This is a genomic window from Brachybacterium rhamnosum, from assembly GCF_039526185.1.
Taxonomy (GTDB): Bacteria; Actinomycetota; Actinomycetes; order Actinomycetales; family Dermabacteraceae; genus Brachybacterium; species Brachybacterium rhamnosum.
In genome coordinates, this window is the sequence record NZ_BAAAIS010000002.1 from 1,013,949 (window position 1) to 1,071,619 (window position 57,671).

Sequence of the window (57,671 nt, forward strand, 5' to 3'; positions counted from 1 at the left end):
GTGGAATGGGTGCGCCTGGAGCTGCTGCGCACCGCCTACTCCACCCGCGGCGGCCTCTTCTCCCGCATGGACCCGCGCGTGGTCCTCGCCTGGTACCTGCTCATGGCGCTCGCCCCCTGGTTCACCCATTCCACCGGGGTGCTCGCCCTGCTCTTCGCGCTCGGCGCGGTCTCCGTGGCCCTCGCCCGGGTGGGCCCGCTCGTGCTGGGCCTGTTCCTCATCGGTCTGCTGGGCAACGTCGTGGGGCTGTTCGCCGCCTCGTTCCTGTTCGGCGGGGACCTGGGCACCCTCGTGGCGCTCGCGGAGCTGAACCTCAAGCTCGGCGCCGTGTCCATGGCCTCGATGGCGGCGTTCGTGTCCCTGGACCCGGAGAAGCTCTCCGACGCGCTGCTGTGGTTCCGCGCCCCGGAGCTGCTCGCCTTCGGCGTCTCCTACGGCTACCGCATGCTGCCGATCCTCGTGGACGAGTACGTGACGGTCTTCGAGGGGCAGCGCCTGCGCCACGCCCCCGTGGAGCGGCCGGGCCTGCTGGGATGGCGCGTGATCCTGCAGTGGTGCACGCTCGCGGTCACCGCGTTCTACCCGATCATGCTCAACACGGCGAAGAACGTGCGCACCACGGTCGAGGCCCTCGAGACCCGCGGCTTCACCTACGCCGCCGCGAACCCTGTGGGCCGGCGCCTGCGCCTGGCCTCCCTGCGCACCGCAGGCCTCGACTGGGTGGTGCTCGTGGTGAGCGTCGTGGCGGTGCTCGCCGCCTACCGGCTCGGGGCGCTGCTGCCCTTCTGAGCCCGTGCGCGGTCCCGACGCAGAAGGAGGACGTGAGGAGCACGCGCCCCGTCATGCACAGGGCAGGTGCTCCTCACGTCCTCCGTGGTGCGGCGGCGCCGGAACCGGTCGCGGCCGAGGGTCAGTCCTCGGTCGCCTCGGGGTGGCGCACGATGTTGACGACGGCGGCGACGAGGCCGCCCCAGACGGTGACGATCGCGATGATCATCATGACGACGGCGGATGCGGACACGGGGTCCTCCTTCGGTCGGAGCGGGGAGAGCGGGCGGAGCGGGACGGTCAGACGCGGCCCGCGGGGGAGCGCAGCTCGTGGGGGGTGGCGGCGTCGGCGCGGGCCTCGAGGCCCTGCCCGGCCACGACCTCCGGGGCGATCGGGTCGCCGTCGGAGTCGTCCTTGAACAGGTTCGAGGTCGCGGGCCACGGCAGCAGCGACAGGACGATGCCCGCCACGAGCAGCGCGAGCGCCATCAGCCAGCCGAACACGACGATGAACCAGCCCGGGTACCCCGAGTAGGTGGTGGGCGAGGTGACCAGCGAGATCGTCGAGGAGACCAGCGAGACGCCCAGGACGACCGGTGCGATCAGGCCCACGCACACGAGCCACCAGCGGCCGATCGGGAAGGTGCCCCGATGGTCGAGGTGGTCGCGCAGGGTGGGCAGACCGCGCACCACATAGGTGACCACGATCGTGGAGACCAGCGCCGCTGCGACGATGCCGTACTCGTTGACCCACTTGTCCAGCACGTCCAGCAGGGGCATGCCCATGGTCGTGGAGAACAGGGCCGTGGAGACCACCGCGAGCGGCACGCACACCCACAGCGTGGAGGAGATGCGGGAGAGCCCGAACTTGTCCTGGATCGCGGCGATGACGACCTCGACGATCGAGATCAGCGAGGTGAAGCCGGCGAGCACGAGCGAGCCGAAGAACAGCACGCCGATGAGCGCGCCCGCGGGCGCCTCGGAGATGATCGCCGGGAAGGCGATGAACGCGAGGCCGATCCCCGAGGAGACCACCTCGGAGACCTGCACGCCCTGCGCCTGCGCCATGAAGCCGAGCGCGGAGAACACGCCGATGCCGCACAGGATCTCGAAGCCCGAGTTCGCGAAGCCCACCACGAGGCCGGAGCCCGTGAGGTCGGTCCGCTTCTTGAGGTACGAGGAGTAGGTGAGCATGATGCCGAAGGCGACGGACAGCGAGAAGAAGATCTGGCCGTAGGCGGCGACCCACACGCCCGGGGAGAGCAGCGCGGCCCAGTGCGGGCGGAACAGCGCCTCGAGGCCGTCGATCGCGCCGGGCAGGAACAGTGCCCGGATCACGAGGATGACGAACATGATCACGAGCAGCGGGATGAACACGACCGAGCTCGCGGAGATGCCCTTCTGCACGCCGAGCGCCATGACGACGATCGTCGCGATCCACACGACGACCATCGACACCAGCACCGCGGGCACCACGTCGAAGGAGATGTGCACGTCCGTGCCGGAGAGGGCCTGCGTGTACTGGCCGAAGAAGGCGTTCGGGTCATCGCCCCAGCGCTGGTCCAGCGAGAAGATCATGTAGTTCGTGGCCCACGCGAGGATCAGCGCGTAGTACAGCGCGATGACCAGGGCGATGAGCACCTGCCACCAGCCGATGAACTCGGTCCAGCGGCGGAACCGGCGCCAGGCCGCGGGGGCGGATCCGCGCCAGCGGTGGCCGATCGCGTAGTCGAGGAAGAGCAGCGGGATGCCGGCCGTGAGCAGGGCGACGAGGTACGGCAGGATGAACGCGCCGCCGCCGTTCTCGTAGGCCACGGCGGGGAAGCGCCAGATGTTGCCGAGGCCCACGGCGGAGCCGATGGCCGCGAAGATGAACGAGGTGCGCCCCGAGAAGGCGCCGCGGTCGGCGCGGCGGGCGCCGGCCTCGGCGGGTGCGGGGGAGTGTGCGCTCAAGGAGATCGCCTCCGGATGATCTGCGCCCGCGGGCGCAGGAGGAACAGGGACGGGGATGCGGCGCCGCTCTCGCGGATCGCGCGGGCCCTGCCCGGGGGCAGGGTCGTGGGCCGACGGGGGCGTCGGCGGGCCGCGGGGACCGTCGGGCCGGGGTGTGGTCCGGACGGGGGAGCGGCGGGCGGCCGGGGTGTGGCCGTGGGGGAATGCTAGTGCCCCGGCGCGCCCGCCGCCCGGTCAGGACTCCGGCGGCGGGGGCGGGACGGGTGCGCCGACGGGCGGCGCGACCCGCGGGTGGGCGGTGGCGCCGGTGGTGGCGGAGCCCGTCGACCGGTCGCTCGGCGCGGCCTGAGCGCCGGAGGTCGCACCCTCGCCGGCCGCGCCGCGCGCCGGGGCGGGGTCCCAGCCGGCGTCCACCACACGACGCTGTACGAGCAGGGCGGCGCCGAGGATCGCGGCGCCGATGAGCACGAGCAGCACGATGCCGCTCACCACGCCGGTGCGGGCTCCGTAGCCGATGAGGATGCCGAACCAGCCGAAGTCCGTGTCGCCGAAGGTCGTGTTCGCCGAGCCGAAGCTGCCGAGCACCTTGAGCAGCAGCGCGGGCAGGAAGGTCACGAGCAGGCCGTTGACCAGGCCACCCGCGACCGCGCCGCGCCGGCCGCCGGTCGCGTTGCCGTACACGCCGGCCGCGCCGCCCGTGAAGAAGTGGGGCACGAGGCCCGGCAGCACGAGCGCGAGGCCCAGGGCCGGGCCGAGCCACACGCCGAGCAGCAGCAGGCCCAGCAGTCCGCCCGCGAAGCTCGAGAGGAAGCCGATGAGCACGGCGTTCTGCGCGTACGGGAACACGATCGGGGCGTCGAGCGCGGGGATCGCCCCGGGGACGACCTTCGCGGCGATGCCCTGGAAGGCGGGGACGAGCTCGCCGAGGATCGTGCGCACGCCGAAGAGGATCACGGCGACCGCGATGCCGAACTGGAGGCCCTGGGTCACGGACTGCATGAGGTAGTTGCCGATGCCGGTGGCGCCGTTCTCGAAGGCGCCGAAGGCGGTCTCCTGGCCGGCGCGCACCACGTACAGCACGGCGACCACGACGTACATGAGCACCATCGACAGGGCCGTCGCGACCATCGAGTCACGCAGGAAGCGCAGCCCCTCGGGGACGTGGATGTCCTCCGTCGAGCGGCTCCTCCCCTTGGGGTCCACGAGCCGGCCGACGGCGCCCGCGGCGATGTAGCCGGCGGTGCCGAAGTGGCCGATCGCGATCGAGTCGTCACCGGAGACGCGGCGGGTCCAGGGCTGGGCGAGCGCGGGCAGGGACACCATGAGCACGCCCAGCAGCACCGCGCCGAGCACGACCACCACGGGCGAGGGCATGCCCGCGGAGGCCATGACGATCGTGATGAGGGTGGCCATGAACAGCAGGTGGTGGCCGGTGAGGAAGACGTAGCGCAGGGGCGTGAAGCGGGCCAGCAGGATCGCGACCACGAAGCCCAGGATCATGAGCCAGGAGACCTGCGCCCCGAACTCCTCCTGGGCGATGCCGGCGATCGCCTCGTTCGTGGGGACGACGCCCTGGGCGCCGAGCGCGCCCTGGATCATCGCCCCGAGCGGGGTGAGGGAGGCGCTGACGAGGGTCGCGCCGGCGCCGATGAGCAGGAAGCCGAGGACGGCCTTGATGGCGCCGCCGGCGACCTGGCCGACGCTGCGGCGCAGGGCGATGAGGCCGATGGCGGTGATGATGCCGATGAGATAGGCGGGGACGCTGAGGATCTCGTTGACGAGGAACTGGGCGATCGCGACGAGGACGGTCACGAGGGAGCCTCCGATGCTGCGGTGGGGACGGGGGAGAAGGAGGGGTCAGACGGCGTAGAGGCGGCGCAGCGCGGCGTCGACCTCCGCGGTCGAGGTGAAGTTCTCGATCACCTCGACGGGCACGCCGACCTCACCGAGGGTCTGGGCGATCGCGCCGGAGGTGAGGATCGCGTCCGCCTCCTTGGCGCGGCCCTTCGCGGAGATCGTGTCCGTCGCCTCGACGGAGAGCAGCGAGCCCCAGCCCCAGGTGCCGAGCACGGTCTCCGCCGTGTTCTTGAGGAACAGGCTCGTGCCCAGACCGTTGCCGCACACGGTGAGCAGCAGGTTCTTCGAGGGGACCGTCGGCTCGTCGGGGTCGACCGTGGCCGACTCGGTGGCGGTCGTGGCGGCCGCGGCCGACGGGGCCGAGGCGGTGGGGCGCTCCGCGCCGAGCACCGCGAGAACCTGCTCCGGGGTCGCGGCCTCGTCGAGCGCCGCGCGGCGCGCGGGATCCGCGAGGATCCCCGCGAGGGCCGCGAGCGCCTGCTGGTGGGCGGAGGGGTCCGCGGCGGCGAGGGCGACGACCAGCGTGACCGGATCGTTGCTCTCGTGTCCGAAGACGATCGGGGCCTGCGGGCGCAGCACCGACATCGCGGTGCGGTGCACGGAGGCGTCGGGCCGGGCATGGGCGAGCGCGAAGCCGGGGGCGATGACGATGTACGGGCCGTGCTCCTCGACGCTGCGGATCATCGCCGCGGTGTACGCAGGATCCACGGCGCCCGTGGACTCGAGCAGGGCGCCGGCGGCGGTGATCACATCGCGCCAGGTCGCGGCGGGGTTCTGGAGGCTGATCGCGGCGGGGTCGACGAGATCGCTCAGTTGGGACACGAGACTCTCCTCGGGGACGGAGCGGGACGGGCGGCGGGCCGAGGGGACCGGCCCTGGGGGACGCCCGCGCCGAGTGTAGGACCGCGCCGCGGCCCGCGTCGTCGGCGGTGCCGGGGGAGGAGACCGACCCGACGGACGGCCCGCCCGCGCGGGCCCCGCGAGCGCATCCGCCCAGCTCCGCGGCCCCCGTCCAGGGAACCTCTCGGGAACGGCGCGTGACCTGGCCGGGAACCGATACGTTGGAGCGCATGTCCTCCCATCGCGCGCCCCACGACGAGGCGACCCCCACCACGCCCTCGCACGCCTACCTCGACCAGCTCCACGAGGAGCAGGCCGCGGCCGTCGCCACCGAGCGCCACCCCGGCTCCGCCTTCGCCGGCGCGCCCGCGGCGCTGCTGACCCGCCTCGAGCAGGCAGTCGAGGCGGATTCTGGCGCGATGGTGGACCTCATGCTCGACCTCGCCGCGCACCCCGAGGTCGCCTTCGAGGAGCACCGCTCCGCCGCCGCGATCGTCGCGATCCTCGCCGAGCACGGGATCGAGGCGCAGCTCGGCGTGCACGGCCTGGACACCGCGATCCGCGCGGAGATCCACGGCGAGGGCGAGGGGCCCACGCTCGCCGTGCTCTCCGAGTACGACGCCCTGCCCGGCGTGGGCCACGGCTGCGGCCACAACGTCATCGCCGTCATGGGGCTCGGGGCCTTCCTCGCGATCCATGCGCTCGCACAGGAGGACCCGTCGGCCGTCCCTGGCACCGTCGTCTACCTCGGCACGCCCGCCGAGGAGGGCCACACCGGCAAGGAGTACATGGCCCGCGAGGGCGCCTTCGACGGCCTCGACGCCGCAGTCATGGCGCACGGCTACCCCGCCTACGACCTCGCCGACCAGGTGTGGCTCGGCCGGCGCACCCTCAAGGTCACCTTCCACGGGCACACCGCCCACGCCTCCGCGCAGCCCTTCATGGGGCGCAACGCCCTGGACGGCGCGAGCCTCATGTACCAGGGCGTGGGCCTGCTGCGGCAGCAGACGCCGCCGTCGGACCGCCTCCACGCGATCATCACCGAGGGCGGGGACCGCGCGAGCGTCATCCCGGACACCGCCGTCGTCGAGATGTACGTGCGCTCGCAGCGGCCCGAGACCCTCAAGGACCTCTCGCGCCGCGTCGAGGACGTCGCCCGCGGCGCCGCGCTCATGGCCGGCGTGGGCGTGAGCATCGACTGGGACGAGCACCCGCCCTCGCTGCCCGTGCGCACCAACCAGGCGCTCACCGGCCGCTGGGTCGAGTCGCAGCGCCGCCGCGGCCGCGACCCGCTGCCGCTCGGCGTGGTGTCCCCCTCGCTCGCCGCCTCCACGGACTTCGGCAACGTCAGCTACCGCCTGCCCGGCATGCACCCGCTGATCCAGACCTCCGACGCCGAGGCCGCCCTGCACACGCGCGAGTTCGCCGTCCAGTCCACGGGGCCGATCGCGCGCGCCGCCGCGGCCGACGGCGCCTACGGCCTCGCCGCGACGCTGCTCGACGTGCTCCACGACCCGGCGCTCGCGGCGGAGGTCGCCGGCGAGTTCGCGGCGGCCGGCGGCGCGATCGACGTGCCCTCCTACTTCGACTGACCCCGTCCCTCTCCTCTCCCCGTCCCCGACGCCCGTCTGGAGCCCTCCTCATGAGCACCGCCACGACGCCCACCGGCCGCCCGCCCCTCACCGACCGCTTCCTCGGCGGGGTCGAGCGGCTCGGGAACAAGCTCCCCGAGCCGTTCATGCTGTTCCTCATCCTCTTCGCGATCACCGGCATCGTCTCGACCGCCATGGCCGCGGCCGGGGTCACCGTCTCCGTGCCCGGCGCGGAGGAGGCCACGGTCATCAAGGGGCTGTTCACCGCGGAGGGCCTCACCTGGCTCACGAGCAACCTCGGGGAGAACTACATCGGCTTCCCGCCGCTGAAGACGGTCATGCCGATCCTGCTCGCGATCGGCGTGGCCCAGCACTCCGGCATGCTCGCCGCGATCATCCGCAAGACCTTCGGCTCCTCGCCGCGCTGGATGCTGCCGTACGTCGTGGGCTTCGTCGGCGTCATCTCCTCGATCATGGCGGACTCCGCCTTCGTGGTCGTCCCGCCGCTCGCGGCGCTCGTGTTCAAGGCCGCGGGACGTCACCCGGTCGCGGGCCTGCTCGGCGGCTTCGCCGCGGCGGGCGCCGGCTACTCCACGAACATCTTCCCCACCAGCCTCGACGCGCTCTTCGCGGGCATCACCACCTCCGTGATGGAGTCGCTGCCGGGCCTCGGCGCGACCCCGGTGAACCCGGTCTCGAACTGGTGGTTCAACATCGCCTCCTCGCTCGTGCTGGGCCTCGTCGCGGGCGTCGTCATCGACCGGGTGCTCGAGCCGCGGCTCGTGCGCACCGACGTCCCGCGCGACGAGACCGTGGAGGACGCCGAGTCCGGGAGCGGCGGGACCGACGCGGAGCAGATGCGCGCCGCCCTCAGCCCGCGGGAGAACAAGGGCCTGCTCGTCGCCGTCCTCGCCGGCGTGGTGCTCACGGCCGTGGTGCTCGTGGCGACGCTGGTCCCCGCCTCCCCGTGGCGCAACGAGGAGGGCGGCTTCCTGCCCTCCTCGCCGCTGCTGGACTCGATCGTGTTCCTCGTCTTCGCGTACTTCGTCGTGGTGGGGCTCGCCTACGGGATCGTCGTCGGCACGATCCGCTCGAGCGCCGACGGCGTGCGGATGATGACCGACGCCCTGAAGGAGATGCTCCCCTTCATCGTGCTCGCGTTCGTGCTGGGGCAGTTCATCGCCCTGTTCAACTGGTCCGGCATCGGCTCCTGGATCGCCGTGACGGGCGCCGCGGGCCTCGAGGGGATCGGCCTGACGGGCTTCCCCGCGATCATCGGGTTCATCCTGCTGGCGAGCTGCCTGAACCTCTTCATCATCTCCGGCTCGGGCATGTGGACGATCATGGCCGCGGTGTTCGTGCCGATGTTCGCGCTGCTCGGCTACGAGCCGGCGTTCACGCAGGCCGCGTTCCGCGTGGGCGACTCCGCCACCCAGGTCATCACCCCGATGAACCCGTACATGGTGGTGCTGCTGGGCATGCTGCGGAAGTACGAGCCCGCCGCGGGCCTCGGCACGATGTTCGCGCGCATGCTGCCCTTCGTGGTCCCGTTCTGGGTGGTGTGGACGGCGATCCTCGCGATCTTCTTCTTCACCGGTCTCCCGCTGGGCCCCGGCACCGGGATCATGCTCGGGGAGTGAGGCGGGAGAGCTGGAGGGGCCGACGGGCGCTGCCGAGGTCGCGCGCGGTCAGCGCAGGGCGAGGCGGAAGAGCCCGTGGGGCCGGCCGTAGGACACGACGGTGCCGATGCCCCCGCCGTCGGCAGCGCCCTCGGTGAAGCCGAGCTTCTGAAGCACGTGCGCGGAGGCGGGGTTCGCCGCATCCACGAGGGCCACCACCTCGCGATGGCCCAGCTCCCTTGCCGCCTCGAGGCAGGCCCGGGCGGCCTCGGTCGCGAGCCCCTGGCCCCAGCGGTCCCGACGCAGCGTGTAGCCCAGCTCGAGCCCGTGCTCGGTGAGCTCGAAACCTGCATCCCCGATCAGTGCGCCATCGGCCCTGTCGACCACCGCCCAGAATCCGAGGCCGTGCTCGCGCTGATGAGCGATGTAGGCGGCCACCATCGCGGCCGCCTCGTCGGCGTCGACCGCTCCGCCCTCACCCACATGCCGCATGACCTCGGCGTCCCCGTAGACGGCAGCCGCGGCGGGCACGTCCTGCACCGTGAAGGGGCGCAGCTCGAGGCGCGCGGTGCGGAGGGGGAAGCTCAGGCTCATGGGAGCAGTCTCGCCGGTGGAGGTCCCTGCGGACGAGCAGGTTCTTCTCGGGTTCCCGAACGCCCTGATCAGGTCGTGGGGGGGCGGGACCACCGTGGTCCCGTCCCGCCACCCCGGGGATCAGCCGACGATCAGGCCCCGGTCCTTCTGCAGCGCCTTCAGCAGCGCGGCGCGGCTGTATCCCTTGATCCCGATGCTCTTGGCGCGGCCAGGATCGGAGACCAGGATCCTCCCGGAGGAGTCCTTCCCCTTCGCCACGACGTAGTGCCCGTAGTTCGCCCCGGAGATGCCGAGCAGCTTCCCGTGGTTGACGTGCAGGATGGTCGTCTTCCCGGCGGCTGCGGCGTCGACCGCGGCGGCGAAGGTGACCTGCGAGCCGGACCCCTTGTTGGCCTTGATGCCGCGGGCCAGGTCGGTGAGGTCGGAGCCGACGTAGCTGACGCTCTTCTTCGTCGGCTGCCCGGCGGGGGAGAGACCGCAGGAGACGCGCATGTTCTGCACGACCTTCGCGTTGCCGGTGACCGATGCCCGGTATCCGCTCGGGGTCTTTCCGACGGCGACCAGCGCGATGACCGCGGCCGTCGGGCCGCAGTTCTCGGCGCTGAAATGTCCCGTGTCCATCTGGTCGATCACCACGAGCTTCCCCGACGAGGAGGAGGTCCCGACCACGCGGCGCACGCCGAGCTTCGACATGGTCAGCGCTCCGGATCGACCGTCGGCGACGAGACCCTTGGAGGACTGGTACTTCTTCACGGCGGCGACCGTGACGCTGCCGTAGTCGCCGTCGACGACGAGGCCCAGTGCCTTCTGCACGGCCTTGACGACCTTCACGAGCTCGGCCTGGGTGATCGATCCGGCGTTCCCGTCGACCACGAGGGCGCGGTCGGCCTGGAAGGACCTGATCGCGGCGATGGACATCGCGCCGAGTCGACCGTCGATCGCACCGCTGTAGTAGTAGAGGCCCCACAGCGACTTCTGGACGCCGGAGGTGGACAGCGCGTGGGCCGACGTGGGGACGATCAGCCCGCCGGCGGTGAGCAGGCCGGCGGCGCCGACGCCGCGGAACAGGGCGCGGCGGTCGAGCGCAGGGAGGGGGGACTTCGTCATGGCGGGGTCTCCGTCGATGTCGTGATCGGGCCGACGACCGGTTCGGGCGAACCGTGATCGGACCTCGATGCGTGAACTCCTGAAGCCTCGGTCGACGATCGCTCCCACCGACAGCACATCGGGGACTGTTCATCGAAACGCTACTGCCCCGTCATCAGGAGAACGGGACGGCCGCGCCCTCGAAGCGGCGCCGCGGCGGACGCCCGATCTCCACCGAAAGTCGGGTGCGCCCCGCGCCCTGCCCGGTGCAGGATGGGACGCCTTGTCGCGCGCCCCGCGCGGCGCCCACGGCTTCGAGGACAGGACCTGTCCTCAGCCCCTCCTACGCTCGGGACGGCGGGACGGCCCACCGCTCCCTCCCACGCCCCCGAACACCCCTCACTCGGACCCTCCACCCCAAGGATCCTCATGCTCTGGACCCTCCTGCGCCGATACGGCCGGCCCTACCTCCCGCACGTCGGCGCCGTGCTCGTGCTGCAGCTCGCGACCGTGCTCGCCACCCTGTACCTGCCCAGCCTCAACGCGGACATCATCGACCACGGCGTCGCGACCGGGGACACCGACTACATCTGGCGCGTGGGCGGCGTGATGCTCGTCGTCGCCCTCGTCCAGGTCGTCACCGCGATCGCCTCCGTCTGGTTCGGCGCCCGCGCCGCCATGGGCATCGGCCGGGACATCCGCCGCGCGGTCTACACGCGCGTGGACCGCTTCTCCACCGAGGAGATGGGCCGCTTCGGCGCCCCGACCCTCATCACCCGCGCCACGAACGACGTCCAGCAGGTCCAGATGCTCGTGCTCATGGGCCTGAACTTCATGGTCATGGTGCCGATCATGTCGATCGGCGGCATCGTCATGGCCGTGCGCGAGGACCCGGGCCTGTCCTGGCTCGTGTGGGTCTCCGTGCCCGTCCTGCTCGTCATCGTCGGCCTGCTCGTCGTGCGCCTCATGCCGCTGTTCCAGCGCATGCAGGACAACATCGACGGCATCAACGGCGTCATGCGCGAGCAGCTCATGGGCATCCGCGTTGTCCGCGCCTTCGTGCGCGAGCAGCACGAGTCCTCGCGCTTCACCGACGCCAACCAGCTGCTCACCGACACCTCCGTGCGGATCGGCCGGCTGTTCGTGCTCATGGGCCCCGCGATCACCGTCGTCCTCCATCTCGCGACCGCCGCCGTGCTGTGGTTCGGCGGTCACCGCGTGGACGCGGGCCTCGTGCAGGTCGGTTCGCTGACGGCCTTCATGCAGTACCTCCTGCAGATCCTCATGGCCGTCATGATGGGCACCTTCATGGTCATGATGTTCCCGCGCGCGGTCGTCGGCGGGCGCCGCATCGGCGAGGTGCTCCAGACCACGCCCACCCTCGCCGAGCCCACCGCCCCGCGCGAGCTGCCCGTGCCCGCCCCCGGCGCCCCCGTCGGCGCGAGCGTCGAGTTCCGCGACGTGAGCTTCTCCTACCCCGGCGCCGAGTCCCCGGTGCTCGACGGCGTCTCCTTCACCGCCCCCGCCGGTCGCACCACCGCCATCATCGGCGCGACCGGCTCCGGCAAGACGAGCCTCGTCAGCCTCGTCCCGCGCCTGCACGACGCGACCTCCGGCCAGGTCCTCATCGAGGGCGTGCCCGTCACGGACCTCTCCCGGGCCTCGCTCAGCGCCGCCGTCGGCCTCGTCCCGCAGCGTCCCTACCTGTTCTCCGGCACCGTCGCGGAGAACCTCCGCTTCGGCGACCCGACGGCGAGCGAGGAGACCCTGCACGCCGCGCTCGAGGTCGCGCAGGCCTCCGGCTTCGTCCGCGATCGCACCACCGGCAGCGGGGACGCCGCCGCGACGGGCCTGGACTCGACGATCTCGCAGGGCGGCACCGACGTCTCCGGCGGCCAGCGCCAGCGCCTGTGCATCGCCCGCACCCTCGTCGCCGCGCCGCGCGTGTACGTCTTCGACGACTCGTTCTCCGCGCTCGACGTCACGACCGATGCGAAGGTCCGCGCGGCGCTCGCCGAGCACACCGCGGGCGCGACGGTGCTCATCGTCGCCCAGCGCATCTCGACCATCACCGACGCCGATCAGATCCTCGTCCTGGACCAGGGGCGGATCGTCGGCCGCGGCACCCACGAGGAGCTGCTCGGCTCCTCGGAGACCTACCAGGAGATCGTCGACTCCCAGATCACCGTGGAGGAGCCGGCATGAGCGAGAAGACCCCCACCCCGGCCGACGCCGCGACCCAGGACCTCACCGACGACGAGATCGTCCAGATGCAGGGCTCCATGGAGAGCGAATGGGGCGGCGGCCCGCCCCGTAAGGCGAAGGCCTTCTGGCCCACCGCGAAGCGGCTGTTCTCCACCTTCGGCGACCACAAGCTCGGCCTCGCCGTCGTGCTCACCTTCGGCCTCATCGCGACCGTGCTCACCGTGTGGGCGCCCACGATCCTCGGCGACGCGATCGACGTCATCGTCGACGGCGTCGCCTCCGGGAACGGCGTGGACTTCGGGGCGCTCGGCCGCCTGCTCGTGGTCGTCCTCGCGATGTACGTCGTCGCGTCCCTGTTCAACTGGCTGCAGGGTCGCGTGCTCAACGACATCGTCATGCGGATCGTGTTCCGCCTGCGCGAGCGCATCGAGGCCAAGATCAACCGCCTGCCGCTGCGCTACTTCGACACCCGCCAGCGCGGCGACCTGCTCTCCCGCACCACGAACGACGTCGACAACGTGCAGACGGCGCTCCAGCAGGCCTTCGCCTCCCTCGTCTACGCGGTGCTGACGATCATCGGCATCACCGTGATGATGTTCTGGCTGTCCTGGCAGCTCGCGCTCATCGCCCTCGTGGCGCTGCCGATCTCCGGCGTGGTCGTCGGGATCATCGGCTCCCGCTCGCAGAAGCTGTTCACCGCCCAGTGGCGCAACACCGGCCGCCTCAACGGCCACGTCGAGGAGTCCTTCACCGGGCACGACCTGGTCACCGTCTTCGACCGCCAGGACGCGATGCGGGAGACCTTCGACGAGCGCAACGAGGAGCTGTTCGAGGCCGCGTTCAAGGCCCAGTTCTTCTCCGGGATGATCATGCCGATCATGCAGTGGGTGACCTACCTCGGCTACGTCGGCATCGCGGTCGTGGGCGGCCTGCGCGTCGCGAGCGGCCAGATGTCCCTCGGCGCGGTCGTCGCGTTCATCCAGTACTCCCGCGAGTTCAACGCGCCGCTCGGCGAGGTCGCCGGCATGGCGAACATGCTGATCTCCGGCGTCGCCTCCGCCGAGCGCATCTTCGAGCTGCTCGACGCGGAGGAGGAGCAGCCCGACGGCGCGATCACCGTCGCCGAGGAGCAGGCCGACGGCACCGTCGCCGAGCGGGCGATCGCCCCCGCGGCGGCACCCGCCGAGGTGCGCGGCCGCGTCGAGTTCGCGCACGTCGCCTTCTCCTACAGCCCGGACAAGCCGCTCATCACGAATCTCTCGCTCGTCGCGGAGCCCGGCCAGACGATCGCGATCGTCGGGCCGACGGGCGCCGGCAAGACCACGCTCGTGAACCTCGTGATGCGCTTCTACGAGATCGACCGCGGCGAGATCCGCCTCGACGGCGTGGACATCCGGGCGCTGGACCGCGGCGCGGTGCGCAGCCGGGTGGGCATGGTGCTCCAGGACGCCGTGCTGTTCGGCGGCACGATCCGCGAGAACATCCGCTACGGGCGCCTCGGGGCGAGCGACGAGGAGGTGGTCGAGGCGGCCCGCGCCACCTACGTCGACCGCTTCGTGCGCACCCTCCCCGAGGGCTACGACACGGTCATCGAGGACGAGGGCGCGAACGTCTCCGCCGGCGAGCGGCAGCTCATCACGATCGCCCGCGCCTTCCTCGCCGATCCGGCGCTGCTGATCCTCGACGAGGCCACCTCGAGCGTGGACACCCGCACCGAGGTCCTCGTGCAGGAGGCGATGGCGGCGCTGCGCACGGACCGCACGAGCTTCGTCATCGCGCACCGGCTCTCCACGATCCGCGACGCCGACGTCATCCTCGTGATGGAGCACGGCGACATCGTCGAGCAGGGCTCCCACGAGGAGCTGCTCGCGGCGGAGGGCGCTTACCACCGCCTGTACTGGTCGCAGTTCTCCGAGGGCACCGACCCCGACGAGGAGGCCGCGGTGCTCGAGGCCTCCGCGACCGCGACCGGCGAGCTCGCCGCGGTGAGCGGGGACGATCTCCCGGCCCCGGAGCGACCTGCCGCGGAGTGATGCCCGGCGGCACCCTGCTCACAGGTGCAGGGTGCCGCCGAGGGCGCGGAACGCGGTGATGAAGGGCCGCGACTCGGGGTAGCTGCACTCCCGGGCCACCTGCGCCACGGGCCGCTCCGACTCCAGCAGCCGCGCCGCGTGCTCGAGCCGCAGCCGCCGCAGCTCCGCGATCATCGGGGTGCCGGTCTCCTGCCCGAACAGCCGCGCGGCGTGACGGTCGGAGAGGTGCGCGACCGCGGCGACGTCCTCCACGCGGATCGGTCGGGCGAGGTTGTCCGCGAGATAGCCGCGCATGGCGGCGACGGCGGAGGTGGCCCGCGCCCCGGGGTCGACCGTCACCGTGAGCTCGGCGGGGGAGGCGAAGGCGCGGCCGGTCTCGATCACGAGCGCCGAGCCGAGCGCCCTGACCTGCGCGTCCACACCGGAGCGCGGACTGGCGGCCTCCGCGGCGAGGGCGGAGACGATCGCGGGCAGCGAGCCGAGGCGGGGCGAGACGAGCGGGCGCTCGCGGCGCAGCAGGCCGTCCCACCAGCCGGGGCCCTCGGGCAGGGCGGTGGTGTCCAGGGCGAACCCCCAGAAGGCGATGCCGAGGCCGGCCTCGGGGTGGGAGACGATCTCGTGGACCTCGCCCTCCACGGTGAACGTGCCGGAGCCCGCGTAGGCCAGGCACACCTCGTGGAAGGAGTGGGTGTGGGGGGTGTTGCGCCAGACGGCCGGCGAGGATGAGCCCCTGGCCCAGGGAGTGCGTGTGGTGGTCCGTGAGCGGGAGGTCCGCCGGGTCGCGGAACTGCACGAGCCACGTGGTGCGGGCCTCGTCGCTCACGTTGACGCCGGAGCTGTGCACGGTGAGGTAGGTGAAGAACAGGACGTCGCCGGCCTCGGCCTCCACCGGCACGAGCTCCTCGACGGGGAAGCCCGGGAGGTGGAAGCTGCCCTTCGGGTCGTGCTCGCGCGGTCCCGCGAGGTGGCTGCCCGGCGCGATGCGCACGCAGCCCTTCGCGTCGGGGGCGTCGTCGAAGTGGAAGATCGCGGCGGCCACCCGGTGATGGGTGTGAGGGAAGAACGGGTGGTCCTGATGGGGCGGGAACGGGGAGCCGTTCTCCGGCGGCTTGATGAACATCTTCGTGTGGTGCAGCTGCACGTTCGGGGTGCGCAGGACGGCCGCGGCGACGTCCGTGAAACGCGGGTCGACGAGCAGCCGGGTGAAGGCGGCGTCGTGGAACTGGGCATCGTGCAGGTGCTGGAGGCTCGTCGCACAGCCCATGGCGACCTCGGAGGTGGCGTCCCAGGGGGGGGTCGTCGCCGCGGTCCAGGGCGGCGATCAGCTCATGGCTGCGCTCGACACTACGGAGCCGCCGTCGGCCCCCACCATGCCCGGAGCGGACGCGGAGGTTCGCCGGACGGACGCCCCGCGCGCTCGCGCTCAGCGCTCCCGCACGTACTCCGTCAGCGACACCCCGGAGTCGAAGGTCCGGGTGCGCACGTGCGCGAAGGGCTCGGGCTCGTAGTCCCCCGGGGCGAACAGCGGGACGCCGGCGCCGAACAGCAGCGGCTGGCGCTTGAGCACGAGCCGGTCGATCTCACCGCGCAGCTGGGTCGCGAGCTGCGCGCCGCCGCACAGCCAGATGTCCGCGCCGGGCTGCTCCTTGAGCGCGCGCACCACGGCGACCGGGTCCTCCGTGGTGGTGCGAAGGTTCTCCGCGGGTGGGAGCTCGCGGTGCGTGAACACGATCTGCTCGAGGTGGCGGTAGGGGCTCGGCATGGCCGGCAGGCCCATCGCGTGGGTGGTCGCCCCCATGAGCACCGTCCCGAACCGCTCGCCGCTCTGGGGGATGCCGAGGTGGGCGGCGATGTCGGTGGGGATCGCGTCCCCGAACTCCTCGTTGATGCCCTCCATGTGGTCGCCCTCGACGAGGAAGGCGTCGAACTGGTCCTGGGGGCCGGCGATGCAGCCGTCCAGGCTCACGGCCACGTAGTACACGAGCTCTCGCATGTCACTCCCTGCTCCGGTGCGGAGCGTCGCGACGGGGCCACGACGCCTGGGGCTCCGACGATGCCAGGGGACGCGACGCGGCGCTACGGTTTTTGGTCGCGGCTCGCGGGCGCTCGTGGTGGATCCCGTCCAGGGACTGCTGCCGGGCTCGGGCTCAGCCCTCGAGCATCCGCGACCGGGTGAGGAACCGCTTGCCGTCGGGCGACTCGAGGCTGAAGCCGCCGCCGCGCCCGTCGACGAGGTCGATCGTCAGGTGCGTGTGGCGCCAGTAGGTGAACTGCTCGCGGCTCATCCAGAAGTCGAGCGGACTCGTGCCGCCTCCGGGCAGCGGCACCTCCGCGTGCCCCATGCGGACGTCCGCGTCGCCGGTGATGAAGTCGCCCTCCGGGTAGCACATGGGGGAGGAGCCGTCGCAGCAGCCGCCGGACTGGTGGAACATGAGCGGGCCGTTGCGGTCGATGAGCCGCTGCAGCATGCCCACCGCCGCCTGCGTGAAGGCGACGCGGGAGAAGTCCTCGCCCTCGACGGTGGGCTCGAGCTCGAGGACGTCGTCCTTCTCGGTCGGCTCGGGCAGGGCCGGGGCCGGCGGCTGTCCTCCCTGCCGGGCGGGGCTCGTGGGGAGCTGGGTCATGGGTCCTCCTCCTTCCCGCGCGGTGAGCGCGGCGAGGCGCCACGGCCATGTGGCGCGCGTCACCACGATACCCCCGCTCCGCAGACGACGCCGAGGTGGCGGGCCTAGGCTCCACCGCATGGAACATCGCCACCTGGGACGCAGCGGACTCAAGATCAGCGAGATCATCTACGGCAACTGGCTCACCCATGCCTCGCAGGTCGAGGACGACCGGGCCCGCGCCTGCGTGCGCGCCGCCCTCGACGCCGGCATCAGCACCTTCGACACCGCGGACACCTACGCGAACACGGCCGCGGAGGTCGTGCTCGGCGAGGCGCTGAAGGGCGAGCGCCGCGAATCCCTCGAGATCCTCACCAAGGTCTACTTCCCGACCGGCCCCAAGGGCCACAACGACACCGGCCTCTCCCGCAAGCACATCCGCGAGTCGATCGACGGCTCCCTGCGCCGCCTGCAGACGGACTACGTCGACCTCTACCAGGCGCACCGCTACGACTACGCGACGCCGCTCGAGGAGACCATGCAGGCCTTCGCGGAGGTCGTCCGCGCCGGCAAGGCCCTCTACATCGGCGTCTCCGAGTGGAACGCGGACCAGATCCGCGCCGGCCACCAGCTCGCCCGTGAGCTCGGCATCCAGCTGGTCTCCAACCAGCCCCAGTACTCGATGCTGTGGCGGGTCATCGAGGAGCGCGTGGTCCCCACCTCCCAGGAGCTGGGCGTCTCCCAGATCGTGTGGTCCCCGGTCGCGCAGGGCATCCTCACCGGCAAGTACAAGCCCGGCGCCGAGGTCCCCGAGGGCTCCCGCGCCCGGGACGAGAAGGGCGGCGCGGACATGATCAAGCGCTTCCTGGACGACGAGACCCTCACTGCCGTGCAGGGGCTGCTGCCGATCGCCGACGAGCTCGGCCTCACCCCGGCGCAGCTCGCCGTGGCGTGGGTGCTCAGCAACGACAACGTGGCGGGCGCGATCATCGGCGCCTCCCGCCCCGAGCAGGTCACCGAGAACGTCAAGGCCGCCGGCGTCACCCTCGACGCCGACGTGAAGGCGCGGATCGACGAGGTGCTCGGCGACCTCCCCGAGACCGACCCGGCGCTCACGCTCTCCCCGGCGCGGCGCCTGGCCTGAGATCCGCCGCGGCCGACGGGCCGCTCACGACGAACGCCCGACCTCCGAGGAGGTCGGGCGTTCGTCGTCCCTGGGGGAGAGGTTCCGGGGAGGCGGGGATCAGCCGATCTTGCCGGCCAGCTCCTCGCCGGTCTCGCCCTGGCGGATGCGGCCGTCGGCCCGCAGCTCCCAGAACTCGGCGTTCTTGATCCCCAGCTCGCGCGGGTCGAACTGCGGGTCCTTCCCGGCCTTCTTCTGCCGCTGGTAGTCCTTGAAGGCCTTCAGGGCGGGCTTCTGGAGGATGAGGATCGCGACGACGTTCAGCCACGCCATCGTGCCGACGCCGATGTCGCCCAGGGCCCAGGCGTTGCCGGTCGTGGTGACCGAGCCGTAGACCACCGCGACGAGGATCAGCGCCTGGAGCGCGCGCTTGAGGGTGCGTCGCACGAACGCGTTCGGGATCCAGCGCGAGAGGTAGGTCAGGTTGACCTCGGCCATGTAGTAGTAGGCGACGATCGTGGTGAAGGCGAAGAAGAACAGCGCGAGAGCCACGAAGGTGGGGCCCAGGCCGTGGAAGACGGTCTCGAAGCCGAACTGAGCGAACTCGGGGCCGTAGTCCGTGCCCTCGGGGATGTCGCCCTGGTAGATGACGGTCTCCTCGTCGAGCGCGAACACCTGGTACATGTTCGTGGAGATGATGAGGAAGGCGGTCGCGGTGCAGACGAACAGGGTGTCGATGTAGACCGCGAAGGACTGCGCGAAGCCCTGCTTGGCCGGGTGGGAGACCTCCGCGGCGGCCGCCGCGTGGGGGCCCGTGCCCTGGCCGGCCTCGTTCGAGTAGAGACCGCGCTTGACGCCCATCTCGATCGCCTTGCCGACGATCGCGCCGAACACCGCGTGGGCGCCGAAGGCGCTCGAGAAGATCAGGCCGAACACGTGGCCGATCTGGTCGAAGTTCACGAAGAACACGATGAGCGCGAAGACGATGTAGAGGATCGCCATCACCGGCACCACGATCACCGCGAACTGGGCGATGCGCTTCACGCCGCCGATGATGATGAAGGCGAGCACGATGACGACGGCGACGGCGGAGACCCAGTGGGGCACGCCCCAGGCGTTGTTCACCGCGGAGGAGATGCCGTTGGCCTGCACGCCCGGGAGGAAGAAGCACATCGCGAAGACGGTGACGATCGCGAAGACGATCGCGTAGACGAGGAACGCGGGGGCGGCGGCGGTGTGCTTGTACGCCTTCTCGATGTAGTACGCGGGACCGCCGCGGTACTCGCCGGTGTCCTTGTCCTTCTCCTTGTAGATCTGGCCCAGGGTGCACTCGATGAACGAGGTGGCCGCGCCGAGGAAGGCGATCAGCCACATCCAGAACACGGCGCCCGGGCCGCCGAGCGCGATCGCGGTCGCGACGCCGCCGATGTTGCCCATGCCGACGCGGCCGGCCAGCGACATCATGAGCGACTGGAAGGAGGAGGTGCCGTCCGGGGAGGACTCGCCCTTCTTCAGCTGGGAGAGCATGTCGGGGATGCAGCGCACCTGGAGGAACACGGTGCGCAGTGAGAAGTAGAGGCCGGTGAGCAGCAGCAGGCCCACCAGCGGGAGCGACCACACGAGGTTGTTGGCCCCGGTGATCAGGTTGTCGAAGAACATGGGGTCTCCAGCGGGGAAGGGGACGAGGAGGAGCGGATGTCGGGGCGCGGCGGTGTGAGTACGGTCACCCGCGACGCCGTGGGGGGAACAGTAGCGCGCGGAGCGGCCCTCCCCGCCCCGTCGAGGGCCGTCCGTTATCCGACCGCAACCCCGCCGGCCGCGCGGAGGGTGCCCCCGCCGGGCCCGACGCCCCTGCGCCGCTCGTGCTCGATCGGCTGTCGCCATGCGGCGTGTCGCCCGGGGTGAGGCCCGTGACATCACCGCTCCGCGGTTCGGCAGAGCGCCCGGACTTCGCTAGACTCGTCCGCGACCCCTCGTGCGGTGTCATCTCGCTGAACTCCCCCAGGGCCTGACGGCAGCAAGGGCAGGTGGGCTCTGGCAGGTGCACGAGGGGTCGTCTCATGCCCGCGAGGAGGGAAGCCCCCGGATCCCGGATGCCTGGCGAGCCGGCTGCGCACCGGCCCCGCTCCCCACGGGCGTCGGTACGATCGAGGCGAACCGACCGGAAGGGGCCCGCCATGAGGATCGTCGCCACGCATCGCATCGAGAGCCCGCACGCCGACGTGCTCGCCTGGCATGAGCGGCCCGGCGCCCTCGTGCGCCTGACCCCGCCCGGGGTCGCCACGATCGACGACCCCACCGCGGGCGGCATACGTGCGGGACGGGTGGTCGGCGCCCACATGGGCCCCACCGCCCTGCCGCTGCGGCCCGCCTGGGTGCTCCGGCACGCGGAGGCCACCGAGGCCGGTCGCTTCGTGGATCAGCAGGTCAGCGGCCCGTGGCGCAGCTGGCAGCACGAGCACGGCATCGTCGTCGATCCCGCGGATCCGTCGGCCACCCTGCTCACCGACACCATCGAGGTCGAGCTGCCCGGCGGCGTCGAGAGGTCGACGCCCGTGGGCGCGGCCCTCGAGCGCCGCGTGCGTCGCCTGCTCGCCTTCCGCGCACGTCAGCTGCGCGAGGACCTCGCCCTGCACACCGCGCTCGCCGCCGTCCCGCGCCGCACGATCGCGATCACCGGCGCCTCGGGACTCGTGGGCACCCAGCTCGCGGCGCTCCTCGAGAGCGGCGGCCACACGGTGCGCCGGCTCGTGCGCAAGGACCGCCCCGGTCCCGGGGAGATCCGCTGGGACCCGCGCGCGGGGGAGCTGGACCCCGGGGACCTCGAGGGCGTCGACGTGGTCGTCCACCTCGCCGGCCGCTCGATCGCGACCCGCTGGACGGACGCCGCGAAGCGCGAGATCCGCGACTCCCGGGTGGAGGGCACGGCGCTGATCGCCCGCACGCTCGCCGGGATGACGGACGGCCCGCGCACCCTCGTGACCGCCTCCGCGATCGGCGTCTACGGACCGCAGCGGCCCGGGGAGGTGCTCACCGAGGAGGACACCGCCGGCACCGGGTTCCTCGCGGACCTCGTGCGGGACTGGGAAGCCGCGACCGCACCCGCCTCCCGCGCCGGCGTGCGGGTCGCGCAGCTGCGCACGGGCGTGGTGCTCTCCGACGGCGGCGGGTCCCTGCTCCCGCAGCTTCCCCTGCTGCTCGCCGGGGTGGGCGGCCGCCTCGCCCCGCCCGATGCCGTGACCTCGTGGATCACGCTCGACGACCTGGTGCGCGCCTACGCGACCGTGGCCCTCGCCTCGAGCGCGGAGGGCCCGCTGAACGCGGTCGCCCCGCATCCCGTCACCCAGGCGGAGCTCGTGCGCGCCCTGGGTCGCACCCTGCACAGGCCCGCGGTCGTGCCCGTGCCGGCGGCGGGCCCCGCCCTGCTGCTGGGCACGGAGGCGGCGCGCGAGCTCGTCCGCGCGGATCAGCGCGTGGACGCGACGCGGCTGCAGCAGGCCGGCGCCCGGTTCGAGCACCCGCGGGTCGAGGAGGCGCTGCACCACGTGCTGTGGCGCTGAGCGTCCCGGACCCGTGCCTCCCTGAGCGGAGCGCCCCGGATCAGAGCGCGGCCGGAGGTGCCTCGGTGGAGGTCACGGCGTCCTCGACGGCGAGCGGCCCGCGACCGAGCAGGGCGTTGCCGAGCGCCGCGAGCACCACGAGCGACGCGGCCGCGATCGGCAGCAGCACGGCCGTCCCCGCCCCGGTGCTCTCCGCGACCGACCCGGTCAGCGCGGAGGCCGCGGACTGCCCGACGATCGTCGCCGAGCCGAGCATCGTCATCAGGGTCGCCGAGCGGCCCTGCGGGGAGCGCTCCGCCGCGAGGCTGTAGAGCGTGACGACCGTCGGCCCCACGCCGATCCCCGCGACCGCCATCGCCCCGACCATCACGGGCAGCGCGCCGCCCGCGAGACCGAAGGCGAGCATCGCGGCGAGCATGAGCGTGCCGAAGACCAGCCAGCGGGCGCGCAGCGAGAACCGCGCCGGGAACAGGGAGGTGCTGAGCGCGAGGATCGTGGAGCCGACGCCCATCACCCCGTAGACCAGTCCCGCGGACTCCCCGTGGCCCGCCTCGGAGAGCACGGCCGTGAGCGAGGTGAGGACCGTGCCGAAGAACAGGCCCACCCCGAGAGCGCCCGCGACGATGACGAGCACGCCGGGGGCGCGCAGCTCCCGGGCGGGCGCCTGGACCACGGACTCGTGGGAGGCGGGCGCCTCGACCCTCGCCGTCGGGTGCAGCGCGAAGGCGGTGACGAACACGAGCGTGAGCACCGCGGCGCCGATCATCGGGGCGGCCGGGCTCATCGTCGTCGCGAGCAGACCCACCACGACGGGGCCGAAGACGAAGGCGGTCTCGTCGGCCGCGGACTCGTAGCCCATCGTCCCGTTCATGCTGCGGGCGCGGCGATCGGCCGGCATGCGGTGCAGGATCAGCTGCACGAGCCGGCTGCGGGAGAGCGGGCCGATCTGCGGCGAGGACGCGCCGAGCACGAAGCCCACGGCGAGCACCGCCACGTCGGGCAGATCGCTGAAGGCGACGACCGCGAGGGCGAGCAGGGCGAGCGAGTTGACGAGGCCGGAGGAGAGCAGCACGGGGCGCTGGCCGATCCTGTCCGCCGCGGCGCCCAGCAGCGGGCCCACGAGCGCGGAGCCGAGGCCCACGACGGCGGAGTTCAGCCCGCCCAGCGCGATCGAGTCGCGCGCGGCGACGACGAGCGTCAGGGTGCCCACGACCATCATCGCGAAGGGGAAGCGGGCGATGAAGGCGATCGGGAAGTACGCGGGGCCCGCGAGCAGCAGCAGTGAGGGGGCCGGCGTCGTCCCCTGGTCGGTGGGGGCGCCGGTGCGCTGCCGGTCCAGATGCGATGAGGTCATGGGGATCCTCCGGGACGGGTGGTGCCGCCTTGGACGATCCGTGAGAGGACCCGAGGTAGATGCACTGCGGGATGGGACGCCTGGAGCCTAGCGATCCCCGCGCAGGTGTGCCAGCGTTCCGCTCGGTGACGGCGCGGACCTCACACGTCGCCGTCCCCTGCCCGTGCGGGCGAGGCCCGCCCCGGACGGATCCGGGGCGGGCCTCGAGGAGGAGGGCGGCGCAGGTCAGGCGGTGGCGCCGGCCTTCTCGCGCTCACCGGCCGGGGCGGGGCCGGCGGCATCTGCCGCGGTGTCCGCCTGCTCGGCCTGGATGGCCTGGAACGAGGTGCGGCTCGCGGCGTCGTAGGTCGCGCGGTCCAGGATCTTCTCCCGCTTCGCGACGATCACGGCGACCAGCGACTGGCCGGTGACGTTCAGGGCGGTGCGGCCCATGTCGAGGATCGGGTCGATCGCGAGCAGCAGGCCCACGCCCTCGAGCGGGAGGCCCAGCGTGGAGAGGGTCAGCGTAAGCATGACGGTCGCACCGGTCATGCCGGCGGTCGCGGCGGAGCCCAGCACGGAGACCAGCACGATGAGCAGGTAGTCCGTGACGCTCAGCGGCACGCCGTAGAAGTTCGCGACGAAGATCGCGGCGAGCGAGGGGTAGATCGCGGCGCAGCCGTCCATCTTGGTCGTCGCGCCCAGCGGGATCGCGAAGGAGGCGTAGTGGCGCGGGACGCCCATGCGCTCGGTGACGGTCTGCGTCATCGGCATGGTGCCCAGCGAGCTGCGGGACACGAAGCCCAGCGAGGTCGCCGGCCACACGCCTCGGAAGAAGGAGCCGACGCCCAGGCCGTTGATCTTCAGCAGCACCGGGTACACGACGAGCAGCACGAGCAGCATGCCGATGTAGACGTCCGCGGTGAAGACGCCGAGCTGGCCGATCGCGGACCAGCCGTAGGAGGCGACCGCGTTGCCGAGCAGGCCGATGGTGCCGATCGGGGCGAGGCGGATGACCCACCACAGCAGCTTCTGCACGATCTCCAGTGCGGAGCCGGTGAAGCGCAGGAACGGCTCCGCCTTCTCGCCCACGGAGAGCACGGCGATGCCCACGGCGATCGAGATGACGAGGATCTGCAGAGCGTTGAAGGTCAGGGAGATCGAGCCGTCGTCCCCGGCGGAGCCCTCGAGGCCCAGGAAGTTCGCGGGCACGAGGCCCACGAGGAAGTCGAGCCAGCCGCCCTGGGTGGAGGAGGCCTCGGCGGTGCCGGCGTCCACGCCGGAGTTCGCGCCCGGGCTGGTCAGCGCGCCCAGCGCGATGCCGATGGAGACCGCGATGAGCGAGGTGATCGCGAACCAGAGCAGGGTCTTGCCGGCGAGGCGGGCGGCGTTGGTGACGCCGCGCAGGTTCGCGATCGAGGTGACGATCGCGAGGAAGATCAGCGGCGGGACCAGGGCCTTCAGCAGGGTCACGAAGATCGTGCCGATGGTGTGGAGGATGGTCGTCAGCCAGTTGGCGCCGTCCGGGTTCGCCTCGGTGACGGCGACTGGGCCGATCTGCGCGGCGACGAGGCCGAGGACCACACCGAGCACGAGGCCGATGAGGACCTGCCAGCCGAAGGGGATCCGGCCCAGCGCGCGCAACGGGTTGCGGGTGGGGGAGGAGGGGGTCGAGGTGCTCACGTGTCTCGACGCTACGCGCGGCTCCGTTGAGGTTTCAACAGGATGGCTATGCGGTCACATAAGTATGCGTAGGGCATCGGTGGCGGGTCATAGGTCGTGCGGCGCCGGGACCCTCCGACCAGCGGAGGAGAGGAACGTCCACCGAAGGCGGAGGGGCGCGGCGCGTCCGGCCTGGAAGGCTGGGCCCATGACCGCCAGCACCCCCGCCGACGCCGCACCCCGCGACCCCGACGCGGAGGGCGAGGCGGCATTCGGGGAGCGCGAGCCGAACCGCTTCGGCGCGGACGTCGAGTACCGCGGCCGCGCCCAGGGGCACGAGTACGTGGCCCGGGTGCGTCACCGGCTGCTGGACACGAGCCTGCTCCTCGAGATCGACGGCGTGCCGCACGACCCCGCCGCCGAGGAGAAGGCCCTCAAGGCCGCGACGAAGCCCGAGGGGGACGAGCCCGAGAGGGACAAGCCCGAAGGGGACGACGGGCCGACGGGCGCCGACGACCTCCGCTTCCGGATCGACGACGGCTTCGCGACCCTGCGCTGCACCGTCCTCCGTCGGGACTCCGACGGGGAGCACGCCGACCATGAGCTGGTCACCGTCCGCACCGCGGGCCTCGGCGGCGCGGGCGAGGTGGAGGTCTCGCGAGGGCTGCGCACCGATCCGCTGATCCCGGCCGAGGGGAGCCCGTCGGCGCTGCGGGACGAGAAGCGCGCCGCGCACCCCACGCGGTTCGCGGCGCTCGCCGCGGTGCGGCGGGCGGCCGGCTACCTGATCCCGCTGCTGGGGCTCGGCGCCCTGTTCTCGAACCTCCTGCGCCCCGTGCGCGAGTGGGTGGCGTCGTTGCTGCGACCAGTGGTGGAGGCCATCGGCGCTGTCGTGAACCCGGTGCTCGAGGTGATCGGCGACCTCCTCCGCCCGGTGAGGGACCTGCTGGCCGCGGTGCTGCGTCCTGTCGCCCGTGCGCTCGACTGGCTCCGTGACCTGCTGCTGGGCTGGATCCCGGATCTGTCCCTGCCCTTCTCCGTGCCGGACTGGGTGCCCGACGTCGTGGTCCCGCTGATCGTGGTCCTGCTGGTGTTCAGCGCGACGCTCAGCGGCATCCGACGGCGCAGCGCCGCGCTCGAGGAGGCGAGGAAGCAGCCCGGCGGGCCCACCGATGCCCCGGACGAGCGCGAGAAGAAGGCCGCGGCCTCGCAGAAGGACGACGGCGACGATGCTCCCGATGGCGAGGATCCCGTGGAGACACCGTGAAGCCGGCCTCGTCGCCGCGCGGGGCTGCGTAGCGTCGTTCCCGGGGAGCCCGTCGGGCGCCAGGGGGAGGGGATCGTGAGGTCGGAGGTCAGGGCGACGCGGGTCGCAGCGGTGGTCACGGGGGTGCTCGTCCTCGTCATCGCCGCCGTCGTGGTCGGAGCGGTGCGGGGTGCGAGAGAGGTGGTCGAGGAGCTGGCCCGGGAGGAGCGGTCCCCGTCCCTCAGCGACGACCCGCAGGAGCTGCACGAGGCCTGGGGCATCGGCGTGCCTCACGACGCCCGGGTGGTGTCCCATCGCTATGGCGAGGTCGGTCCGCACGGTGAGAGGGACGAGGTCTGGGAGCTGGATCTGCCGGCCGCGGAGCGCACGGGCTTCTGGCTCCCCGAGGAGCTCGCCGCCCCTCTCGTCGGCGCGGACCGCATCACCGCGGAGTCCGTCGCCGTGGGCGCCGCCGTACCCGACGGCGATCTCGACTTCGAGTCGCTCACCTGCAAGGAGAAGCTCGTCCAGGACGGCGAGGACGTGCTGCTGGCCTGCATCGACCCGAGCACCGAGGAGTACGTGGTGTTCGAACGGTTCGCCTGACCGTCGATGCTCGCGGACGGCTCGCTCGCGACGCCGGCGCGTCGGCGCGTCGACCGAGGCGGGCTCCGAGGTTCCCACGGCCCGTCGGCCGCCGGAGCGATCCGCCGACGCGGCACACGATCAGAAGAACCCCAGATAGCGGTCGGTCTCGTCACGGAGCTCCTGCTCCGGTGTCCTCGCCGGCGGGGCGTAGGGCTCGTCACCGAGGGCGGCCAGCGCTCGATCGTAGAAGTCGGCGGAGACGAGGACCGCTCGCCGGCGCACCCCGCGGCTCGAGATCGTGACGGGTTCGCGACGCGAGAGCTCGAGGTGCTCGCTGAGCCGGGTGCGGAAGCGGGAGCAGGAGACGGTGGCCATGCGCGGAGCCTCGCATCGGGGCCCGGGGCTCACGAGGGCAGGCTGAGGAATGTGGACGCGAGGGGCATCGGGAGGAACCGCCCGCCCGTCGATCGGTCGGCCCGTCGCTCGGTCTGCCCGTCGATCGGTCGGCCCGTCGGCCCGTCGGCGCGAACGGTCAGAGCGCGCTGGGGACAGGGCCTCCCGGGAAAAGGCTGGTCATCATGTACATGATGACCAGCGTTTCTTGAACACGGACAGCCGCCTGCTCCGGTCCTCCACGCATCTCTGCGCGTCCTCTACGCGTCCTGGGAGCCGAGGGGACGGCGGCCGAGCGGCTGCTGGAATCGCAGCAGGTATCCGTCGGGATCCGTGACGAGGAACTGGCGCACGCCCGCCTCCTCCTCGTCGATCCGGTACCAGCGGGTCTCCGGCTCCATGAACAGCGGGACGCCGTGCGCGCGGAGCTCGGCGAGGATCGGATCGAGATCCGCCACGGAGATCTGCAGGTTCAGCCCGCGGCCGTACGGCGGTTCCAGCTCGCCGGTCAGCCAGTTCCGATCATCGCGGGTGGGCGGAGAGGTACGCCTCGCGCTCCGCGGGGGAGAGGAGCACGCAGAACTGATTGCCCTCGGGATCCGCGAAGGTCACCCAGCCGCTTCCCGGACCGTGGATTCCGCGGTGGTCGGCGATGATCCTCGCCCCGCGCTCCTGCAGCCACGCGACCTCCTCCGCCTGGGTGCGCTCGCGCGGGAGCACGTCGAAGTGGATCCGCTTCTCGGGCAGCTCCGGATCGGGCACCTCGAGGAACAGGATCGTGTGCCCGGTCGCCGGGTCGTGGATCGGGCACTCCTCGTGGCCGGGGAGGTTCGGGTCCTCGGGATCCATCTCGTAGTCGAGCACCGCCCGCCACCATTCCGAGAGCGCGAACGCGTCGTGGCAGTCGATCGTGGTGTGCGAGATGAGGACGCTCGTCAGGCGAGTCTCACCGGGAGCGGCCCGTCGGTCAACGGGAATCGTCCTCGGGGGAGGGGACGTCGGGGCGGCGGTCGCCCTTCTTCCGCTGGAGCCGCTTGATCGCGACGGTCAGGCCGACGAGCACCGCGAGCGTGACCATCGCCCAGGTGAAGCGGGGCTCGCCCGCGTCCGCGTCGGCGATGAGGATGGCGAAGACGAAGATCAGGATCACGAGCAGCGACATCAGGCGCATCGCGGCCACGTTCCGCCGGCGGTCCGCACGGTTCGTGCTGAGCCCGTTCTCGCCGACCAGCTGCTCGGGGCGGAAGAGCGTGAGCAGCGGCATGATCACCGCGATGCTCAGGGCGAGCCCGCCGAGCATGCCCACCAGCAGGGACAGCAGCGCGCCGAGGACGAAGAACATGACCAGGGGCGAGCCCTCGGGGACGATCCCGCTGTCGCCGACGGCCGCGCGGTACTGCTCCGCGAACCCGTGGCCGACCGGCGACACGAGGAACGCGAGGAACGCCGGGAGCAGTCCCACGATCGCGCCGAGCACCGGCACCGCCATCGTGCGGTAGAGCGCCGCCATGAGGATGCCGAGCTCCGCGTCGCGCCGCCACAGCGAGGAGAGCACCGCCCACAGCATCGCGGGGGCGGGGCACAGCACGATCACGAAGGTCATCGCCTCGGCCGTCGGCTGCGGAAGCTCCGCGAGGGCGAACACGAGGGTCCCGGCGAGGGCGGCGAGCGAGCCGAGCACGAGCAGCACCCTCGATGCCGGGGAGAGCAGCCGTCGCAGCAGCGGGTCCTTCGCGGACGTCACCGGGGGTCGCGGGGTGCGAGGAGAGTCGGCGTCGTCGGCGGTGTCCCCGAGCTTCCCGGCGACCTCGCCGATCCGCCCGGGCAGCGCCCGCACCGTGCGGGTGCGCCGCATCATCAGCGGCAGCGCCGCGATCGCGACCAGGGCGGCGAGAGCGGCGAGGAGCACCGAGAGCACGAACGGGAGGTCCTCCGGCAGCGGGATGCCGTGCCGCAGCCGGGGCACGGCGCTCGTGCGGATGCCCTCGGCATCGGCGAGGACCTGCGCGAGACCGAGCGTCGCGAGCGCGGCGAGGAACGCGGCGAGCGGGGGCACCGCCTCGACCAGTCGCGGCGGGGTGCGCGCCCGCAGCTGGCCCGCGGTCACGACGCCTGCATAGACCAGCAGGAGCACGTGGACCACGCAGATCAGCGCGAAGGCGAGCGCGGTCTCGTCCCCCAGTGCCACAGCGATCGCGAAGGTGAGCAGCGGGACCACGAGCAGCACGAGCGCGGCGACCACGATGCGCTGCACCATGACCGGGCCGGTCGCGGCCTCCGACGGCGCACGGGTGCCGGAGCCGGAGCCCGAGCGGGAACCGAGGGCAGAGGGCGCACCGGTCCCGCGGTCCGGGGGCTGGTTCGTGCTCACCCCGCGATCCTTGCAGCTGCCCGTCCCGCCGGGAACCGTTCGCGGGAGGTTGTGGACCGCGGCGCCCGGGGGAGGGGATGTCGCCGATCCCTCCCCACGGCCTGCTCGTCCACCGCTCGGGGCGGTGGACGTCAGTCGCCTCCACTAGCCTGTGGGGGTGGCCACCGCTCTGTACCGTCGATACCGCCCGGAGTCCTTCGCCGAGGTGATCGGCCAGGACCACGTCACCACGCCCCTACGGCGCGCGCTGCGCAACGGCCGCATCGGGCATGCCTACCTCTTCTCGGGGCCTCGCGGCTGCGGCAAGACGACCTCCGCCCGCATCCTCGCGCGCTGCCTGAACTGCGCGGAAGGACCCACGGACACTCCCTGCGGCACCTGCGACTCGTGCCGCGACCTCGCCCGCGGAGGGGCCGGCAGCCTCGACGTCGTCGAGATCGACGCCGCGAGCCACGGCGGTGTGGACGACGCCCGCGAGCTGCGCGAGCGCGCCTCCTTCGCCCCGGTGCGCGACCGCTTCAAGGTGTTCATCATCGACGAGGCGCACATGGTCACCTCCGCAGGCTTCAACGCGCTGCTCAAGCTCGTCGAGGAGCCGCCGGAGCACGTGAAGTTCGTCTTCGCGACCACGGAGCCGGACAAGGTCATCGGCACCATCCGCTCCCGCACGCACCACTACCCGTTCCGCCTGATCCCGCCGCAGGTCCTCACCCCGTACCTCGAGCAGGTGTGCGCCGCGGAGGACGTGCACGTGGGTGACGGCGTGCTGCCGCTCGTGGTCCGGGCGGGCGGCGGCTCCGCGCGCGACACGATGAGCGTGCTCGACCAGCTCATGGCCGGCGCCGGGGACGACGGCCTCGACCACGCGACCGCGATCGCGCTGCTGGGCTTCACGGACACCGCGCTCCTGGACCAGGCGATCACCGCGATCTCCGCGCGGGACGCCGCGAGCCTGTACGACGCGGTCGAGCAGGTGCTCGCCACCGGCCACGAGCCGCGCCGCTTCGTCGAGGACCTCCTGGAGCGGGTGCGCGACCTCATCGTGCTCGCCGCGGTGCCCGAGCGCGCCGAGGACCTCCTGCCCCAGGTCCCCGCGGACGAGCTCGCGTCGATGCGGGAGCAGGCCGCCTCGATCGCCCCGGCGGATCTCTCCCGCTGCGGCGACCTCATCCACGAGACGCTCTCCACGATGAGCGGCGCCACCTCCCCGCGGCTGCACCTCGAGCTGCTCGCCGCGCGCCTGGTGCTGCGGGACGAGCGGGCCGCCGCCGCACCGGCTCCGGGCGGCCAGGGCGGCCCGGCGGGGCAGCCCGGTCAGGGCGCACCCCGGGGTGGCCAGCAGGCGAACGGGCGCGGTCAGGGCGCCCCGGCGCCGCAGAACGGTCAGGGCGCGCCGGGCGCCGACGCCGCGCCGACGGCCGGGAGCGGCCGGGAGGAGGCGCGTCGTATCGCGCAGGAGCGCGCGGAGGCCTCGCGTCGCACGCGCGGCAGCGCCGCGGCGACCAGGCCCGACGATCGGCGGGAGGCCACCGGCACCGCGGCGCCGCAGGCACCCGCGCCCCAGCAGGCACCCGCCGCGCGGGAGGAGCCTGCCGCTCCGCAGGCGCCCGCGCAGCAGCAGCCTGCCGCGGCGGAGCAGTCGGCGGGCCAGGCCCCCGCGGCGTCGACCGGCAGCCGCCCCGCCACGACATGGGACCCGACGCCGGCGGCGGACCATGACCGGGCTCCCGCCCGGGGCGGCGCCGCACCCGTCGAGGAGGATCCCGGCCAGGGCGCGGCCCAGGGGGCTGTCGCCGAGGAGTCCGCGGCACAGGCCCCGGCGGCGCAGGCACCCGTGGAGGATGCTCCGTCGCCTGCGGCCCCGGCGGGCGGCCCGTCGACGGCCGACGTGCAGGGCAACTGGTCCGCGATCATGGACGAGCTCGCCCAGATCCGCCGTCCCAGCTGGGCGCTGATCGCGCAGAACGCCCAGCTCAACGCCATGAACGGGACGAACCTGGTGATCGGGTTCCGCACCGACGGGCTCGTGGCGGCCTTCCATCGCGGCACCGCGGCGGAGAACCTCGCCGACGCCGTGCGCCGCATCATGCACGTCGAGGTCACCGTCCAGGCTGTCGTGGGAGACGGGCCCGGCGGTTCCGGCGGGCCCGGTCCCTCCGGCGGTCCGGGTGGGCCCGGCGGTCAGCGCGGCCCCGGCGGTCAGAGCGGCCCCAGCGGGCAGGGCGGGTCCGGAGGCCAGGTGGGCGCCGGTCGCCGGGCGGGCCTCGATGGTCAGGCAGGCGCCGGCAGCAACGCCGGATACGGCGGCCGGGGCGGTGCCGCTGCTCAGGGCGGGAACGCCGGGCAGTCGACCTCCGGCGGGCCGCAGGGCACCCGTGCGCAGAGTGATCCCGCCGGCTCCGCCCGGGGCGGGAGCCGACCGTGGGGCGACCTCGCCGCCTCCGCCGGGTCGACCTCGCGCGGGGCCGCCGCGCCGTCCGGGCGACAGCGTCCCGCCGTCGACGACCACGACCTCCCGCCGGAGCCCGACGACGACGAGTTCCCGCCGGACCCGGAGGACTCGTTCCCGCCGGATCCTCAGGACCAGCGGTCCTCTGCCCCGTCGTCGGCGCCCCGGGCCGCCGCGCCGTCCGCGAGCCGCGGCGCCGCTGCGGCGTCCGCCGCGTCCACGCCCGACGCCTCGCACAGCAGCGGCAGCGGCAACGGCGGCGGGAGCTCCTCCCGTCGCTGGTCCGATGCCCTGCCCTCCGCGGGAGGAGCCGACGCACCGACCACCGGGGCGAGCGCGCCCGGTGGCAGCGCCGATGAGGCCCCGGTCGTCGAGGACGAGGGTCGGGACAGCGTGCCCGAGGGCGAGCCCCGCACCTACGGTCAGGCCGCGATCCGGCGCGCCATCGCCGAGGGCCGCGTGGTGCGCTCCCGCCCGGCCGCGCACATCGTCGCCGCCACGACCGGTGCCGGCGCCTCGACCGACGTCGGCGCCTCGTCGACGCCCGCCCCGGGCGGCCCATCGGGCATCGACCCGTCCGCCCCGTCAGGTCCCGCGCCGTCCGCCCCGTCGGCGGACGACCCTTTCGCCCTGTCGGACCCGTCGGCCTCCGACCCGGGTGCCCCGTCCGCCGGTTCTGCCCTCTCGTCGGGCTCCGCGCCGTCGCCCGCATCGGCCTCCGACGCGGACGGCCCTGCCGGGGCGATGGGCGACGCGTCCTCGTCGGGCGGGCCGTCCGAGGGTGCAGGGACCCGGGTCGCGGCACCGCTCGCACCCGGCGCCTCGCAGGCCGTCCGCCCGGCCACCGCCTGGGGTGACGCCGCTCCCGCAGCCGCCCCGTCGGCCCCGCGCCCGCAGTCGACCACCGCTCCCGCCGCTCCTGCAGCAGGATTCGCGCCGTCCGCCGAGCAGGCGGTCGACGACTCCGCCCCGCGCACCGGCGCGGCCCTCGCCCGGCATGCCTCGCAGGCGGCGCGCGCCGCGGCCGCCGACCGTCGCCAGCAGGCACAGAGCCGCAGGCCCGACGAGGCCCCCGTGCCGGAGGCCGAGGTCGACCCCACCGGCGGCGCCTCCCGTGACGACGAGGACGCCGTGGTCGCGACCCGCTCGGGCCGCCAGGTCATCGAGGCCGTGCTCGGCGGCCGGGTCCTCGAGGTCATCGACGAGACCGGCGACCGGCGCTGAGCCCCGCCGCGGAGCGCACCGGCTCCGCGCCGCCGAGCCCCTCCGCGGTGCCCGGCCGCCTCGCGGGGCTCCGTCCTCCCGCGGCGCCTGGCCACCTCGCGCCGCTCAGTCCTCCCGCGGCGCGAGCAGGGTGAACAGGTCCGTGCGCAGCGTGGCCGGATCGATGTCCGGCGTCGGCGCCGTCACGTAGAACTCCCAGAACGGGAACGCCATCTGCTCGCCCGCCTCGCCGAGCTGCGCGGTGAACGCGCCCCACGCCTCCGCGAGCCCGTCGTAGCCGCCCACGTGGCTCGCCGCCGCGACGCGTCCCGCCGGCAGCACGGAGGCGCGCACCTCGAAGCCGCTGGGGAGGGTGAGGGTCTGCGTGAGGTGACCGTCCACCGGGAAGCCCACCTCGAGATCCGCGGTGTCCACGGGCATCCGACGGTGCAGCGAGAAGGCCGGGCCGATCGGCGCGATCCCCACCTCCTCCAGCGCGGGCACCAGATGGGAGAAGGTGCCGTCCATGAGCGAGGGCATCTCGTACATGGGGAAGTCGGTGCGGGAGACGACGGCCGTGTGCACGAGCGGCGCGTCGGCGACGGTGCCCGTGGAGATCGGCTCGGCGGCGTCGTAGGGCGGGGGCAGGGTCGTCATCGTCGGATCCTCCTGGGAGCAGCGGTGTCCGGGCGACCGGCGGGCGGTCCCCGATGGGCAGACGCTAACCCACCGCCCCGCGAGCCGCCCGGGAGCCCGGGGGACGGTTCGCGGCAGGATGCGCGGCCCCGGCCCCGGCCCCGGCCCCGGACCGGCCTCGGGGAGGGGCCGACCGCAGCCGCCGCCCGCCGGCGGGTAGCGTGCCCGGCGTGCTCACCCTCGAGATCGACGGCTCCCGCGTCCACGACATCCCCAGCTTCTACGACGAGATCAACCGCGTGTTCATGACCGGCATGGACTGGCAGCTGGGGCCGAGCCTCGACGCGCTCGAGGACATGCTGCGCGGCGGGTTCGGCGCCCTGCACGGCCACGACGAGGCGCGCGTCGTCTGGCACGACCACGCCCGCTCCGCCGCGGCGCTGGGCGTGCAGGCCACCCGTGACCAGCTGCTCGAGAAGCTCGCGCAGCCGGGGCGCTACGACACCGCGCTCATCGCGCGCCGGCTCGAGCAGCTCGACGCGGAGGGCGGCCCCACCTACATGGACACCGTGCTCGAGATCTTCGGCGACAGGCCCGCGCTGCACCTCGAGCTCGCCTGAGTCCGACCATCCGGCGTGCCCGAGCGCACGCCGCCCTCACCTCTGCGCGTCCTGCCTGGCCACTACAGTGGAGGGGTGTACGAAGGCATCGTCCAGGACCTCATCGACGAGCTCGGGAAGCTTCCCGGGATCGGCCCCAAGTCAGCGCAGCGGATCGCGTTCCATCTGCTCGACGCGGACGAGTCCGACGTGCGCCGTCTCGCCGAGGTCCTCGTGACCGTCAAGGAGACCGTGAAGTTCTGCGAGACCTGCGGGAACGTCTCCGCGGAGACCACCTGCCGGATCTGCGCGGACCCGCGCCGCACCGACGAGGTCATCTGCGTGGTCGAGGAGTCCAAGGACATCGTCGCCATCGAGCGGATCCGCGAGTTCAAGGGCCGGTACCACGTGCTCGGCGGGGCGATCGACCCGATCGGCGGCGTGGGCCCCAACGACCTGCGCATCACCGAGCTCATGACCCGCCTCGGGACGGGGGAGACCCAGGAGGTCATCCTCGCCCTGGACCCGAACATCGAGGGCGAGGCGACCTCCGCGTACCTCTCGCGTCTGCTCTCCTCCCTCGAGATCTCCGTGACCCGCCTCGCCTCCGGCCTGCCCGTGGGCGGCGACCTCGACTACGCCGACGAGATGACCCTGGGCCGCGCCTTCCTGGGCCGTCGCAGCGTCTGAGCCTCGCAGCCGGACCCGCCACCAGGAGCCGACGTGACCAGCCCCTACGCCCGGACCCTGCCCCCGCTGAGGGACCTCCCCGCCCCGCCGCGCCTCCCGCTCGAGGACCCGGAGCTGGTCCCGCCCGCGCAGATCATGCTCGACTCCCGGCGCGAGCTGACCCTGCGCCTGCTGCGCGCCGCGTGGGTGCCCGCCCTGCTGCTCGTGGCGCTGTGGCTGGTGCTGTGGTGCCTGTTCGTGCTGGGCTCCGCCCCGACCATGTGGACCCTCTCGCTGCTGTTCGGCCTCGCGGAGCCGCTGCTGCTGAGCCAGACCGTCGCCGCGCTCGGCTTCTCTCGCGGCGCGCTCGGGCTCTCCGTGCTGCTGGTCCCGCTGCTCGCCCCGCTGCTGAGCCTCGCGACCCTGCCGCTCGCCGCCTGGCGGGTCGCCGCGCTCGACCCGGCCGCCCAGCTCTCCGAGCAGGTCTTCCAGCGCGCCGTCGCCTCCCGGATCAGCTCGACGCTGCTCGCCCCCGTGCTCGCCGTCATCGCCCTCACCGCGGTGCTCGGCGCCGTGGGCGGTCCGATCCCGTGGAACGGCCTGGGTGCCGGCCCGCTGATGGCCGTCTGCCTGGCCCTGCTCGCCGTGCAGGCGACCGGTGCGGGGCTGCGGCGCTGGCTGGGCGCCCCGCGGCTGCTGGGCGTGAGCCCCGTCGGCGAGCTGCGGCGCACCGCGCTCATCGGCCAGGACCCCGGTGCCCGCCGGGAGGCGGCGGCGCAGTTGCTCGCCTCGGACCGTCGTCACCTCCCGCCCACCCCGGGCTCGGAGGCGGACGGCGCCGGGCTCACCCGGGCCGGGATGCTGCGCGCCCTCGTCGCGATCGGTGGGGCGTCCCGGCGCTGGTTCTGGCCGGCGCTGCTGGCCGGCGGCTGGCTCACCTTCTCCGTCGCCGATCTGGTCCTCACCTTCTCCGGCCTCGCCGCGACCGAGCTCACCGCGGTGCCCTCGCCGCTCGGCCCCGTGCAGGCCGCCGTGATGCTGCCCGTCGCGCTGCTCACGGCGCTCGCGCTCGCCCCTGTGCCGGGCCTCGCGGCGCGGCTCGTCGAGGGCCGGCGCGGCGCGGTGAGCGACCTGCGCACCTACGAGGACTGGTCGCACCGCGCGCGCGTGAACCCCTGGGAGTCCGGGCTCGTCGCGGTCGGCGGCTGGCTCGGCGCGGGCGTCGTGGCCGCGGGCATCGCCGTCGCGACGACGATCCTCGCGGTGACGGGGCTGCACAGCGCCATGACCTGGTCCGGCGCCGTCGTGCTGCTCCTGCTCGCGGTGCCGATGGCGGGGCTGACGGTCGCCGCGGCCCTGCGCCGTGACGCCCGCACCGTGCTCTACGGCCCCGCGGGCCGGTACACGCGGCGCGCCACGCCGTTCCGGCTCGTCGCCCCCTCCCGCGGCACGCGGGCCCAGCGTGCCGCGGATCCCGCGGTGCGGGCGGAGATGCGCCGACGGATCGCGGCGGAGGGCGGGGACCCCTTCGGTCTGCGCGACCTCGACGCCGAGGCCGGGGACCGGCTCTGGGTGGACGACTCCCAGCCCGGCGCCCGGGCCGCGGAGGTGCGGCCGGGGGACGTCGAGCAGGGGCTGCTCCCGGACTTCGGCGGCGAGGGCTCGCCGTTCTCCGCGCCCGGCGAGGACGCCTACGAGATCCCCGAGACCGTCACCCGCCTCCCGAGGCCCTGAGCGGCCGTCGGCCCCGGCCCCGATCGCGGTGATCGGGTCCGGGACCGAGCTCGCACGCGGCGGCTGCGGTCAGGCGATGCGCTCGCCGCGTCCCAGGTGGCGCACCGGCACGGCGACGCGCCGGATCGCGAGGGTCACCGCGGCGACGCCCACGATCGCCCACAGCCCCAGGCCCATCGGCCACAGCGGGGCGCCCGCGGAGCCGTCGTCGAGATGCGCCGGGTAGCCCCGGTCCTCGATCCAGCACTCGTTGAAGTTCGACGGGGCGAGAGGGTGCGCGGCCGTGCGCATCCCGAACTTCAGCGTGCTGAGCAGGTCGAGGCCCTCGTCCTCCCCGGTCCTCCAGCGGTCCGCGGTGACCGTCGGCGCGGTCTCCGCGAGCAGCACGACCGGGTTGCCCCACATGAGCGGCATCGTGAGGTCCAGGCGCGAGATCTGCCGGGTCTCCCTGCGGGCCTCGCACGTCATCGGGCTGTCGGCCTCCACGTCCTCGTCCGCCGGATACGCCGTGGAGTAGACCGTGACCTCCTTCTGATCGGTGATGACGAGGCCGGAGACGCCCCAGGCGACGGGCAGCACGACCGTCACACCGATCACGAGCACATACGCGAGGACCACCGAGCTCAGCGTGCGCCGCGTGAGCGCGGAGAGCCCCAGGCCCAGCGCGGTCACGCAGGCGGTGAGCACGACGATCACCGCGAGCAGGCGCAGCATGTACAGCGGGTCCACGTGCCCCAGCACCGCGATCGGCACGAGCGAGGGCAGGGCGAGCACGAGGAACGCGAGGCCCGTGGACCAGCCGGCGAGGAGCTTGCCGAGCACGATCTCCGCCGGGGAGAGCAGGCTCGCCTGGAGCGTCGCGAGGGTCCCCGCGCTGCGGTCGCCGTTGATCGCCCCCGCGGAGAGCGCGGGTACCACGAGCAGCATCGCGAACATGACGAAGACGATCTGGGCGCTGAAGATCATCGAGGAGACCTGCTCGACGCCGTCGTACTGCGCGGTGAGCAGCACCGGGGCGAGGCCCAGGGCGCCGATGCCCAGCAGCACGATCATCCACACGGCGAGGGCGACCACCCAGGCGCGGGAGCGCAGGCGCTGCTTGAGCTCGAGGGAGGCGACGAGCCACAGCCCGCGGCCGCGCAGTCGGAGGGTGCCGGTGCGGCGGGTGGCGTTCATCAGAGGGCTCCTTCCCGGCGCGCGGCGTCCGAGGCGAGGTAGGCGGCCTCGAGGCGGCCGGTGGCAGGGGCGAAGGAGGCCACGCGGGCGTCCTGGGCGACGAGGTCCGCGAGCAGGCGCGCGGCGCGGGACTCGTCCGGCAGGTGCACGAGGACCTCCGCGTGACCGCTCGTGCTCGCGGCCGCGGGGACCACGTCGCCGTGGCGCACGCCGAGCGTGCCGAGCGCGGCGCGCAGGGCTGCCTCGTCCAGCGACGTGATCCGCCAGGGGCGGGGCCGCTGCGCGAGCTCGCGCACGCTCGAGGCGTCGACGACGCGGCCGGCGTCCATGAACACCACGTGATCGGCCATCTCCTCGAGCTCGCCGAGGATGTGGCTGGAGACCAGCACGGTCGCGCCCTCCGCGGCGACCTGCCGCACGACGCTCAGCAGGCGGCGGCGGGAGGCGGGGTCGAGCCCGGAGGCGGGCTCGTCGAGGATCAGCACGCGCGGGGAGTGCACGAGCGCGCGGGCGAGGCCCAGGCGCTGCTTCTGTCCGCGCGAGAGGACGTGCGCGGGCTGCTGGGCGAGCGGCACGAGGTCGAGCAGCTCGAGCAGCTGCGCGACCCGCTCCCGCAGCTGGGCGGGGGGCAGGAAGTACGCGCGGCCCATCGTCTCGAGCACCTCGGCGACCCGCAGCGAGTCCCAGGCACCGAACTGGTCCGGCATCCAGCCGACGGCCGCCCGCACGGCGGGGGAGTCGACCGCCGGGTCCACGCCGTCCACGAGCACGCGGCCCGAGTCCGGGGCGAGCAGCGAGGCGAGCATGAGCATGAGCGTGGACTTGCCGCAGCCGTTGGGGCCCACGAGCGCGGTCACCGCGCCGCGCGGCGCGGTGAGGTCGAGGCCGTGCACCGCCTGCACGCTGCCGAACGCGCGGCTCACGCCCTCGGCGACGATCCCGGGGCCCTCGGGCCGCCGCGGGGCGGGCCCCGGCGTCGTCCCACCCCCGAGCGGCGGGAGTCCGGCGGGTGTCGACGGATCCGGTGGCTGCGGCTGCCCCGGCGCCGCGGGGTCCAGGCTGCTGTTCTCGCTCATGGCACCATCTTCCCCGGACGGAGCGCCCTGAACAGTGCTTCTGCACGCACGTTCCGGATAAATCCCGTGTGCGCCCTGTGAAGATCCCGAACGGGCGGGCCGGTCCGGTGGAGGCCTCAGGTCGAGGGGGCCCCGTCCGCGGCGACGGCCAGGCGGATCGCCTCGCGGAGGGCGACGAAGGCGGCGGTGATCGTCGGCCCGTCGTCGCGGCGGAAGGTGACGCGGTGCAGGACGAGCCCCTCGATCGCGGCGAGGATCAGCGTGACGTGGGCGTCCGCGGGGGCGGGGAGGTCGTGCTCGGCGAAGGCGGAGCGCACGGAGTCCTCGTAGCCGCGGTAGAGGCGCTCGGCGAGCGGTCGCAGCTCGGGAGTGTGGCGCGTCGCGAGCAGCACCTCGTACTCGAACACCTGGAGATCGGCCTGCTCGTCGATCCAGGAGACGAGGTCCTCCTCGGGATAGCCCGGGTCCGCGAGCAGGAGCGAGACGGGGTTCCGTCGGAGGCTCTGCGGGAGGATCGTGTCGAGCGCCTCGGCGATGAGCGAGGTCATGGTCCCGAAGTGGTGGCGCACGAGGCCGTGGGTCACGCCCGCCTCCCGCGCGACGGAGCGGTGGGAGAGCCCGGCGATGCCCTGGGCGGCGACGACCCGGATCGCGGCCTGGACGAGCTCGCCGCGGCGCTCGCCGTAGCCGGGGCGGCGTGCCGGGGAGGGCGGGGTCGCGGGAGGCATGGTCACCGATCGTACTGGCCGGCTCGGGGGCGGGCCCGCTGCGGCGCGCACCGCGGAAGGGGACCCGGCGGTGTCCACATGGTCGGCATCGCGGTCACGAACGCATAACGGAGCGCCCTGACCATAGGAATAATACGAACGTACAACTTGAGTGTCCCCACGTCCCGCGCCGCACCCGAGCGGGGCGACACCGATCCTCGGATCCGCAGGAAGGGGTTCACCCATGGCTGTCATCTCCCCACCCGCCGTCCCCGCCGCGCCCGCCGCCGCACCCCGGCTCCAGGGCTCGCTCGGCCCCGTCGCCATCGTCTTCATGGTCGTCGCCGCCGCCTCCCCGCTCACCGTGATCGGCGGCGGCGCCCCGCTCGGCATCGCCCTCGGGAACGGGGCGGGCTTCCCGGCGCTCTTCCTCCCCGTCGCCGCCGTCCTGCTCCTCTTCGCCGTCGGGTTCATGGCGATGACCCGCGTCGTCGAGCGGCCCGGCGCCTTCTACACGTACATCGGCGAGGGCCTCGGCCGGCACCTGGGCACCGGCGCCGCCTGGCTCGCCGTGCTCTGCTACACCTCGATCCAGCTCGGCGTCCTCGCCTACCTCGGCGCGCTGCTCGCCCGGACGGGTGCCGCCGTGGGCCTTCCCGCCGTGCCGTGGTGGGTCTGGACCCTCGTGGTCGTCGGCGCGGTCGGCGTGCTCGGCTACCGGCGGATCGACGTCTCCTCCAAGGTGCTCGGCGTGCTCCTCGTGTGCGAGATCCTCGTGGTCGTCGCGATCACCTCCGTCGCCGTGCTCGGCGGCGGGGCCGACGGTCTCGCCCTGGACTCCTTCACCCCCGCGACCGCGCTCTCCGGCTCGCCCGGCGTGGGCCTGCTCTTCGCGATCGCCGCCTACATCGGCTTCGAGGCCACCGCGATCTACCGCGACGAGGCCCGCGACCCTGACCGCACGATCCCGCGCGCCACCTACGGCGCCCTGCTCGGCGTGACGGGCTTCTACGCCGTCGGGATCTGGGGCATCGTCGTCGCCTGGGGCCCGCAGGAGGTGGTGCGGGTCGCGCTCTCCGACCCGAGCATGCTGCTGCAGGCCACCGCGGGGCTTACCCTCGGCGCCGCCGGCCCCGTCGTCGTGGACGTCCTGATCATGACCAGCATGCTCGCCTGCGTGCTGTCCTTCCACAACGTGCTCGCCCGCTACCTCCACTCCATGTCCGGCGCAGGGCTGCTCCCCGCCCCGCTCGAGGACGTCCACCCCCGGCACGCGTCCCCGCACCGCGCCTCGGTGGTCCAGAGCCTCACCGCCGCGGTCCTCACCCTGCTCTTCGCCGCCTGCGGCCTGGACCCCGTGCTCGAGGCGTTCACCTGGTTCTCCGGTGTCGGCACCCTCGCGGTCGTCCTGCTCATGCTCGGCACGAGCATCGCCGCGCTCGCCTACTTCGCCCGGCACCGGGAGCAGGCCGCGGAGCTCGGTCGCTGGCGCTCCGCGATCGCGCCGGCGCTCGGGGCGATCGGCCTCGCCGCCCTCGGCGTGGTCCTCGCCGCGAACTTCCCGATGCTCGTCGGCGACGTCGGTCCCGACGGCGCCCCCGCCTTCGGCGTCCTCAGCACCGTGCTCGTGGGCCTGTGCCTCGCCGCCGTGCTCGTCGGGACCGTGCAGAGCCTCGTGCTCCGCCGTCCCGCCGCCCTCGACGCGGCGGCCCCCGCCGCCGTCCTCACCACCCCCACCCTGATCGGAGAGACCGATGTCTGAGCTCCTGGACCGCACCCCCGCCCCTCAGCAGGCCGCCGCGCTGCCGCGGATCGACTTCCGCTACCTGTCCGAGCCGGACATGATCGCCGCCGGGGTCACCGACATGGCCGCCTGCGTGGACACCATGGAGGAGGTGCTCGCCCTCCTGCACCGCGGCGACTACCGGATGGCGGGCGCGAACAGCGACTCCCACGGCGCCATGGTCACCTTCCCCGCGGCCCCCGACCACGCGGGGATGCCTGCCGACGGCCCCGACCGCCGCTTCATGGCGATGCCCGCCTACCTCGGCGGCAGCTTCGGCACCTCGGGCGTGAAGTGGTACGGCTCGAACATGGACAACCGCCGGCGCGGTCTGCCCCGCTCGATCCTCATGTTCACCCTCAACGACACCGACACCGGGGCCCCGCTCGCGCACATGTCCGCGAACCTGCTCTCCGCCTACCGCACCGGCGCGATCCCCGGGGTCGGCGCCCGCCACCTCGCCCCCGCGGCGGCACGCGTGGTCGGCATCGTCGGCCCCGGCGTCATGGCCCGCACCTCCCTCGAGGCCTTCCTCGTCGCCCGCCCCACGATCGACACGGTCAAGGTGAAGGGACGCGGCGCGGATCGGCTCGCCGCCTTCACCGCCTGGGTGCGCGCCGAGCACCCGCAGATCCGCACCATCGAGGTCGTCGACACGATCGAGGACGCCGTGCGGGGTTCCGACATCGTCACCTTCTGCACCTCCGGCGAGGTGGGCGACCCGTCCACCTACCCGACCGTGCGCCGGGAGTGGGTGCGCCCCGGGGCGCTGCTCACCATGCCCGCCGCCTGCGAGCTCGACGAGGGCATGGTCGGCCCCGACGTGCTCAAGGTCGTCGACAGCACCGGCCTGTACGAGGCGTGGGCGGAGGAGTACCCGTACCCCACCCACGCGACGGTGCCGATCGTGGGCTGCAAGTTCACGGACCTCGTGCACGACGGGGCGCTCGCCCGTGAGGAGATCCACGACCTCGGCGCGATCGTCGACGGCGAGGACCCGGGCCGCCTGGACCCCGAGCAGATCGTCGTGCTCTCCGTGGGCGGCATGCCCGTCGAGGACGTCGCGTGGGGGACCGTCGTCTACCGGCGGGCCGTGGAGCAGGGGATCGGCACCGTGCTGAACCTCTGGGACCAGCCGGAGCTCGCATGAGCGCCGCCGTGATCCGCGAGGTCGACGTCGCCGTCGTCGGCGCCGGGACCATGGGGTCGATGGCCCTGTGGCACCTGAGCCGCATGCGCGGGGCCGACGGCCGCCCGCTGCGCGTCCTCGGCCTCGAGCAGTTCGGCACCGTCCACACGCACGGCGCGTTCAGCGGTGAGTCCCGCCTCTTCCGGGTCGCCGCGAAGGAGGGGCGGCTGTTCGTCCCCGCCGCCCGGGAGGCGCGCTCGCAGTGGCTCGAGCTGGGGCGTCTCGCGGGCCGTGACCTGCTGCTGCCCTCCGGGGTGCTGCACATCGCGCCCGGCGGCCACGCGGATCTCGACGCGACCCTCGCCGCGATCGCCGAGCACGACCTCCCGCATCGTCACCTCGGCGCGGAGGACCTGCGGCGCCAGTACCCGCAGTTCCACGTCGAGGACCGCGACGAGGGCGTGCTCGACGAGCTCGCGGGGGCCCTGCGCCCCGAGAGCGCCGTCCACGCCGCGTCCCGGCAGGCGGTCGCGAGCGGCGCCGAGATCCTCCACGGCACGGCCGTCCTCGGGATCGAGGAGCGGGCCGACGGGGTCCGTCTCTCCACGAGCGCCGGCGAGGTGCACGCGGAGCGCGTGATCGTCACCGCCGGCCCGTGGACGGCGCGGCTCGTCCCGGACCTCGCGGACCTGCTCACCGTGCGGGTGCTGACCCTCGCCTGGTTCGTCCCTGAGGACATCGGCCCCTTCCTGCCGCACCGCTTCCCCGGCTTCATGCGGGACCTCGAGGAGCTGCACGTCTTCGGGGCCCCCTCGCTCGACGGCTACAGCATCAAGGCGAGCCCGCACCTGCTGCTGCCGGACGTCGCGCGCCCCGAGGAGCGTCCCACGGAGCTCAGCCGCGAGCAGCTGCGGTGGCTGGGCGAGCAGGCGCGGCGCGTCATCCCCGCGCTGGACCCGGAGCCCGTGCGCTGGTCCGTCCACACGGACTCCCAGAGCCCGGACGGACGGCCGCTCATCGACACCCTCGGCGACGGCCGGATCACGGTCGCGGCGGGCATGTCCGGCAACGGGTTCAAGTTCGCCCCGGTCTGGGGGCAGGCCGCCGCGGAGCTCGCCGTGACGGGCGGCAGCCGCTGGCAGCATGAGGAGTTCACCCTCGCCCACCATCGGAGCCTGCTCGCGCCGGTCTGATCCGCGGCCCGCACCCCTCCGCGGTGCGTCGGTCCAGAGGGGCCGCCGCACCGCAGGGAGGGATCAGGCCATCGCCGCGTTGCCCTCCTCCTGGGCCTGCGGCACGCCCTCGGCCGCGGTGGTGCGGCCGATGAAGATCTCCTGGAAGATCGGCATCGCGGCCTCGAGGCCCGCGTTGGCCTTGGCGCCGGTGTCCGCCTCGGCGGCCTCCTTCGCCGCCTCGACGAAGGGGCTGACGTCCACGCCCTGGCCGTCCCAGTAGTCCACGAACTCGCCCTGCGCGTCCTGGTGGGCGGGGAAGGCGACGCCCTGCGCGCCGATCGGCTTCTGGCCCTCCGCGGAGCCCAGCCAGGTGAGCAGCTTCGCGATGCCCTCCTGCTTCGCGTCGTCGGCCTTCGCGTTGCCGACGGCGACCACGCCGTGCACGAGCGACTTCGGGCCCTCGGGGCCGGCGACCGGGGCGGAGAGGATCCAGGAGAAGGAGTCGCCGACGCCCTCGAAGACCGTCTTCAGGCTGTACGGGCCGGACTGGAACAGGGCGAGCTTGCCCTGCGTGAACAGGTCCCGGGAGACGTCGCCGTTCGCGTTGGTGTCCGCGGCGCTGGGGGCGATCTGCGCGTCGTTGACCAGGCCCTGCATGTAGTCGAAGGCGGCGATGCCCTGCTCCGAGGCGAAGACGTACTCGTCGTCCTTCTGCCACTGGGCGCCGTTCGCGGCGAGCATCGGGCCGATGATCGCCTGCCGGTCCGCCTGCGAGTTCACGCCGAACTGGGTGCGGGAGTCCGCGTCGAAGCCGTCGTCGCCGGGGTGCTTGCCGGCCTTGTCGAGGGTGAGGGCGCGGCCGGCCTCGCGCAGCGGGTCGGAGTCCGCGGCCGGGTCGAAGCTCAGCGTCGTGGGATCGACGCCGGCCTTCTCGAGCAGGTCGGAGTTGCTGAACAGGGCGATCGAGTCCCACAGCTGCGGCACGCCCCACAGGCCGCCGTCGCGCGTGTAGAGGTCCACCACCGCCTTCTCCCACCTGTCACGGCCCTCGGTGACGACGTCGGTGATGTCGAGCAGGTCGCCGGAGTCCTTGTAGAGCACGTAGTTGGCGGAGTTCATCCAGTAGACGTCCGCCGCGTCGCCGCTCGCGACGTCCAGCGGCAGGCGGGTCCAGTAGTCGGCCCACGGCACGAGATCGATCGAGACCGTCCAGCCGGACTCCTTCTCGAAGGCGGCGAAGGACGCGGTGTAGGCGTCCACCGCGGTCTCGTCCCAGAGGCGGAAGGTGAGGGTCTTCCCGTCGCCGCCGCCGTCGGACCCGGATCCGGAATCACCGCCGGAGGAGGACGGCGAGCAGGCCGCGAGGGCACCGACGGTGCCGGTCACGGCGAGGGAGGTGAGGAGGCTGCGACGCTTCACGGGGGATTCCTTCGTCCGACGGAGGCGGCCACGGGGACCGCGGGGAGGCTCCTGTCCATTATGGTCGCCTCGCCCCCGGCCGGGGCGGGTGTGAACGGGCGAGGCGCCCGGGAGGGTTCAGCGCAGCCCGGTGCCGCCCACGGAGCGGGTGATCTGCTTCTGGAAGACGATCATCAGCAGCATGAGCGGGAGCATCGCGAGGGTCGTCCCGGCCATGACGAGCGTCCAGTTGCTCGAGTACTGCGACTGCAGCGCCGAGGTCGCGACGGTGATCGTGCGCCACTCGGGGCCGGAGGTGATGACCATCGGCCACATGAAGCTGTTCCAGTGGGTGACGACCGTGATCAGCACGAGCGTGACGATGATCGGCCGGTTCAGCGGCACCACGAGGTTCCACAGCAGGCGCAGGGTGCCGGCGCCGTCGATGCGCATGGCGTCCATGAGCTCGCTCGGCATCTGCCGGAAGTTCTCGCGCAGCAGGAAGATCGCGTAGGGCGAGCCGAGCACGAAGGGCAGCACGAGCGCCCAGAAGGTGTTGCGCAGCCCCGCCTCGCTGAGCATCAGGTACAGCGGCACCACGACGACCACCTGCGGCACCATGAGCGTCGCCACGAACACCCAGAACAGCAGGTCGCGGCCGGGGAAGCGGAGGTGCGCGAAGGCGTAGGCGGCGAGCACCGAGAACACGATCTGCCCCACGAGGATCACGGCGACCATCTGCACGGTCACCGCCACCGGGGTGACGAAGCCGTCCACCGAGGAGAGCAGCGTCGAGAAGCTCTCGAGCGTGGGCGGGGCGGGCAGGTGCAGGGGACCCTGCTGGGCGAGCTGGCGCGGCGAGGTGAGCGAGGTGAGCACGGAGACCGTGAACGGGGCGAGCGTGAGCAGGGCCGCGGCGAGCAGCACCAGATAGGTGGCGCCGTGGCCGAGCGCGCGGCGGGCGAGGTTCTTCTTCACGGGGCCTCCGCTCAGCTCATGTCGTAGGTGATGCGGGAGGAGAACCAGCGCTGCTGGACCACCGTGATCACCACGAGGAGGAGGAACAGGATGACGGCGACGGCGCTCGCGCGGCCCAGGTGGGAGTTCTGGAACGCCTCGTGGTAGACGAGGGAGGCGATGACCTCGGTGCGGTGCCGGGGGCCGCCGCCGGTGAGCGCGTAGACCATGTCGAACACCTGGAAGCTCGCGACGACCTGGGTGATCGCGAGGAAGAAGGTGGTGGGGCGCAGCAGCGGGATCGTCATGTGCCGGAGCGTCTGGAACGGACCGGCGCCGTCGAGCCGCGCGGCCTCGTAGATCGAGTCGGGGATCCGGCCCAGGCCCGCCTGGAAGAACAGGCTGATGTAGCCGACGTTCTGCCAGATCGCGACGAAGGCGACCGCGGGCAGCGCGAGCGTCGGGTCGGTGAGCCATTCGACGCGGATGCCGAGCAGCGTGTTCAGCGCGCCCGTGGAGGGCTGGAAGATCCAGGTCCAGACGACCCCGAGTGCGAGCGGCGCGCACACCCACGGGATCACGACGATCACCCGCACCACGGCGGAGCCGGGCAGCGCGCGCACGAGCTGGGTCGCGAGGATCAGCCCCAGCGCGAGGGACAGCGGCACCGAGAGAAGCGTGAACACGGCCGTGACCAGCAGGGAGTTCAGGAGCGCGCCGTCGGCCAGCAGGGAGCGGTAGTTCTCGAGCCCCACGAAGTCGCGGGTGCCCAGCAGGTCCCAGTCGAAGAAGGAGACGCCGAGCGCGAGCAGCACGGGCAGGATCAGGAAACAGGCCACGCCGATCGTCGCGGGCGCCACGAGCATCCAGCCCAGCAGGGATCGCCTCGAGCTCATCGCATCCTCCCCGGTCGGTCCGTCACCACCGGCTCAACGTATAGCAGGGTGCCGTCGGGCGGTGACGGCCCTCCCTCTGCGGACGACGCGGCCCGGCATGCCGGCAGGGCCGTGCGCCGTGCGCCCGCCGGGCTGTGCTCGGGCGTCCCGCCCCTGGCCGGGCCCGCCTCCACTACGCTCGGGCGCATGAGTGCTGCGCCCGCCACCGAGGTCCCCGACGCCGAGCCCGACGGGGCCCGCGATCCCCACGCGAGCATCTACGACCACGGCTTCGTGCGCGTGGCCGCGGTGACCCTCCCGGTCGCCCTCGCGGATCCGGCGACCAACGCCGAGCGCCACCTCGAGGTGCTGCGCGACCTGCACGAGCAGCAGGTGGGCGTCGCCGTGTTCCCCGAGCTCTCGCTCACCGGCTACTCGCTCGACGACCTCGTGCTGCAGGAGCCGCTGCTGGACGCCGCGGAGCAGGCCGTGCTCACGCTGCTCGAGGCGAGCCGCGAGCTGTTCCCGATCATCGTGGTCGGGGTGCCGCTGCGCGCCCGGGACCGCTCGCGGATCTTCAACTGCGCCGTGACGATCCACCGCGGCGAGGTCCTCGGCATCTCCCCGAAGCAGAACCTCCCCACCTACCGCGAGTTCTACGAGCGCCGCTGGTTCGCGCCGGGGGACGACGCCGAGGGGGAGACCGTCCGCCTGGGCGGCACCGAGCACGCGCTCACCCCGCACGGCATCATCACCGTCGAGGACGTCCCGGGGCTGCGCCTGTACGTCGAGATCTGCGAGGACATGTGGGTGCCGGTGCCGCCCTCGGCCCAGGCCGCGCTCGCCGGCGCGACCCTGCTCGTGAACCTCTCGGGCTCGCCGATCACGATCGGCCGCGCCGAGGACCGCAAGCTCCTCGCCCGCTCCGCCTCCGCCCGCTGCCAGGCGGCGTACGTCTACGCCGCCGCGGGCGAGGGGGAGTCGACGACCGACCTCGCCTGGGACGGCCAGACCTTCGTCTACGAGTGCGGTGACCTGCTGGGGGAGTCCGAGCGCTTCCCGCAGGGCGTGCGGCACACGATCGTGGACGTCGACCTCGACCGGATCGTCGCGGAGCGTCGGCGCCAGAACACCTTCGACGACAACCGCCGCACGCATGCCGAGGCGCTCTCGACGTTCACGACCTGGCCCGAGGTGCGTCTCTTCGGCCCGTTCGAGGGTGACCTCGAGGAGGCCGACGCCGACGACGATGCCGAGGTCGAGGGCGGCGAGGGACAGGGCTGGTTCGCGTACGCCCCGCTCACCGGGGGCGTCTTCCCCGAGGGGGCCTGGGAGGCGGGCCCGCGGCCCGCGACCGGCCCGCTGCGCCGACACCAGGACCGCTTCCCCTTCGTGCCCGACGACCCGGCCCGCCTCGCCCAGGACTGCTACGAGGCGTACAACATCCAGGTCGCGGGGCTCGTGCGCCGGCTCCGCGCGATCGGCGGGGACGAGCCCGGCGGCGCACGGCCCGTCATCGGCGTCTCCGGCGGCCTCGACTCCACGCATGCGCTGATCGTGTGCGCGCAGGCCATGGACCGCCTGGGCCGGGACCGCTCCGAGATCCTCGCCTACACGATGCCGGGCTTCGCGACGACGGAGCACACCCGCTCGAACGCGGAGCTGCTCTCCACGGCGATCGGCGCGACCTTCGAGACGATCGACATCCGCCCCGCCTCCACGCAGATGCTGAAGGACATGGGCCACCCCTTCGGCGCGGGCGAGGAGGTCTACGACGTGACCTTCGAGAACGTCCAGGCCGGCATGCGCTACGACTACCTGTTCCGCCTCGCCAATCATCACGGCGGCATCGTCGTGGGCACCGGTGACCTCTCCGAGCTCGCGCTCGGCTGGTGCACCTACGGGGTGGGCGACCACATGTCCCACTACGGCGTGAACGCCGGCGTCCCGAAGACCCTCATCCAGCACCTCATCCGCTGGGTGATCGCGGAAGGGCTGTTCGACTCCTCGACGGCCGACGTGCTCCAGGCGGTGCTCGACACCGAGATCTCCCCGGAGCTCATCCCCACCAAGGCGGGGGAGAAGGCGCAGTCCACGGAGGACTCCATCGGCCCCTACGCGCTGCACGACTTCACGCTCTACCACGTGCTGCGCCGCGGCTACGGCCCCGGCAAGATCGCCTACCTCGCCCATCAGGCCTGGGGCGACCAGGAGGCAGGGGAGTGGCCCGCGGGCTACAAGGCGGAGGACCATCGCGCCTACACACGCGAGGAGATCAAGCACTGGCTCACGGTGTTCACGAGGCGCTTCTTCTCCAACCAGTTCAAGCGCTCCGCCCTGCCCAACGCGCCGAAGGTGCTCGCGGGCGGCTCGCTCTCCCCGCGCGGGGACTGGCGGATGCCCTCGGACGCCGCCTCGAAGGCGTGGCTCGCGGAGATCGAGCGGGACGTCCCGGGCGCCTGATCCGGACGTGCGCGGGGCCGACGGCGGCCCGTCGGCCCCGCGCACACAGCACCTCCACAGGCCTCGCATGATGTCTGCACCACGCGTCCTCGCAGAATCGGGATCGCCGGGCGATGATGAGAAGGGCGCGACCCGACGTGCCCGGCAGGCGCCCGCGCCCGTCGCCCGTCCCGTCGAACGAAGGCCCCGCCCCCATGGATCTGATCCACCTGCTGATGGACCCCGCCCAGCTGCTCGCGCAGTTCGGCACCGCCTTCTGGTGGGTCGCGCACCTCATCGTCTTCATCGAGTGCGGGCTGTTCTTCCCGATCCTTCCGGGCGACTCGCTGCTCTTCGCGATCGGCATGTTCTCCCACGGCGGGGAGCTCACGACGCCGCTGGGCATCTCGCTGATCACCCTGATCGTCGCCGCCTTCGCCGGCAACGTGGTGGGCTACGAGATCGGCCGCGAGGTGGGCCATTCGCTCTACGAGCGCGACGGCCGCTTCCTCAAGCGCAAGTACTTCGACCAGACCATCGAGTTCTTCGAGCGCTACGGCCGCCGCGCCCTCGTGCTGGGCCGCTTCGTGCCGATCGTGCGCACCTTCATCACGGTCGTCGCGGGCGTGGGCCAGATGCCGCGCCGCGTGTTCTACACGTGGTCCGCGGTGGGCGCCGTGCTGTGGGTCGTGCTGATCACGATGCTCGGCTACGGCCTGGGCGGCGTGGCGCTGATCCGCGACCACCTCGAGGCGGCCGTGCTGCTGCTCGTCGCGGTCTCCGTGCTGCCGATGGCGCTCGAGGCGCTGCGCCGCAAGATGCGCGCCTCCCGCATGCCCGAGGAGCTCGAGGCGGAGCGCGAGGACGCCGCGCTCTGAGCGCGCATCACGCGCACCGGCGGGGCTGAGCCCCGCACGTCCGCTCGACCACCACGCCCGTCCGGCCCTGCGCCGGGCGGGCGTTCTGCGCCGTGTCGCGACTCCCGCCCGGGAGAGTTTTAAGGTACGTTAAACCGCATGGCCGACGAGACCCGCACCCCCGCGCCCGCCGCCCCCGTCGAGAGGGCCGCCCGCCCGGTCGAGCCTGCCCCCGCGACCGCCGCCGTCGGTCCCGCCGACGTCGCCGACGGTGCGGCCGCCGCGCCGCGACGGGGTCATGTCCTGCGCCTGCTGGGCCCCGCCTTCGTCGCCGCGATCGCCTACGTGGACCCCGGCAACATCGCCGCCAACATCACCGCGGGCGCCCGCCACGGCTACCTCCTGCTGTGGGTGCTCGTCGCGGCGAACCTCATGGCGATGCTCGTGCAGTACCTCTCCGCGAAGCTCGGCGCCGTCACCGGCCGCACCCTCCCGCAGCTGCTCGGCGCCTCCCTGGGCCGCCGCGCCCGCCTGCTCTACTTCGCGCAGGCCGCCGCCATGGCCATCGCGACCGACGTCGCCGAGGTCGTGGGCGGTGCGATCGCCCTGCACATCCTCTTCGACCTGCCGCTGCTGCTGGGCGGCGTCATCGTCGGCCTCGTCTCCCTGTCCCTGCTCGCCGTGCAGTCCCGGCGCGGGCAGCGCCCCTTCGAGGCGGTCGTCATCGGCCTGCTCGCCGTGATCACCGTCGGCTTCCTCGCGGGCCTCGTCGTCGACCCGCCCGAGCCCGCCGCCGTCGCCTCCGGCCTCGTGCCCCGCTTCGACGGCGCCGGGACCGTGCTCCTCGCCGCCTCCATGCTCGGCGCGACCGTCATGCCCCACGCGATCTACCTGCACTCCGGGCTCATGCGCGACCGCCACGGCGGCGGCGGGTCCCCGCAGCGGGTGGGGCTGCTGCTGCGCGGCGCCCGGCTCGACGTGGTCCTCTCGCTGTGCGTCGCGGGGCTCGTGAACATCGCGATGCTCGTCCTCGCCGCGGAGGCGCTCCCCGGCATCCCCGGGACGGACACGATCGAGGGCGCCCATGCCGCGATAGCCGCCGCGCAGGGCCCCGTGATCGGCGTGCTGTTCGGCATCGGCCTGCTCGCCTCCGGCCTCGCCTCCTCCTCGGTGGGCGCGTACGCCGGGGCGGAGATCATCCGCGGCCTGCTGAAGGTGCGCGTGCCGCTCATGCTGGGCCGCGCCCTCACCCTGATCCCCGCGCTGCTCGTCCTCGCCGCGGGCGCCGAGCCCACCGGCGCGCTCGTCATGAGCCAGGTCGTGCTGAGCCTCTGCCTGCCCTTCGCGCTGATCCCGCTGGTGGTGCTCACCTCGCGCCGCTCCCTGCTGGGCGAGCGGGCGAACCCGCTGCCGCTCGCGATCATCGCCTGGGTGGTCGTCGCGCTGATCGTCGCCCTGAACGTCGCGCTCGTGGTGCTCGGCGCGGGCGGGGCCTGAGCCCGTGCCGTCCCCGCTCGCCGGCGCCCCGGCTACGATGCCGGGGTGCATCCGGACCAGCTGAGCCCCGTGGCCCAGGACTACCTCAAGGTGATCTGGACCCGCACCGAGTGGGGCGCGGACCCGATGACCACCGGCGACCTCGCCGAGCACTTCGGCACGAGCGCCGCCAACGTCACCGAGACACTCAAGCGCCTCGACGCGCAGGGCCTCGTCGAGCGCGTCCCCTACAAGCCGGTCGCCCTCACCGAGGTGGGGCTGCGCTGCGCGGTCGCCATGGTGCGCCGGCACCGCCTGCTGGAGACCTATCTCGTCGAGAAGCTCGGCTACGGCTGGCACGAGGTGCACGACGAAGCCGAGCGCCTCGAGCACGCCGTGAGCGACAATTTCGTGACCCGCATCGACGAGGCGCTGGGCCATCCGACGGCGGATCCCCACGGCGACCCGATCCCGGATGCCGGGCACCGCTCCTCCCATCCCGAGGACGCCCTGACCCTCGCCGCCGTGCAGGCCGCGGGCGCGTACCGGGTGCTGCGGGTGAGCGACGCGGATCCGGCCGTGCTCCAGCGGGCGCGGGAGCTGGGCGTCGTCCCCGGTGCTGAGCTCGAGATCGGGCTCGGCGGCGGCCCGGACGGCACGCGCGCGGTGCGGGCGCCGGGCGGTGCGCCGCTCGAGGTGGGCGCCGAGCTCGCGGGGGCGACCCTCGTCGTCCCCGTGGTCGGCTGAGCCGTCCGTCACCACCCCCGTCCGGGATCGGCGTCGCGACGGACGTCACGGCGCGCCGGGCGCATCGTCCATACAATGTGGACCGGCCCCTGTCCAGTCCCGAACGGACGGTCGAGGGGGCGTCGCGCGCCGTGCGACGCTATCCGCCGCACCGACCGAGCGGCGCGCCCCCGGGGCGCCGCCCGAACCCGAGGAGTCCGTCAGATGAGCCTGGTCGTCCAGAAGTACGGGGGATCGTCCGTGGCCGATGCCGCGTCGATCAAGCGCGTCGCCGAGCGCATCTCCCTGTACGCGAAGGCCGGGCACCAGGTGGTCGTCGTCGTCTCCGCGATGGGCGACACGACGGACGAGCTCATCGACCTCGCCGAGCAGATCACCGACGCCCCGCCGCCCCGCGAGCTCGACATGCTGCTCACCGCCGGCGAGCGGATCTCCATGGCCGTGCTGTCGATGGCGCTGAACGCCGTCGGCGTCGAGGCGCGCGCCTACACCGGCTCCCAGGCCGGCCTCATCACGGACGGCGAGCACGGCCGCGCCCACATCCTCAAGGTGACGCCGGGCCGCGTGCGCAGCGCGCTCGAGGAGGGCGCCGTCGCGATCGTCGCCGGCTTCCAGGGCGTCTCCGCGAGCACCAAGGACATCACCACCCTGGGCCGCGGCGGCTCGGACACGACCGCCGTCGCCCTCGCCGCCGCCCTCGAGGCGGACGTCTGCGAGATCTACTCCGACGTGGACGGCGTGTTCACCGCAGACCCCCGGATCGTCCCCTCCGCCCGCCGCGTCCCGCTCATCACCTGCGAGGAGATGCTGGACATGGCCGCGAACGGCGCGAAGATCCTCATGGTGCGCAGCGTCGAGTACGCGCGCCGCTACGGGGTACCGCTGCACGTGCGCAGCTCCTACTCGGGCCGCCTGGGCACGATCGTCACCGATGATCCCACCCGCGTGGTCCCCGTCGACCCGACCGTCACCATCCCCGCCGCCGACGTCGCCCGTCGCGACGCGGCCGATCCCACGAAGGAGCTCCCCGTGGACGAGCACGCTGACCCCGGCCTCGAGGCCCCGATCATCTCCGGCGTCGCCCATGACCGCAGCGAGGGCAAGATCACCGTCGTCGAGGTGCCGGACGTCCCCGGCCGCGCCGCGCTCCTGTTCGACGTCGTCGCCGACTCCGGCGCGAACATCGACATGATCGTGCAGAACACCTCGACGACCGATGACACGGTCGCGATCTCGCTGACCCTCCCGGAGTCCGACGCCCCCGCCGCCCTCGCCGCGATCGAGAAGGCGCACGAGGCGATCGGCTACAAGGAGGTGCGCTACAACGACCAGATCGGCAAGGTGTCCCTGATCGGCGCGGGCATGAAGTCCCACCCGGGCGTCTCCGCGCTGCTGTTCCGCTCGCTCGGCGAGGCGGGCATCAACATCGACATGATCTCGACCTCGGAGATCCGCATCTCCGTCGTCACCGCACAGAGCGACCTCGAGGCCGCCGTCCGCGCGATCCACACGGCCTTCGGCCTGGACGCCGAGCAGACCGAGGCCGTCGTCTACGGAGGAACGGGACGATGAGCACCGGCACCACCAGCACCGTCGACTTCAGCGGCACCCCCGGCTACGTCGAGGGCGGCCCCGTGATCGCCGTCGTCGGCGCGACCGGCCAGGTGGGCCGCGTGATGCTCGCGCTGCTCGCCGAGCGCGCCGTCGCCCATTCCGCGGTGCGCGCCTTCGCGAGCGCCCGCTCCGCCGGCAGCACCGTGCGCTACGCGGGCCTCGAGATCGTCGTCGAGGACGCAGAGACCGCGGACCTCACCTCCGAGGGCCGCGGGATCGACGTCGCCGTGTTCTCCGCCGGCGGCTCCACCTCGAAGGCCCTCGCCCCGCGCTTCGCGGCGGCCGGCGCCGTGGTCGTCGACAACTCCTCGGCCTGGCGCCGCGACCCGGAGGTGCCGCTCGTGGTCTCCGAGGTGAACCCGGAGGCCGCCGCCGAGCGTCCCAAGGGCATCATCGCGAACCCGAACTGCACCACGATGGCCGCGATGCCCACGCTGCGCGCGCTGCACGCCGAGGCGGGCCTGACCCGCCTCAAGGTCGCCACCTACCAGGCCGTCTCCGGCTCCGGCGTCGCCGGCGTGAAGGAGCTCGCGGAGCAGGTGCGCGCGGGCGCCGACTCGATGGAGGAGCTCGCCCTCGACGGCGGCGCCGTGGACCTCGGCGAGCCGGGCGTCTACGCCGCGCCGATCGCCTTCAACGTGCTCGCCCACGCCGGGAACTTCGTGGACGACGGCTCCGGCGAGACCGACGAGGAGCAGAAGCTGCGCCACGAGTCCCGCAAGATCCTGGGCCTGCCGGACCTCGCCGTCGCCGGCACCTGCGTGCGCGTGCCCGTCATGTCCGGGCACTCCCTCGCGATCCACGCCGAGTTCGATCGGCCGATCACGCCGGAGCGCGCCCGTGAGCTGCTCGAGCAGGCGGACGGCGTGAACGTCGTGGACGTCCCCACCCCGCTCGACGCGGCCGGCAAGGACGGCACCTTCGTCGGCCGGATCCGCCAGGACCAGTCCGTGCCCGACGGCAAGGGCCTCGTGCTCTTCGCCGTCGCGGACAACCTGCGCAAGGGCGCGGCGCTGAACGCCGTGCAGATCGCGGAGCTGCTCGTGGCAGGCGCGGAGGCGTGAAGATGCTGAGCCCCGAGGGCGGCGTGTCCGGGCAGGGTCCGGCGCCGCTCGCGCTGAGCCTCTCCGACCGTGCCGGCGAGGAGTCCCCCGACGCCCGCTCGACCGCGGCCGCCGTGGCCCCGGGCCCCCTGTGGGACGCGGTCCGCTCGCTCGACTCGCTCGACGCCGCCGTGCAGGAGGCCCCGCGCACCGAGGCCGACGACGCCGCCGTCGACTCCGACGCCGCGGGTGACGAGCACGGCCCCGCCGTGAAGACCGTCGCGTCGCTCGATCCTGCGGCGGAAGAGCCCGAGGCGAAGGCCACGGCCGAGACCGCCCAGGGCGCCGCCCGCCGCGAGCAGATCCTCGACGGCGCCTCAGTGCTCTTCGCGGAGCGCGGTTACCACGGCTCGAGCCTGCGGGAGATCTCCCGCAGTGCGGCCATCTCCCACCCGGGGATGCTGCACCACTTCTCCTCGAAGTCCGCCCTCCTGGACGCCGTGATCGACCGGCTCGAGGCGCATGCCCAGGGCCTGCTCGACTCGGTGGAGGCGCTGTCCACCTCACCGGCCCAGCTGCTCGCCGCGCTCGCGGGACCGTGGCACCCGGGTCGCCCGCCGATCACGCTCATCGCGACGTTGAGCGCGGAGATCGTGGACCCCGAGCACCCAGGTCGCTACCGCATGTCGCGGCTGCGCCTCGTGCACGAGCACATCCTCAAGCAGGTCCTCGCCGCCTACGCGGAGCGCGGCCTGCTGACGCCCGGCACAGATCCGGTGTTCCTGTCCCGCGCCGTGTTCTCGCTGCTCCTGAGCCTCGCTGTGCGGGAGAGGTCCGTGCGGGCGCTGCAGTCCTCATCCGGCGGCGAACCGGTGGAGGATGTCCGCACCTTTGTGCAACACTTCCTGAACGGCTGACCATCAGTGGGGCCGCTGCGTCGTGTCGTGCCCGACCATCCGGTCCCGGTGCTCCTCGGCGCCCACCGGGAGGACAGGACACGATGGGCAGCGTGATGCTGACGGCCGCGGAGGCGGCCTCCCTCAGCGGGGTCGACGTCGTCGGCTCCGACGGCGCCGCCGTGGGCCGGGTGCGCGATGTGTACCTCATGGACCGCGACCGCTCGATCGCCGCGCTCGGCGTGACCCGCGGCCGCCTCTCCACGACCACGGTGCTCGTCCCCGCCGCCGTCGTCCTCGAGGAGACGCTGCGGCCGCACACCGGCGAGCACGAGCACACGGCGCCGATCCGCCTGAGCGTCCCCGCCCGCGCCGCGCGCGCCGCCGAGCAGCCGCCCGCCACGGGGCACCTCTCCCCGGCGGACCTGCGCCGCGCCGAGCTCGCCCTCCGGCCCGCCGGCTCCGAGGAGGCGCCGCAGGGATGAGGATCCTGCTGCTCAGCCACTACTACGGCCCGGAGTTCGGGGCCCCGCAGCGCCGATGGGGCGCGCTCGTGGAGCGCTTCCTCGCGGCCGGCCACGAGGTCACCGTGATGGCCCCCGTCCCGCACTACCCGGACGGCCGGCCCACGCCGGAGCAGCGCCGCGCCCATCGCGTGGGCGCCGTCGAGCGCGGTGCGCACGGCGAGACCGTGGTGCGCACCGCCTACCTGCTCCACGGGGCGGACATCGCCTCCCGCACCGCCGACCACCTCGTCACCGCGGGGGACACCCTGCGCCGGTCCCTGGACCGGTTCCGCCGCCCCGGGGACCGCCCCGACGTCGTCATCGCGACGGCGCCCGCGATCCCCACCCTCATGGTGGGCCGCATGCTCGCCGCGAAGTGGAAGGTCCCGCTCGTCGCCGAGATGCGCGACGCCTGGCCGGACCTCGTCACCCACGTGGGGCCCGCGGCCGCGCTCCCCGCCGATGTCGCCCACTCCCCGGACCCGGGCACGGCGCGCGAGGTGATCGGCTGGGCGATCGCCCGGGCCAAGGGTCGCGTGCACCGCGGGGTGACCCTGTGGCAGCGGCAGGCGGCCGTCGTCGTCACGACCACCTCCCGCTTCGCGGACGTCCTCCGCGAGCGGGGCGTGGAGGACAGCGAGGTGGTGCGCAACGGCACGAACCTCGCCCGGGTGCCCCGCATGACGGACCACCCCGAGGGCGACCATCCGGAGCTGCGGGTGCTGTACCTCGGCAACATGGGCCGCTCGCAGGGTCTCGAGACCCTCGTGCGGGCCGCGCTCGTGCTGCGCGAGGAGGGCGTGCCGCTGCGCGTGCGGATGATCGGCCACGGCGTCGAGGCGCGGCGCCTGACCCTGCTCGCCGCGGAGCTCGGCGCCCCCGTCGAGGTGCTGCCGCGCATCGCGCACCACGAGGTGGGGGAGCAGTACCGCTGGGCGGACACGGTCGTCGTCTCCCTGCGGAACTGGGAGCCCTTCGCCTGGACGATCCCCTCGAAGCTCTACGAGCTGCTCGCCACCGGCCGCCACATCACGGCGCTCGTCGCGGGCGAGGCGGCGGACGTCGTGCGCGCGGCCGAGGCCGGGGACGTCCTCGCCC

Annotated in this window: 48 protein-coding genes, 1 other RNA gene and 1 pseudogene (2 of these 50 cut by a window edge); 26 read left to right on the top strand and 24 right to left on the bottom strand. The window is 73.2% G+C overall.

Translation table 11 applies throughout. The annotated features are described in order from the left end of the window. A protein-coding gene (locus ABD080_RS06455; RefSeq protein WP_343904098.1) for an energy-coupling factor transporter transmembrane component T family protein crosses the window boundary here: on the top strand, positions 1–789 show its 3' portion. Its footprint begins 30 nt before the window's first position; the window shows 789 of its 819 coding nt (coding positions 31–819); the start codon falls outside the window, past its left edge; its stop codon occupies positions 787–789. Between the two features lie 121 nt (positions 790–910). Here ABD080_RS06455 and ABD080_RS06460 read toward each other — a convergent pair whose 3' ends face one another. From ABD080_RS06460 to ABD080_RS06475, 4 genes are all read right to left on the bottom strand, one after another. Further along, entirely contained in the window at positions 911–1,021 is a 111-nt protein-coding gene (locus tag ABD080_RS06460; RefSeq protein WP_343904099.1) for a methionine/alanine import family NSS transporter small subunit, read from the bottom strand. Between the two features lie 47 nt (positions 1,022–1,068). Continuing rightward, positions 1,069–2,721, bottom strand: coding sequence for a sodium-dependent transporter (locus ABD080_RS06465; protein ID WP_343904100.1), 1,653 nt, complete (start codon positions 2,719–2,721; stop codon positions 1,069–1,071). Between the two features lie 234 nt (positions 2,722–2,955). Then, positions 2,956–4,533: a PTS ascorbate transporter subunit IIC gene (ulaA, locus tag ABD080_RS06470; protein ID WP_343904101.1), complete on the bottom strand. Its 1,578-nt coding sequence runs from the start codon at positions 4,531–4,533 to the stop codon at positions 2,956–2,958. A gap of 45 nt (positions 4,534–4,578) precedes the next feature. Continuing rightward, the gene (locus tag ABD080_RS06475) at positions 4,579–5,400 is read right to left on the bottom strand and encodes a PTS sugar transporter subunit IIAB (protein ID WP_343904102.1); all 822 of its coding nucleotides are present in this window, start codon (positions 5,398–5,400) and stop codon (positions 4,579–4,581) included. A 248-nt stretch (positions 5,401–5,648) separates the two neighbouring features. Here ABD080_RS06475 and ABD080_RS06480 point away from each other — a divergent pair, with 248 nt between their 5' ends. Further along, the gene (locus ABD080_RS06480; protein ID WP_343904103.1) at positions 5,649–7,010 is read left to right on the top strand and encodes a M20 family metallopeptidase; all 1,362 of its coding nucleotides are present in this window, start codon (positions 5,649–5,651) and stop codon (positions 7,008–7,010) included. 50 nt (positions 7,011–7,060) lie between these two features. Continuing rightward, a complete protein-coding gene (locus tag ABD080_RS06485) occupies positions 7,061–8,650 on the top strand; it encodes an AbgT family transporter (protein ID WP_343904104.1) in 1,590 nt (529 codons plus the stop codon). 48 nt (positions 8,651–8,698) lie between these two features. On the opposite strand, the gene ABD080_RS06490 is transcribed toward ABD080_RS06485, so the two are convergent. Both ABD080_RS06490 and ABD080_RS06495 read right to left on the bottom strand, forming a co-directional pair. Further along, a complete protein-coding gene (locus tag ABD080_RS06490; protein WP_343904105.1) occupies positions 8,699–9,223 on the bottom strand; it encodes a GNAT family N-acetyltransferase in 525 nt (174 codons plus the stop codon). A gap of 120 nt (positions 9,224–9,343) precedes the next feature. Continuing rightward, positions 9,344–10,330: a peptidoglycan-binding protein gene (locus ABD080_RS06495; protein WP_343904106.1), complete on the bottom strand. Its 987-nt coding sequence runs from the start codon at positions 10,328–10,330 to the stop codon at positions 9,344–9,346. A 408-nt stretch (positions 10,331–10,738) separates the two neighbouring features. Between ABD080_RS06495 and ABD080_RS06500 the strand changes: the two genes are divergently transcribed. Then, positions 10,739–12,514 (top strand): ABC transporter ATP-binding protein, encoded by a 1,776-nt coding sequence (locus tag ABD080_RS06500; RefSeq protein WP_343904107.1) that lies wholly within the window; start codon positions 10,739–10,741, stop codon positions 12,512–12,514. After that, complete coding sequence (locus ABD080_RS06505) at positions 12,511–14,547, top strand: ABC transporter ATP-binding protein (protein ID WP_343904108.1); 2,037 nt, start codon at positions 12,511–12,513, stop codon at positions 14,545–14,547. Before ABD080_RS06500 ends, ABD080_RS06505 begins: the two co-directional genes overlap by 4 nt. A gap of 18 nt (positions 14,548–14,565) precedes the next feature. On the opposite strand, the gene ABD080_RS06510 is transcribed toward ABD080_RS06505, so the two are convergent. The 4 genes and pseudogenes from ABD080_RS06510 to ABD080_RS06520 form a co-directional block, all read right to left on the bottom strand. After that, complete coding sequence (locus ABD080_RS06510; protein ID WP_343904109.1) at positions 14,566–15,219, bottom strand: helix-turn-helix transcriptional regulator; 654 nt, start codon at positions 15,217–15,219, stop codon at positions 14,566–14,568. 190 nt (positions 15,220–15,409) lie between these two features. Then, positions 15,410–15,811: pseudogene (locus ABD080_RS16810) on the bottom strand (phytanoyl-CoA dioxygenase family protein); the annotation flags it as partial. A gap of 159 nt (positions 15,812–15,970) precedes the next feature. Beyond that, positions 15,971–16,540: a dihydrofolate reductase family protein gene (locus ABD080_RS06515; RefSeq protein ID WP_137769695.1), complete on the bottom strand. Its 570-nt coding sequence runs from the start codon at positions 16,538–16,540 to the stop codon at positions 15,971–15,973. A gap of 154 nt (positions 16,541–16,694) precedes the next feature. Next, entirely contained in the window at positions 16,695–17,171 is a 477-nt protein-coding gene (locus tag ABD080_RS06520; protein WP_343904110.1) for a DUF779 domain-containing protein, read from the bottom strand. 118 nt (positions 17,172–17,289) lie between these two features. Between ABD080_RS06520 and ABD080_RS06525 the strand changes: the two genes are divergently transcribed. Continuing rightward, positions 17,290–18,294 carry an aldo/keto reductase family protein gene (locus tag ABD080_RS06525; RefSeq protein WP_343904111.1) on the top strand — a complete coding sequence of 335 codons (1,005 nt, stop codon included), beginning with the start codon at positions 17,290–17,292 and terminating at the stop codon, positions 18,292–18,294. Between the two features lie 99 nt (positions 18,295–18,393). Here the strand turns inward: ABD080_RS06525 and ABD080_RS06530 are convergent, their stop codons facing one another. Continuing rightward, the gene (locus ABD080_RS06530) at positions 18,394–19,932 is read right to left on the bottom strand and encodes an alanine/glycine:cation symporter family protein (protein WP_137769698.1); all 1,539 of its coding nucleotides are present in this window, start codon (positions 19,930–19,932) and stop codon (positions 18,394–18,396) included. Between the two features lie 305 nt (positions 19,933–20,237). Between ABD080_RS06530 and ffs the strand changes: the two genes are divergently transcribed. Next, an RNA gene (ffs, locus tag ABD080_RS06535) (signal recognition particle sRNA small type) lies at positions 20,238–20,334 on the top strand. A gap of 116 nt (positions 20,335–20,450) precedes the next feature. Further along, on the top strand, positions 20,451–21,833 hold the full coding sequence (locus ABD080_RS06540; RefSeq protein WP_343904112.1) for a TIGR01777 family oxidoreductase: 1,383 nt from the start codon (positions 20,451–20,453) through the stop codon (positions 21,831–21,833). Positions 21,834–21,873: 40 nt separating this feature from the next. Here ABD080_RS06540 and ABD080_RS06545 read toward each other — a convergent pair whose 3' ends face one another. Continuing rightward, complete coding sequence (locus ABD080_RS06545; RefSeq protein WP_343904113.1) at positions 21,874–23,187, bottom strand: MFS transporter; 1,314 nt, start codon at positions 23,185–23,187, stop codon at positions 21,874–21,876. A 225-nt stretch (positions 23,188–23,412) separates the two neighbouring features. Further along, positions 23,413–24,849 (bottom strand): dicarboxylate/amino acid:cation symporter, encoded by a 1,437-nt coding sequence (locus tag ABD080_RS06550; RefSeq protein WP_343904114.1) that lies wholly within the window; start codon positions 24,847–24,849, stop codon positions 23,413–23,415. A 187-nt stretch (positions 24,850–25,036) separates the two neighbouring features. Here ABD080_RS06550 and ABD080_RS06555 point away from each other — a divergent pair, with 187 nt between their 5' ends. Next, positions 25,037–26,095 carry a hypothetical protein gene (locus tag ABD080_RS06555; RefSeq protein WP_343904115.1) on the top strand — a complete coding sequence of 353 codons (1,059 nt, stop codon included), beginning with the start codon at positions 25,037–25,039 and terminating at the stop codon, positions 26,093–26,095. A 75-nt stretch (positions 26,096–26,170) separates the two neighbouring features. Then, entirely contained in the window at positions 26,171–26,680 is a 510-nt protein-coding gene (locus ABD080_RS06560; protein WP_343904116.1) for a hypothetical protein, read from the top strand. A gap of 120 nt (positions 26,681–26,800) precedes the next feature. On the opposite strand, the gene ABD080_RS06565 is transcribed toward ABD080_RS06560, so the two are convergent. The 4 genes from ABD080_RS06565 to ABD080_RS06580 form a co-directional block, all read right to left on the bottom strand. After that, positions 26,801–27,037, bottom strand: coding sequence for a type II toxin-antitoxin system Phd/YefM family antitoxin (locus ABD080_RS06565; RefSeq protein ID WP_264450491.1), 237 nt, complete (start codon positions 27,035–27,037; stop codon positions 26,801–26,803). 278 nt (positions 27,038–27,315) lie between these two features. After that, a complete protein-coding gene (locus ABD080_RS06570; protein ID WP_343904117.1) occupies positions 27,316–27,513 on the bottom strand; it encodes a VOC family protein in 198 nt (65 codons plus the stop codon). 64 nt (positions 27,514–27,577) lie between these two features. Continuing rightward, entirely contained in the window at positions 27,578–28,033 is a 456-nt protein-coding gene (locus ABD080_RS06575; protein WP_343904652.1) for a VOC family protein, read from the bottom strand. Continuing rightward, positions 28,023–29,426 carry a hypothetical protein gene (locus ABD080_RS06580; protein WP_343904118.1) on the bottom strand — a complete coding sequence of 468 codons (1,404 nt, stop codon included), beginning with the start codon at positions 29,424–29,426 and terminating at the stop codon, positions 28,023–28,025. The genes ABD080_RS06575 and ABD080_RS06580 overlap by 11 nt, the downstream gene beginning before the upstream one ends. Positions 29,427–29,583: 157 nt before the next feature. Between ABD080_RS06580 and ABD080_RS06585 the strand changes: the two genes are divergently transcribed. Then, positions 29,584–33,099, top strand: a complete 3,516-nt coding sequence (locus ABD080_RS06585) for a DNA polymerase III subunit gamma and tau (protein WP_343904119.1) — start codon at positions 29,584–29,586, stop codon at positions 33,097–33,099. Positions 33,100–33,204: 105 nt separating this feature from the next. On the opposite strand, the gene ABD080_RS06590 is transcribed toward ABD080_RS06585, so the two are convergent. After that, a complete protein-coding gene (locus tag ABD080_RS06590; RefSeq protein WP_343904120.1) occupies positions 33,205–33,735 on the bottom strand; it encodes a GyrI-like domain-containing protein in 531 nt (176 codons plus the stop codon). 209 nt (positions 33,736–33,944) lie between these two features. On the opposite strand from ABD080_RS06590, the gene ABD080_RS06595 reads away from it, so the two are divergent. From ABD080_RS06595 to ABD080_RS06605, 3 genes are all read left to right on the top strand, one after another. Next, positions 33,945–34,334 carry a barstar family protein gene (locus ABD080_RS06595; protein WP_343904121.1) on the top strand — a complete coding sequence of 130 codons (390 nt, stop codon included), beginning with the start codon at positions 33,945–33,947 and terminating at the stop codon, positions 34,332–34,334. Between the two features lie 75 nt (positions 34,335–34,409). Further along, positions 34,410–35,003, top strand: a complete 594-nt coding sequence (recR, locus tag ABD080_RS06600; RefSeq protein WP_259361918.1) for a recombination mediator RecR — start codon at positions 34,410–34,412, stop codon at positions 35,001–35,003. Between the two features lie 33 nt (positions 35,004–35,036). Beyond that, entirely contained in the window at positions 35,037–36,716 is a 1,680-nt protein-coding gene (locus ABD080_RS06605) for a hypothetical protein (RefSeq protein WP_343904122.1), read from the top strand. A 69-nt stretch (positions 36,717–36,785) separates the two neighbouring features. Here ABD080_RS06605 and ABD080_RS06610 read toward each other — a convergent pair whose 3' ends face one another. The 3 genes from ABD080_RS06610 to ABD080_RS06620 form a co-directional block, all read right to left on the bottom strand. Next, positions 36,786–37,892 carry an ABC transporter permease gene (locus tag ABD080_RS06610; RefSeq protein ID WP_343904123.1) on the bottom strand — a complete coding sequence of 369 codons (1,107 nt, stop codon included), beginning with the start codon at positions 37,890–37,892 and terminating at the stop codon, positions 36,786–36,788. After that, the gene (locus tag ABD080_RS06615; RefSeq protein ID WP_343904124.1) at positions 37,892–38,968 is read right to left on the bottom strand and encodes an ABC transporter ATP-binding protein; all 1,077 of its coding nucleotides are present in this window, start codon (positions 38,966–38,968) and stop codon (positions 37,892–37,894) included. The genes ABD080_RS06610 and ABD080_RS06615 overlap by 1 nt, the downstream gene beginning before the upstream one ends. 116 nt (positions 38,969–39,084) lie before the next feature. Continuing rightward, entirely contained in the window at positions 39,085–39,696 is a 612-nt protein-coding gene (locus tag ABD080_RS06620) for a TetR/AcrR family transcriptional regulator (RefSeq protein ID WP_343904125.1), read from the bottom strand. A gap of 223 nt (positions 39,697–39,919) precedes the next feature. Here ABD080_RS06620 and ABD080_RS06625 point away from each other — a divergent pair, with 223 nt between their 5' ends. From ABD080_RS06625 to solA, 3 genes are read left to right on the top strand one after another with little or no spacing between them, the layout of a single operon-like run. Continuing rightward, entirely contained in the window at positions 39,920–41,437 is a 1,518-nt protein-coding gene (locus tag ABD080_RS06625) for an APC family permease (protein WP_343904126.1), read from the top strand. Beyond that, positions 41,430–42,608, top strand: a complete 1,179-nt coding sequence (locus ABD080_RS06630) for an ornithine cyclodeaminase family protein (protein WP_343904127.1) — start codon at positions 41,430–41,432, stop codon at positions 42,606–42,608. The genes ABD080_RS06625 and ABD080_RS06630 overlap by 8 nt, the downstream gene beginning before the upstream one ends. Continuing rightward, positions 42,605–43,780 (top strand): N-methyl-L-tryptophan oxidase, encoded by a 1,176-nt coding sequence (gene solA / locus ABD080_RS06635; RefSeq protein ID WP_343904128.1) that lies wholly within the window; start codon positions 42,605–42,607, stop codon positions 43,778–43,780. Before ABD080_RS06630 ends, solA begins: the two co-directional genes overlap by 4 nt. Before the next feature lie 63 nt (positions 43,781–43,843). Here the strand turns inward: solA and ABD080_RS06640 are convergent, their stop codons facing one another. The 3 genes from ABD080_RS06640 to ABD080_RS06650 form a co-directional block, all read right to left on the bottom strand. Continuing rightward, a complete protein-coding gene (locus ABD080_RS06640; protein ID WP_343904129.1) occupies positions 43,844–45,181 on the bottom strand; it encodes an extracellular solute-binding protein in 1,338 nt (445 codons plus the stop codon). A gap of 117 nt (positions 45,182–45,298) precedes the next feature. Beyond that, entirely contained in the window at positions 45,299–46,138 is an 840-nt protein-coding gene (locus tag ABD080_RS06645) for a carbohydrate ABC transporter permease (protein WP_168198018.1), read from the bottom strand. Positions 46,139–46,149: 11 nt separating this feature from the next. After that, positions 46,150–47,013, bottom strand: coding sequence for a carbohydrate ABC transporter permease (locus ABD080_RS06650; protein ID WP_343904130.1), 864 nt, complete (start codon positions 47,011–47,013; stop codon positions 46,150–46,152). 186 nt (positions 47,014–47,199) lie between these two features. On the opposite strand from ABD080_RS06650, the gene ABD080_RS06655 reads away from it, so the two are divergent. From ABD080_RS06655 to ABD080_RS06695, 9 genes are all read left to right on the top strand, one after another. Next, positions 47,200–49,455 carry an NAD(+) synthase gene (locus ABD080_RS06655; protein ID WP_343904131.1) on the top strand — a complete coding sequence of 752 codons (2,256 nt, stop codon included), beginning with the start codon at positions 47,200–47,202 and terminating at the stop codon, positions 49,453–49,455. 194 nt (positions 49,456–49,649) lie between these two features. Continuing rightward, positions 49,650–50,312, top strand: coding sequence for a DedA family protein (locus tag ABD080_RS06660; protein ID WP_343904132.1), 663 nt, complete (start codon positions 49,650–49,652; stop codon positions 50,310–50,312). 138 nt (positions 50,313–50,450) lie between these two features. Further along, entirely contained in the window at positions 50,451–51,788 is a 1,338-nt protein-coding gene (locus ABD080_RS06665; protein ID WP_343904133.1) for an Nramp family divalent metal transporter, read from the top strand. A 45-nt stretch (positions 51,789–51,833) separates the two neighbouring features. After that, a complete protein-coding gene (locus ABD080_RS06670; protein ID WP_343904134.1) occupies positions 51,834–52,514 on the top strand; it encodes a metal-dependent transcriptional regulator in 681 nt (226 codons plus the stop codon). A gap of 204 nt (positions 52,515–52,718) precedes the next feature. Next, positions 52,719–54,086 carry an aspartate kinase gene (locus tag ABD080_RS06675; RefSeq protein ID WP_343904135.1) on the top strand — a complete coding sequence of 456 codons (1,368 nt, stop codon included), beginning with the start codon at positions 52,719–52,721 and terminating at the stop codon, positions 54,084–54,086. Beyond that, positions 54,083–55,192 (top strand): aspartate-semialdehyde dehydrogenase, encoded by a 1,110-nt coding sequence (locus ABD080_RS06680; RefSeq protein ID WP_343904136.1) that lies wholly within the window; start codon positions 54,083–54,085, stop codon positions 55,190–55,192. The genes ABD080_RS06675 and ABD080_RS06680 overlap by 4 nt, the downstream gene beginning before the upstream one ends. Positions 55,193–55,194: 2 nt before the next feature. After that, complete coding sequence (locus tag ABD080_RS06685) at positions 55,195–56,088, top strand: TetR/AcrR family transcriptional regulator (protein WP_137771650.1); 894 nt, start codon at positions 55,195–55,197, stop codon at positions 56,086–56,088. Between the two features lie 83 nt (positions 56,089–56,171). Continuing rightward, positions 56,172–56,552 (top strand): PRC-barrel domain-containing protein, encoded by a 381-nt coding sequence (locus tag ABD080_RS06690; RefSeq protein ID WP_343904137.1) that lies wholly within the window; start codon positions 56,172–56,174, stop codon positions 56,550–56,552. Then, on the top strand, positions 56,549–57,671 hold the 5' portion of the coding sequence (locus ABD080_RS06695) for a glycosyltransferase family 4 protein (protein ID WP_343904138.1). The gene runs 173 nt beyond the window's last position; 1,123 of the gene's 1,296 nt are visible here — the first part of the coding sequence; it begins with the start codon at positions 56,549–56,551; its stop codon lies off the right edge, out of view. Before ABD080_RS06690 ends, ABD080_RS06695 begins: the two co-directional genes overlap by 4 nt.

Excerpts from the sequence above, each read along its gene's own strand:
- ABD080_RS06480 (WP_343904103.1), top strand. The coding sequence starts at position 5,649 with ATGTCCTCCCATCGCGCGCCCCACGACGAGGCGACCCCCACCACGCCC.
- ABD080_RS06485 (WP_343904104.1), top strand. The coding sequence starts at position 7,061 with ATGAGCACCGCCACGACGCCCACCGGCCGCCCGCCCCTCACCGACCGC.
- ABD080_RS06490 (WP_343904105.1), bottom strand. The coding sequence starts at position 9,223 with ATGAGCCTGAGCTTCCCCCTCCGCACCGCGCGCCTCGAGCTGCGCCCC.
- ABD080_RS06495 (WP_343904106.1), bottom strand. The coding sequence starts at position 10,330 with ATGACGAAGTCCCCCCTCCCTGCGCTCGACCGCCGCGCCCTGTTCCGC.
- ABD080_RS06500 (WP_343904107.1), top strand. The coding sequence starts at position 10,739 with ATGCTCTGGACCCTCCTGCGCCGATACGGCCGGCCCTACCTCCCGCAC.
- ABD080_RS06505 (WP_343904108.1), top strand. The coding sequence starts at position 12,511 with ATGAGCGAGAAGACCCCCACCCCGGCCGACGCCGCGACCCAGGACCTC.
- ABD080_RS06515 (WP_137769695.1), bottom strand. The coding sequence starts at position 16,540 with ATGCGAGAGCTCGTGTACTACGTGGCCGTGAGCCTGGACGGCTGCATC.
- ABD080_RS06520 (WP_343904110.1), bottom strand. The coding sequence starts at position 17,171 with ATGACCCAGCTCCCCACGAGCCCCGCCCGGCAGGGAGGACAGCCGCCG.
- ABD080_RS06525 (WP_343904111.1), top strand. The coding sequence starts at position 17,290 with ATGGAACATCGCCACCTGGGACGCAGCGGACTCAAGATCAGCGAGATC.
- ABD080_RS06530 (WP_137769698.1), bottom strand. The coding sequence starts at position 19,932 with ATGTTCTTCGACAACCTGATCACCGGGGCCAACAACCTCGTGTGGTCG.
- ABD080_RS06540 (WP_343904112.1), top strand. The coding sequence starts at position 20,451 with ATGAGGATCGTCGCCACGCATCGCATCGAGAGCCCGCACGCCGACGTG.
- ABD080_RS06545 (WP_343904113.1), bottom strand. The coding sequence starts at position 23,187 with ATGACCTCATCGCATCTGGACCGGCAGCGCACCGGCGCCCCCACCGAC.
- ABD080_RS06555 (WP_343904115.1), top strand. The coding sequence starts at position 25,037 with ATGACCGCCAGCACCCCCGCCGACGCCGCACCCCGCGACCCCGACGCG.
- ABD080_RS06565 (WP_264450491.1), bottom strand. The coding sequence starts at position 27,037 with ATGGCCACCGTCTCCTGCTCCCGCTTCCGCACCCGGCTCAGCGAGCAC.
- ABD080_RS06590 (WP_343904120.1), bottom strand. The coding sequence starts at position 33,735 with ATGACGACCCTGCCCCCGCCCTACGACGCCGCCGAGCCGATCTCCACG.
- ABD080_RS06610 (WP_343904123.1), bottom strand. The coding sequence starts at position 37,892 with ATGAACGCCACCCGCCGCACCGGCACCCTCCGACTGCGCGGCCGCGGG.
- ABD080_RS06615 (WP_343904124.1), bottom strand. The coding sequence starts at position 38,968 with ATGAGCGAGAACAGCAGCCTGGACCCCGCGGCGCCGGGGCAGCCGCAG.
- ABD080_RS06620 (WP_343904125.1), bottom strand. The coding sequence starts at position 39,696 with ATGCCTCCCGCGACCCCGCCCTCCCCGGCACGCCGCCCCGGCTACGGC.
- ABD080_RS06625 (WP_343904126.1), top strand. The coding sequence starts at position 39,920 with ATGGCTGTCATCTCCCCACCCGCCGTCCCCGCCGCGCCCGCCGCCGCA.
- ABD080_RS06630 (WP_343904127.1), top strand. The coding sequence starts at position 41,430 with ATGTCTGAGCTCCTGGACCGCACCCCCGCCCCTCAGCAGGCCGCCGCG.
- solA (WP_343904128.1), top strand. The coding sequence starts at position 42,605 with ATGAGCGCCGCCGTGATCCGCGAGGTCGACGTCGCCGTCGTCGGCGCC.
- ABD080_RS06650 (WP_343904130.1), bottom strand. The coding sequence starts at position 47,013 with ATGAGCTCGAGGCGATCCCTGCTGGGCTGGATGCTCGTGGCGCCCGCG.
- ABD080_RS06655 (WP_343904131.1), top strand. The coding sequence starts at position 47,200 with ATGAGTGCTGCGCCCGCCACCGAGGTCCCCGACGCCGAGCCCGACGGG.
- ABD080_RS06660 (WP_343904132.1), top strand. The coding sequence starts at position 49,650 with ATGGATCTGATCCACCTGCTGATGGACCCCGCCCAGCTGCTCGCGCAG.
- ABD080_RS06665 (WP_343904133.1), top strand. The coding sequence starts at position 50,451 with ATGGCCGACGAGACCCGCACCCCCGCGCCCGCCGCCCCCGTCGAGAGG.
- ABD080_RS06675 (WP_343904135.1), top strand. The coding sequence starts at position 52,719 with ATGAGCCTGGTCGTCCAGAAGTACGGGGGATCGTCCGTGGCCGATGCC.
- ABD080_RS06680 (WP_343904136.1), top strand. The coding sequence starts at position 54,083 with ATGAGCACCGGCACCACCAGCACCGTCGACTTCAGCGGCACCCCCGGC.
- ABD080_RS06685 (WP_137771650.1), top strand. The coding sequence starts at position 55,195 with ATGCTGAGCCCCGAGGGCGGCGTGTCCGGGCAGGGTCCGGCGCCGCTC.
- ABD080_RS06690 (WP_343904137.1), top strand. The coding sequence starts at position 56,172 with ATGGGCAGCGTGATGCTGACGGCCGCGGAGGCGGCCTCCCTCAGCGGG.